Genomic DNA, 57,671 nt, shown 5'->3' on the forward strand with positions numbered 1-57,671 from the left:
CCGGTTCTGCACGATCTGAAGGGCGTCGGCGAGAATCTGCAGGATCATTTGCAGGTGCGCACCGTCTACCGCATCGCCAACGCCGTGACCCTGAACCAGCGCGCCGGCAGCCTGTTCGGCAAGGCGATGCTGGGGCTGGAATATCTCGTGAACCGGTCGGGCCCGCTGTCCATGGCGCCCAGCCAGCTCGGCATCTTCGCCCGCAGCGACGCGCGACTGGAGACGCCCGACCTGGAGTACCACGTCCAGCCGCTCAGCACCGACAAGCTGGGCCAGCCGCTGCACCCCTTCCCGGCCGTGACCGCCTCGGTCTGCAATCTGCGTCCGGACAGCCGCGGCACGATCCATGTGCGCAGCGCCGACCCGCGCCAGCCGCCGGCGATCCGCCCCAATTATCTGTCGACGGAAAGCGACCGGATGGTCGCCCTCAGGTCGATCCGCCTGACGCGGCAATTGATGGCCACGCGCGCCATCGCGAAATTTCAGCCGGAGGAATATCTGCCCGGTCCGGGTGTCACGTCCGACGAGGACCTGCTGGCCCGCATCGGCGATATCTCCACCACCATCTTCCACCCCGTCGGCACCGCCCGGATGGGCCGGGACGAGGGCGCCGTGGTCGATGAGAGGCTGCGGGTCCATGGCCTGACCGGCCTGCGCGTGGTCGATGCCTCGGTGATGCCCACCATCGTCTCGGGCAACACCAATTCGCCGGTCATCATGATCGCCGAAAAGGCCGCCGACATGATGATCGAGGACGCTCGGCGCTAGGCTCAAGCCCCGGTGTCGAGCGCCTCGCGAATCTTCAGTGCGAGGGGCTCGCGCGGGAACGGTTTCGTGAGCAGGATGACCCCCGGGTCCAGCCGGCCGTGGTGAATGACCGTGTTGTCGGTGTAGCCCGACATGAAGAGTGTTCGGCATCGGGGGACCCGGGCCTTGACCGCCCGCGATACGTCCGGCCCGCTCAATCCCATGGGCAACACCACATCGGCGAGCAGCAGATCAGGCTCCAGTCCCGTCTCGATCAGGCGCAACGCCTCGGGTCCATCGGACGCCACATGGACCTTGTAGCCGAAACGCAGCAGGCTCCGATGGACGCTGGCGCGCACATCGGGATCGTCCTCAAGCAGGAGAATGGTTTCGCCGCGCGCGCGGGGCACCGTGACCGCGGGCTCGCGCGCGACCGTTGCCATCGGCAGGGCGGTGCGGGGAAAGAAAAGGGTCACCGTGGTGCCCGCGCCCTCGCTGCTCTCAATGGTGACGTGCCCACCCGACTGCTTGACGAAACCATAGACCATGCTGAGGCCAAGCCCGCTGCCCTTGCCAACGGGTTTGGTGGTAAAGAAGGGATCGAAGGCTCGCTCCCTGACCGAAGCGGTCATCCCTTCACCCGTATCCGTGACCGCGATGGTCGCGTAGTCCCCGGCCTGAACCTCCTTCTGGCGTTCCGCATAGGCCTGATCGAGGCTCACATTGCCGGTCTTGATGCTCAGCAGACCGCCTCCTGGCATGGCGTCACGCGCGTTGACCGCCAGGTTGACCATGGCATTGGCAAGCTGACCGGGATCGATCTCCACCGGCCACAGGTCCTCCGCAAGATCGGTCGTCACCTCGACGCTCCGCTCGAGCGTCCGGCCGAGAAGGCGCATGGTATCGCGAACCACGTCGTTGACGTTGGTGACCTTGGGCTGGAGTGGCTGCTTGCGTGAGAACGCCAGCAACCGGTCGGTCAGCTCGGCACCGCGCGCGATGGCGCGCTGGGCCGCCTTCATCGCCGCCGTGGCCTCCGGATCACCGGCCACCCGTTCCGCCACGACCTCCAGATTCATCTGCATGGCCATCAGCATGTTGTTGAAATCATGGGCCACGCCGCCGGTCAGTTGCCCCAGCGTCTCCATCTTCTGGACCTGCCGCATGCTCTCCTCCGCCGCCTTGCGGGCGGTGATATCCTGAATGCTGGCGATGAAGCTGCTGCGCCCCTCCATGGACATGCGGCTGACACCCAGTTCGAGGGGGAATATGTCGCCGTTCTTGCGCACGCCGCTCATCTCGCGGCCCGGCTGGCCAAGCACGTGGCTCTCGCCGGTCCGAAGATAACGGGCGATATGGGCGTCATGAGCCGCGCGCTCCGGCCCGGGCATGAGCAGGCCGACATTGCGGCCGACCACCTCGTCCCGCGCATACCCGAAAATCCGCTCGGCCTCGGGATTGAAGGATTCGATGATGCCCCGGTCGTTGATCGTGACCAGCCCCACCGCCGCCGCTTCCATGATCTGGCGCGTCCGGTCCTGCAGGCGCTCCAGTGCATTCACATGCCGGTTCTGGCGGCGGCGGCCCACGGCGAAGATCAGCGCGATGGCAATGAACAGCAGGGAGATGCCGCTTCCGGTCCAGCGATAGGCCGCGACATGCCCCATCCAGACACGCGCATCCACATCGATGCCGAGCACCGCGACGATCTTGCCGGTCGACGGGTCCCGGATCGGCGCCTCGCCGCTCACCCAGACGCCCCATTGATCGGCCGACGGCGGCTCGATGTAGGGCAGGCCGCTTTTCAAGACCGCGTCGAAACCCTGGACATTGCCGTCATAGACCTGGCCAGGCGGAGAGTAATCCCTCGACCCCGGCGCCTCGCCATCGGCCAGAAAGCGCCATTGTCCATGATGGGGCGCGACGATGTAGACGAAACGGGCATCGCTTATGGCGCGGCGTACCTTGCCGAGCGCGCTCCGGACGGCGTCGAACCGTTCGGTCCCGACATAATCGGCCGGACGGGTGGTCCGCGCCAGCGCCGCCACATCCGCCGCGTCGATCGCCGCGGCCACGGTCAGGGCGAGGTCGCCAAGCCGCCGCTGCTCGATCCGCTGGCCATAATGGCCCATGGCCAGAACGAGGGTGGCGCTGATGGCCAGGATCATGCCGCCGAACGCCAGTTCCCATTTTGATACGCGACTCATCAAGGCTTCTGTCGATCCGTCATTCAGGGCGATCCAGCATATGCCGAAGAGAACGCCTCCGGACCCTGCGGGCGTTTCACGATCACGTGAGCCCCGGTCGCCAAGCCCCGCATGGTGTCAGAGCACCGAAAAAGCGGAACCGCGGCGACTCCCGTCACGTTAGCGGACCGATACGCCATGAAAGGAAATGATCGTGAACAACATCATCTATATCGTCGGGCTGGTCGTCGTTGTGATCGCGGTGCTGTCGTTCTTCGGGTTGCGCTGACAGGCACGGGCGCGGCGGTCATGCCTCTCTCGCGACCGGTGTGACGCTAGGCCTACATTATAGCGCAAATATGACCGGGACCGTCAGCAGGGTCGGGTCGGCGCCAGCATGGTCGACATCATGGCCAGGACCTCTGCAAGCCGATAGGGCTTGAGGAGAACTTCAAGCCCATCGATGGCGCGCATGTCGAGCGGTCGGCCCGTCGTGAGGACGATGGGCAGGCCGGGGCGATGGGCGGTGATCCAGTGCGCCAAGCCGACGCCGTCGACCCCGCCGGGCATCTCGATGTCGGACAGAACGAAGTCGATCTCGGTGCCCGCCTCCAGCACTTCCACGGCCTTGGCGCCGGTTTCCGCTTCGAAAACGCTATGGCCTTTCAATCTGAGATAGGTCGAGATCGTCGTCAGCAGTGAATTGTCGTCGTCCACGAGCAGGATGGACATGGGCATTGCACTGGTGCCGCGATCAGTATCCATCAAAGTCCGCCCCATTCGCCCTCCTCACCCCGCCCATAAAATCTTAATCAGAGACTACAACCTAAAGTTGCTCATGCGTACCCAAAATGGGCAGACGGCGATAAAGCACCGTCGCTGATTTTTTGAAGATTATCACAGCGTCCCCGCGCTATGGTAAGCCGACGTCACCGGCATGCCGGTCACGATCTGTCACAGAGCCGGCAAGGCCGAAACCAACGGGGAGGATGAAATGCTGCAGGGTGACTATCTTTGGGTGGCGCTGGTCAGCGCCGTGAGCGTGCTGGTCTATTACCTGACCTTGCTCAATGCCGGTCTCGCGCGGGTCAAATTCAAGGTTCCCGCCCCCTCCCACGACGGCCCCGAGGATTACGTCCGGCGTGTCCGCGCTCATCAGAACACGGTAGAGCATCTGGTGATGTTCCTGCCGTCCATGTGGACGTTCGCCCTGCTGGTCTCACCGATCTGGGCGGCGGCGCTGGGCGCGATCTGGCCGATCGGACGCTTTTTCTACATGCTCGGCTACAGCAAGGCGTCGAACCTGCGCAGGCCCGGGCTCTACATCACCATGCCGAGCATTTACATCTTCATCCTCGGCTCGATCATCGGCGCCATCTATCGCATCGTCCAAGGCTGACGGCCGCCCGGGATCAGACTTTCTTGACCCGCAGGGTCAGCGTGCCGGTGCCGCCGATCACACGATAATCGACGCTTTCCGACATGTGCCGGATGAGGATGCCGCCCAGACCGTCATCCTCGCCATCCGGTTCAAGCGGATTGCCCGCCTCGGCGGCGCATTCGCAGGTGAGATCGAGCGCGCCGTTCTTCTCGGAATAGGCGATGGTCAGGTCCAGCGGATGCCGGTCGAGGCTGGGCGCGTAGAGCTGCAGCAGTTCCTCAACGAGCAGGAGCAGGTTGTGCCGCGCCTTGGCCGGCAGGATCTGCTTCTCGCCGAAGGCCTCGATCTCGGCGTTCATGGCATAGAGATCGTAGTAGGGCGAGGCGACGTGGCAGGTGTAGCTGCGGATGCGGTTGATGAAGGCGCGCGTCTTTTCCCGCTGCGGATCGTCGAAGATCTGCGCCGGCGTGCCCTGTTCGTAGATCAGGCCTTCGTCCATGTAGAAGACGCGCTTCGACACGTCGCGCGCGAAGTCCATCTCGTGCGTGACGATGATCAGCGTCATGCCTTCCTTGGCGAGGCGGCGGATGACCGACAGCACCTCGCTGACCATGGTCGGATCGAGCGCCGAGGTCGGCTCGTCGAACAGGATGATCTCCGGCTCCATGGCGAGGCAGCGGGCGATGGCGACCCGCTGCTTCTGGCCACCTGACAATTCGTCTGGAAAACTGTCGACCTTCTCGGCCAGGCCGACGAGGCGCAGCAGCTCGAACGCCTTGCGCTCGGCGGTTGCCCGGTCCTGGCCCTTCAGCCGGATGGGCGCGATGGTCAGATTGTCGAGGACAGAGAGGTGGCTGAACAGGTTGAACGACTGGAACACCATGTTCATTTTCTGACGCACCCGCGCCACGTCGGCCTTCGGGTCGAGAATGTCCATCCCGCCGATCCGGATGGCGCCGCTGCTGGGCCGGTCGAGCAGATTGAGGCAGCGCAGGAACGTGCTCTTGCCGGTTCCGGATGGCCCGATGATCGAGACCACCTCGCCCTTTTCGATCCGGACGCTGATGTCGCTCAGCACGACGAGATCGCCGAAGCGCTTGGACAGCTTTTCGACCTCGATCATGCCCGGGCTCCCTTGCGGCGCTTGTATTTAGGATCGGTGGCCCGCTCCAGATAGCCGAGGAATTGCATCAGGCCCCAGGAAATCAGGAAGTAGAGGATGGCGACCATGACCAGCGGGAAGAACGCATCGAAGGTGCGGCTGCGGATGATGTCGCTGGCCTTGGTGAGGTCCTGCACGGCGATGTAGCCGACGATGGAGGTCATCTTGACCAGCGAGATGAACTCGCCCTTGTAGACCGGCAGAATGCGCCGGATCGTCTGCGGCAGCACGATGTGATTGAAGGTCTGCACTTTCGTGAAGCCCATGGCGATGCCGGCTTCCGACTGGCCCTTGTCGACGCCTTCGATGCCGGTCCGGAAGATTTCGGACGAGTACGCGCCGAAGTTCATCCCGAACGCCACCACCGCGACCAGCAGCGGGCTGATGTTCACCGAGGCGAAGGCCACGTAATAGATCAGCATCAGCAGGACCAGCACCGGCATGCCGCGCAGCACCGAGATGTAGATCTTGGCCGGCACGGACAGCAGCGCGCTGCGCGACATGCGCATGAAGCAGACCAGCGCGCCCAGCGCCGTGCCGAAGACCGTCGCCAGGATGGACAGCATCACGGTGACCTTCAGCCCGTCCCAGATCAGCAGATAGCGCTTCTCGTGAATGATGTTGCCGTGGAAACTGTCGGCGACGCGCTGGATGAACGAGCCGCCATGGGCCGGACCAGTTCCGCTGCTGGTCAGCACGACCTGACCGTTCAGGTAGTAGGAGTCGCTGAAGTCGACATATTTGCGCCGCTCGTCGGTGGCGCTCATGCCGGTGACGATCAGGTCGATCTTGCCGGACTGGAGCGCGGGGATCAGCGCCATGAACTTCATGTTGGAGAATACGATGGGCCGGCCCAGACGGACCGCGATCCGCCGCGCCAGTTCGCCGTCATAGCCGGTGATCCGCCCCGTCTCGTCGACGAAATTCACCGGTTCGCGTGTCGCGGCGACGCCGATACGCAAGGGATCGCCCTGCGCCGGCACGGCGATCTCGGGCTCCTCATAAGGACTGAGGTCTTCCTTGAACCAGCGCTTCTCCATCGACGCCAGCGTCCCGTCGGCCCGCAGATCGGCGATCAGGGCGTTGAGAACCGGCAGCAGCGGATCGTTCTTGCGCAGGGCGACGGACGAGTATTCCGGCTGCAGACGGCCGCCGATGATCTTGAACTCGGCGTTCTTCTTGGTCACCTGCAGCGCCGTGGAATAGGCGGTGACGATGGCGTCGAGCTGGCCGGATTTCACCGCGGCCACCGCATCCATGATGTCGTCGAACGATTTGAGCTCCGCGTCGGGGAAACGCTGCCGGGCGATGGTCTCGCCGGTGGAGCCGGTCATCACGCCGATGCTGGCGTCGCCCACGTCTTCCGGCGTGTTGATGACGCGTCGGTCATCGCCGCAACCGGCGAGCACCAGCGTGCAGACGAGAAGCACGCAGACCGCCGCAATCCGTCGCGCGATATGACCCATGGTATCCGTGCCCCCAGCACTCGGCTCCGTCCGCAGCGGACTGTATCGGAAGCGCAACGGCGCTTTCAATGCGAGTCTTCATGTCACCGGGACACAAACCGGTTCCGGTCCGTTTGCCGCGCCACCAGGAATGGGGAAAAGACGTTCAAGCAGGCCTATTTCATTCCATATTGGCGTCAGGGAGTCACGGCAGGGTATGGGCATCGCACGAGCAATCACGAGACACGCCGCGTCGTTCGCGGTGATCGTCGCGCTGCTTGCCGTCGGCATTCCCGCCTACAAGCATGTGCGCGCCGCGTTGGACGAGCGGCCCGCCATTGCCCGTCAGTTCGGCGAACTTGACCAACTGCGCACCCAGCTCGCCGCCTTCACGGCGGACGAAATCCGCAGGACCGAGGAACGCGTCGCCCGTCTGCAGGACGCATCGGGCGCGGCGCTGGACGCCCGCCTCGCGCAACTCAACCGCGACATGCTCGACCGGACGGGACGGCAGCGAAGCCGTCTGGCCCGCTCGGCCTCCATCCTCGTCGCCGATACGGCGATGGTCCGGCGCGACGTGGAGAATGACGTCGCGCTGGCCCTGCTGGAGCAGGAGCGCCGCTATCTGCTGACCGCCATCGCCGCTACCGCCCGGCGCGAGAAGGCCGTCGCCGAAACCAGCATCGCCGTGGAGACGGCCGCGACGGCCTACCGCGCGCTGAGCACGCAACTCCAGGATATCCAGCGCCGCAAGAACGACATACGAGCCCGGCATGACGTGCTGGTCCGCATCCCGTGGTCGGCGGCGAACCGGGCCGTCGCCGACCTGAGCGAACAGGAACGCGCCGTCCGGACACGTCTCGCGGCGGCCCAGGCGGATTACACGAAGGCGCGGCGCCTGCGTGATCTGGCACGGACCAGAACGGCCGTGGAGGCGTTTCTCGTCACGCCCGTCGCCGCGGGGTCCGAGCTCGACGAGCGCATAGAGGCGCTACGTGCCCATCAGGACAAAAGCTGGCTGCGCACCATTCCCCAGGCCATTTACCAGGTTCTGCCGCAGGCGGTGCTGATCTTCATCGGCGTTCTGCTCAGCCCCGTCCTGATCAAGCTGTTCTTTTATTATGTCATCGCGCCCATCGCCGCCCGCCGCGCCCCGATCCACATCCTGCCCGCAATGTCGGGCGTTATCGCCACGGGCGGCGATGATGGTCTCCGCCGCCGCATCTCCGCCGTGTCCATCGAGATCGCCCTGGAGGGCGGCGACGAGTTGCTGGTCCGGCCGGACTATCTGCAGAGCTCGGCCCGCAGCGGCCAGATGGATACGGCGCTGCTGCTCGACTGGTCGTCGCCGCTGACCAGCCTGGCCTCGGGGATGTGGGGCCTGACCCGGATCCGCGCCGATGCGCGGGAGCGGTTCGTGATCTCGGCCACCAAGGACCCGTTCGCAGAAATCGGCCTGGTCGACATCCCAGCGGGGTCGGCGATGATCGTCCAGCCGCACAATCTGGTCGGCCTGATCCAGCCGCGCGGCGCGCCGGTCACGATCACCAAGCATTGGCGGCTTGGCACCCTGAACGCCTGGCTGACGCTGCAATTGCGCTATCTGGCCTTTCACGGACCGGTGACGCTGGTGGTCATGGGATGCCGCGGCGTCCGCGTCGAGCGCGGCGGCGATGGTCGCAGCGTCAACCAGGCCGCCACCATCGGCTTCAGCGCCAACCTGGGCTATTCCACCAGACGCTGCGAAACCTTCGGCGCCTATCTGCTCGGCAAGCAGGAGCTGCTGAACGACCACTTCGCCGGCGAGGATGGCCACTACGTCTACGAAGAAATGCCCCATTTCGGCAAAAAAGGCAGCATCATGGGACGCGGCCTCGAGGGCATCACGGATTCGCTCCTGAAAGTCTTCGGCGTCTGAACCGCAAGAGATGAAACAGGGAACGGGGAATCCATGATGACGAGGAAATTCACGATGTCCGCCATCAGCGCCGCCGCGCTGGGCGGGTTGCTGGCGATGGTGCCCCTGCCCGGCGCACGCGTCCTGGCCGAGCCGGCCGCCCAGATGGCGCAGCCCGATCCGCGCGCCGTGCAGGAAATGCTGGACAAGCAGGCCGTCGCGGAAGTGATGATGACCTATTGCCGGGCGCTCGATCACCGGGACGAGGAACTGCTGCGCAGCGTGTTCCATCCGGATTCCCAGCATAATCACGGCTTCGTAGGCCCCAGTTCCGATCCGAGCCTGCCCTCGGCCCCGGGCAAGCCCGGCGACTTCGTCGCCTATGCGCTGGAGGCGCTGTCGCGGATGCACCGGACGCACCACCAGCTCGGCAACATCTTCGTCGAGGTGGAGGGCGACGTCGCCTACACCGAGGCCTATTTCACCGCCTATCACCGCATGCGCGCCAAAGGCGATCCGCTGGCCGCGCCCAATGCGTACGATACGGAAATGGACCTGTTCGTGGCGGGCCGGTACATGGACCGGATGGAAAAGCGCGACGGCGTCTGGAAGATCGTGCGCCGCACGGCGACCACCGACTGGCAGCGCATCGAGCCGCCCTCGTCCACGAACCACTCGAGCGTGCCGCGCGAGATGCAGTCGCTGCAAAGCCGCGACGACTTCGTCTATCGTCGGCGCGAGGTCTATGGCCAGTAAGGAGAGGCGGCGATGAGCGGCAACGACGCGCAGGCGACCTTCTATTTCGACACCATCTCGCCCTTCGCCTATCTGATGTGGCGGGCGCTGCGCCGCGCGCCGCTGGCCAAGCCGTTCAAAGCGGTGCCGGTGGTGTTCGGCGCGCTGCTGAACCATTGGGGCCAGCTGGGTCCGGCCGAGATCGGGCCGAAGCGCCTGCACACCTATCGGTACTGCCAGTGGCTGGCGGACCGGGAAGGCATCCGGTTCCGCTTTCCACCGGCGCACCCGTTCCGGTCGCTGGACAGCCTGCGCCTGATCGTCGCGCTGGGCAGCACGGAGACCGCCGTCGACGGCGTGTTTGGCGCGATCTTCGGCGAGGGCATGGATGCCGCCTCGCCCGAAGGCCTCGCCCGGATCGGCGAAAGGCTGGGCGTGGCCGACGTCCCGGCGCTCATCGCGTCGACCGGGGCGGCAGCGCGACTGCGCGACAATACCGAAGGCGCCATTTCCCAGGGCGTCTTCGGTGTCCCGACACTGGCCGTGGACGGCGAGCTGTTCTGGGGCTTCGACACCCTGCCCATGGCCATCGACTATCTGGCCGACCCCGCCCTGTTCGAGAGCGACGAGATGCGCCGCATCGCCGATCTTCCGGTCGGCATCGTGCGCCGGAAGGGCTAGTTGAGGCGGTAAATCTCGAAGTTGAGCAGGGCCGCGAAGCTGACCCAGGCGATGTAGGGCACGAAGCACAGGCCCGCGATCCGGTCCAGATGCAGGAACGAAAACAGGGTCGCGGCGATGGCGATCCACAGCGCCGAGATGACCACCAGCCCGGCCAGCGGGCTATGGGCGGCGAAGAACGCCCACGACCACGCGGCATTCAGCACCATCTGGAACAGGAACAGTCCGATGGCCGCCTTGCGGCCCGGCGTCTTCGGATCAAGCCGCAGGACACGGAAGAACGCATAGGCCATCAGGATGTAGAGCATGCCCCAGGCCGGCCCGAACACCCAGTTCGGCGGGTTGAAGTCCGGCTTGTCCAGCCCGGCGTACCAGGTCGGGATGTTCGGCGTGGTCGCCAGATTGCCCAGCACCGCCGCGGTAAGCACGGGAAGAACCGCCAGGAGAAGGGCCCGCAACGGCGGCATCCGCGATTGATCTGGCATCATGGTGTTTATTCTCCTTCGTGATCCTCTAAGGACCCTGAAACGTTACGATCACTATACGATGCCGGGAGCGGGCCGGTTCCCAAAGACATGGTGAGCAGGCCGGGAACCATATATGGTCACGAAGCAGACACCGCGCCGGGGAGGGGCGAGGATGGAAGACATCCCGGGGAGCAATGGTCACTTCATGACACCGGGCGAAAGTCTCGGGGAACGCCGCGCCGCGGGAGAGGTAGCGACGGCATGAGCGGCCGCAAGGACAATACCACAGGCATGCTGGGTCAACTGGACACGATCCTGAACGAACTACCATACAGGTTGTTCGTGAAGGACACGGCGTCGGTTTATCTGGGCTGCAACACCGCCTATGCCGCCGATCTGGGACGCGCGCCGGAAGATCTCGTCGGACTTTCCGATTTCGATCTGTTTCCAGCGGCGCTTGCCGAGCGCTACCGCGCCGACGATCAGCGCGTCATGGCCGGAAAACAGGCGATCACCATCGAGGAGCCCTATGTCAGTAATGGCGTGCAGCTGTGGCTCCGGACCACCAAGAAGCCTCTCTTCGATGCCGACGGCGAGGTCACCGGCGTTCTCGGAATCTTCGAGAACATCACCCAGGAACGGCGAGCGCGCGAAGCGCTCCGCCGGCGCGGCTGGGCGCTGGAAGCTTTGAACCGGGCTCAGCACGCCATGGTGCACGCGGCTAACGAGCGCGAGCTTTTACAAGGTGTGTGCGAGGCCCTGACGCTGGGGGATGAATATCCGTTGTGCTGGATCGGCTGGGCCGAGGCGGACAGCTCTCATGCCGTGACCATCGCGGCGGTAGCGGGAACGGCCGGCACCTATGCGGACGGCCTGGAGATTTCCTGGGGCAAGGGTCCCCTCGCCCAAGGACCAACCGGCACGTGCATCCGCGAGGGCAGGTCGATCATCAGCACTCACGACGAGACCGACGAGAGATTGTCGCCGTGGCGCGAACGCGCGCGCGCCTATGATATCCGCGCTTCCGTATCCGTTCCGCTCAGGACCCCGGAAACCGTTCTTGGAGCCATGGTCGTCTATGGCCGGACCGAGGACAGCTTCGGTCCGGCCGAAATCGCCCTGTTCGAGGATTTTGCCGCGACCCTGCTGTTCGGCATCCAGTCGAGGCGCACCCGCGCCGCCTATGACACGGCGGTCCAGGAGAAACTTGAACAAGAAGCCCAGATGAAGGGGGCGCTGGAGGCGATCATGGCAGGCGCCTCGGTCGGCCTGATCACCGCCAGCGCGCACGGCACGATCCAGTTCGTCAATCCGGCGGCGGAAGAAATGTTCGGCTACGGAGAAGGCGAACTGGTAGGCCGCGACCTCACCGTTCTGATGCCGGTCGGCGAGCGCCCCTTCCACACGGATCATCTGGCTCGGTTCCGGGAAACCGCTGCGATCAGCCAGTTCACACGCCGGCCCCGGGAATTCACCGCGCTGCGCCAATCGGGAGAACGGTTCCCCATCGAACTGGCGGTGAGTTCCGTCTCGCTGAACGGAACGACCGTGCTGATCGGCAGCGTCAACGACGTCTCCGAGCGCAAAATCGCCGAACGCGCCGCGCGCGAAGCCGACAGGCTCCTGCAGCAGATTTCCGAGACCATCGACGAAGTCTTCTGGGTGGCGAACCCTCGCGAAGGCCGACTGACCTACGCCAGTTCCGCGTTCGAGCGCGTCATCGGGCTGTCGCCGGACTTCATGAAACGCGACATGTATGCGCTTGAAGCCCTCATTCTCGAGGAAGACCGCGAACAGGTAAGCCGCACCGTGCGAGAGGCGTTCGCCACCGGTGAACCCTATTTCAACGAATACCGCATCCGGCGCCCGGATGGCGGCCTGCGCTGGATCTGGGGCCGAGGCTTTCCCGTCTTCGACGACGACGGCGCCGTGACCAGCTTCATCGGCGTTGCCCAGGACGTGACCGAACGCAAGGAAGCCGAGGCCAAGTTCGTCCAGGCTCAGAAGCTGGAAAGCCTCGGGCATCTGGCAGGCGGGATCGCGCACGACTTCAACAATCTGCTGATGGCCGTGCAGATCGGCGCGCAGTTCGCCAAGGATGCCGGGGCCGCGGACAGCCGTCATCTGGATATCATTCTGGAGGCGGCGGACCGGGGCGCGGATCTGGTCAGGCGCCTGTCGACCTTTTCCCGCCATCAGGAACCCCGGTCCCGGATCAGCGATCCGCGCGAGTTGATCCGCCAGTCGCTCAAGCTGATACGCACGGCGCTGCCCGAGAGCATCGCCGTCGAGGCCCGGCTCGGCGAGGCGGTGTCTCCCGCCAGTCTGGACCCGGCGCTGCTCGAGAGCGCGCTGCTCAACCTGGCGATCAACGCACGGGACGCGATCACCGGCGCCGGCACGCTCGTGGTGGCGGCGCGGAATGTCCGGCGGCACCGGCCCGACCGGCCGAGAAAGCTGCATGATCTGGTGGAGATTTCCGTCACCGATACCGGCATCGGCATGGACGGCGTCACCGTCCAACGGGCCCTGGAACCGTTTTTCACCACCAAGGAGGCCGGCAAGGGTACGGGCCTCGGCCTCAGCATGGTTCACGGATTCGTCACTCAGTCCGGCGGCTTTCTCGAAATCGACAGCGCGCCGGGACAGGGAACGACCATCCGGCTGTGTTTTCCGGCCATGACCGGCGCGCCCCCTGCATCCCGAAGGCGAGAAGGCCTGGCGCCGCGCAGCCTTGCGCTCGGCACCGTGCTCCTGGTCGATGATGATGACAGCGTCCGAAAGGCCCTCGCCTCGATCCTGCGGCCGGTCTGCAGCGAACTGCTGGTCGCCGGCAACGGGCCCGAGGCGCTGGAGCTGGTCGGCCCGCTGCGCCATCTCGATCTCCTGATCTCGGATATCGTGATGCCGAGCGGCATGACCGGCTATCAGCTCGCGGATCTGCTGGTGTTGCGTCACCCGACATGCCGGGTGCTGCTGATGTCGGGCTATAGCGCGGACGCGCGCCTGCAATATTCCTCGCTGCGTGACTTCCGGCTGTTGCAGAAGCCGTTTTCGCCGCAAACCTTGTTCACGGAACTGGAAAAAATGACCGGGTCCGACTGAATTTCCGCCTATGTCGACGTCCGTGACGGCAAGGCCAGGGTCAGCAGCCAACACGCCACCAGCATGACGGCCGAGGCGATCAGGCAGGCGTCGATGCCGCCCCAGCCATAGAGCAGGCCGGAAAGCAGCGTGCCCGCGAAACGCCCGGCGGCGTTGGCCGCGTAGTAGAAGCCTACATCCTCGGCGGCCTTTTCCGATCCCGCATAGGCGAGGACCAGATAGGAGTGCACCGAGGAATTGACCGCGAACAACACGCCGAACAGGGCGAGCCCGGCGACCAGTAGCATGTCGGGCGCGAGCGCAACCCAGGACAGCGCCGCGACGATCGCCGCCGGCACGAGCGCCAGCGCCAGCGACCACCACCGCGCCGCCGGCACCTCGCGGCTCAGGCCGTCGGCGCTGCGCCGCACGACCACGGGCGCCGCCGCCTGGACGAGGCCATAGACGATGGTCCAGACCGCGAGAAAGCCGCCCACCATGGTGAAGGTCCAGCCCGACGCGTAGAGGAACACCGGCACGCCGACCACGAACCACACGTCCCGCGCGCCGAACAGGAAGACCCTTCCCGCCGCCAGCAGATTGACGCCGCTGTTCTTGGCGAACAACTCGCGCGCCGACCGCGACGCCTTCGCCTTGCCCATCATGGGCGGCAGCGCGACGACCACGCCGACGAGCACCAGCGCCAGCGCGCCGGCCATCAGCCACAGGGCCATGCGGAAACCGGCCACTTCCAGCAAAAAGCCGCCGAGGAAGAAGCCGATCCCCTTCATGGCGTTCTTGCTGCCCGTGAACCAGGCGACCCAGTGGAACAGCCGGCCCGACGCCTCGCCGGCCGTGACCTTGATCGCCGATTTGCTGGCGGTCTTGGTCAAATCCTTGGCGACGCCGCACAGACCCTGCGCCATCACGACCCAGACCACGGACAGCGCCGCCGTCCAATCCGGCGACAGGACCGAGAGCATGAGGAAGCCGATGATCTGGGTCATCAGCCCGACCGCGAGCATGCGGGCGATGCCGAAGCGCGTCGCCAGCCAGCCGCCGATCAGATTGGCGGCGATGCCGGCCGCCTCGTAAAGCAGGAACAGGAACGCCAGCGCGAAGGGCGAATAACCGAGGCGGAAAAAATGCAGCAGCACCAGCATCCGCAGCGCGCCGTCGGTCAGGGTAAACCCCCAATAGGACGCGGTCACGATCGCATAGTTGCGGGTCGCGGCGGCGGAAGGCGGGGCACCGGAGGCGCTCACGGGATGCTAGATCCCTGCCTCGGCCATGTGGCAGGCCAGGTCCACCATGCGGCAGGCATAGCCCATCTCGTTGTCGTACCAGGCATAGACCTTCAGCAGCGTGCCGTCGGTGACCATGGTGGAGGGCGCGTCGACGATGCTGCTGCGCGTGTCGCGGGCATAGTCCGCCGAGACCAGCGGGCGTTCCTCGTAGCCGAGGATGCCGGCGAGCGGGCCGGCGGCGGCGGCGCGGAACAGGGCGTTGACCTCCTCGGCCGTGGTCTCGCGCCGCATTTCGAAAACGCAGTCGGTCAGGCTGGCATTGAGCACGGGCGCGCGTACCGCATGGCCGTTCAGCTTGCCCTTGAGTTCAGGATAGATCAGGGCGATGGCCGTCGCGCTGCCGGTGGTCGTCGGTTGCAGCGACAGCATGGCGCTGCGTGCCCGGCGCAAATCCTTGTGCGGCGCGTCGGTCACCACATTGGTGTTGGTCGGATCGTGAATGGTGGTGATTTGGCCGTGGCGGATGCCGATGGCCTCGTGCACCACCTTGACCACCGGCGCGAGGCAATTGGTGGTGCAGGACGCCGCCGTGACGATGGGATGACGCGCAGGGTCGTAGAGGTGCTCGTTCACGCCCACGACAACGTTGAGCACCGTATCGACCTTGACCGGCGCCGCGACGATGACCCGTTTCGCGCCCCGGTCCAGATGCCCCTGCAGCACCTCGGGCGTCAGGAACTTGCCGGTGCAGTCCAGGACGACGTCGACACCGAGGTCGCCCCAGGGAATGTCGCCCGGTTTCGCGTGCGCGGAGAAACTCAGCCGCCGGTCGCCAATGCGCACCGCGTCCTCGCCGTCGGCGGCGATGCGCGGTCCCTTCCAGCGGCCCTGCACGCTGTCGAATTCCAGCAGATGCGCGCAGGCGGCCGCACCGCCCTTGATCTCGTTGAGGTGGACGACATCGAGCCGGTTGTCCCGGAGCGGATCGTCATCGCCGCGCTCGGCCGCGCCCAGCGCCGCCCGCAATGCCAGCCGGCCGATACGGCCCATGCCGCTGATGCCCACTCTCATCACGTCTCTCCCGTCAGGCCCCAGATGGCGGCGTACCCTAGTGAATCCGGGGCCTCAGGCCAGTGACATATTTATGACGGCGCTACTTCAGGGCGAGCGGGTTGACCGGCGAGCCGAAGCCGTTGGTGAACGGGATCGGCGGCGCCGACAAGAGGAAGCTGTACCGGCCATCCGCCGCGCAATCGGCGGCCAGCGCATCCAGATTGAACATCTCGCCCAGCGGACACCCCATGTCGCGCAGGCACAGCATGTGGAACGCCAGCGGCATTTCCGAGGTGAGGCCCTCGGGCGACAGGATCTCGACGCCCAGATTATCGGCGCAGACCGCCGCCAGCGAATGCTCATGCACCCATTCGGCGCAGACCGGGCTGAGGCCGGGCTGCACCCCCGCGAACGCGGCGCGGTCGCCCTCCACGGTAAAGCGCTGGATATGGCCGGTGCGGATGAGGACCACGTCGCCCTTCATCATGGTCACGCCCTGCGCCTCGCAGGCGGCATCGAGATCGTCGATGGTGATGGCATAGTCGACAGGAAGCCGGTCGGTGCGCTTGAGCCGGAGAATGTCCAGCAGCACGCCGCGCGACATGATGCCCGGCGTCGCCAGATGCTCGATGCCGAGCCGGGCCGCCCCTTTGGTGCTCAGCGTGTCGCAGGCCTTGCAGTTGTTGTAGAGCACGCCGTCATAGTGGACATGGCCCAGCGCGTCCCACTGGGTCGCGGCTTGCAGCGGCATGTGGATCACGTCGTCGGAATAACGGGCGCTCGGATGGGCCGGGTTCAGCGGCGTGAACAGGTCCGTCGCGTAGAGCTTGGGGTTGAACCGGCCGCCGGTGCCGGGCTGCGGGCCGTTACTGTCGAAATTCAGCCCCAGATTGAACAGCTTGCCGGACTGCACGGTCGCGGCGGCCGTCTTGAGCGTCTCCGGCCCGATGTGATTGAGCGTGCCGCGCTGATCGGCGTCGCCCCAGCGGCCCCAGTTGCGAAGTTTCTCGGCCAATCGATCGAAATCCGCGCGGCTCATGCCATTCCCTCCCCATGGCGGAATGACAGGCCGGCGCAACGGCACCGGCCCCATCCCCGTGAAGGAAGGCTATACCGCCGGGAACAGGCCGGCAATCACCGCCGGGCCGTGCGACCGATCAGTCGGACTGGATGCGGGTGCCGCGCCGGACAAGGTGATGGCGGGCGATTTTCCATTCGCCGCCGATCCGCTTCATCTGCGTTTCGTACGTGGCCCAGAGAGTCAGCGTGGTATCGGGCTGGTCCTTCAGGTAATGGGTCGCCTGGACGTCGGTGCGGCATTCCGCCGTGTCACCGTCGATGGTGGCGAGCTGCGGGCCCAGCATGTGCTGGGTCGGGCCGAACCGGCCAAGCGCCTCGACCACATAGGCGGTCCAGGCATCGCCGCCATGATAGGGCTCGTCGGTGAAGCCGCTGACCACCGCGTCGTCGGCGAAGACCGACCGGTACAGCGCCAGATCGCGGTTGTCGCAGCCCTTGGCGTATTTCAACATCACGTCCATCAGCGCCATGCGATCGGAGACATAGCTGGCGGTATCGGTCATGGTCTTCCCCTGTTTCGTCCATGCGGTTTCTTGCCGAGGCCGTGAGCATATGGCCTCGCCCGCGCCGCATCCAGCACGTTTCAGGGGAAACGCCGACGAATTCAGCACCGGTGAATGTGGCATCTGTCGCGGATCGCCGACACAGGATAGACTGGCCGGGAATCAAACGGGGTTCACGCCCGACGGGTATGAACGCACCGCACTAGGACAACGGGGATTCGATCATGAGCGACAACAAATATTACCGGCGCGTGGCCGAGTGGCCGAAATATCCCGACGACATGATCTTCGAGATGGGATCGGGCGTCACCGTCGACGATGACGGCATCATCTACCTGTTCACCCGCGACCTGGAGCATTGGGCCGCGCACCCGCTGGCCATGAGCGCCAAGATGGGCAAGAGCAGCGTCTCCATGTTCGACCGGGACGGCAACTATCTGGGCAAATGGGGCCCGTCCGACGAGCCGGGCTTCGCGCTGGGCGCGCACACCATCTATTTCATCGACGGCCACATCTGGACCGTCGACCGCGACGGCCACATGGTGAAGAAATACACCAAGGACGGCCAGCTGGTGCTGAGCCTGGGCACCTTGGGCAAGCCGGGCAACGAGCCCTATCTGTTCAACGGTCCGACCGGCGTCGAGGTGCAGAAGAACGGCAACATCGTCGTCACCGACGGGTACTGGAACGCCCGCATGATCTGGTACACGCCCGACGGCGAGTACATCAAGGAGATCGGCGGCTGGGGCGACGCGCCGGGCCAGTTCAATTCGCCGCACGCCGTGGCGCAAACGCCGGACGGGCGCCTGCTGGTGGTGGATTTCCGCGGCGGCGACATGCACGCCTACATGACCGTGCCCGGCCAGATCGCCGAGGAGCGCAAGGTGAAGGACCCGGACCGCAAGAGCCGGATCCAGGTCTTCGACCCGGAGGGCAACTTCCTCGAGGAATGGACCCACATCACGCCACTCTCGCTGCTGGTCAAGGGCAACCGCATCTATGCCAGCGATGAGTATCACGACCTGGTGGTGATGGATGCGACCACCTTCGAGATCCTGGAGCGGCACGAGAATCTGGCCATCTATATCCACCAGCTCGCGGTGGACGATCATGGCGACTTCTACACCGCCACCGTCTATCCGGAACACAAGGGCGCCGCGCGCGGCCGCGAAGGGCCGTCGCACAATCGCTGGACCCGCGAGCCGGCCGACGATGCCGCGTCATCCCGTGCGCCGGTGTCCGAACACGCCTGAACTCAGACCCATCCGATCACGGCGGATCTCCGCGCAAAATGCTTGCGCGCGGGTCCGCCGCTCGCTTAATCCACCACACGAAACGAACCGCTCGGGGAGCCCATTACATGCCGCAGGTCATCATTCACGCCCATATCGATTTCGCCGACGAGGCCACGCGCGACGAGGCCGTGCGCCAGACCGCGCCGATCCAGTGGAAGACGCGCACCGAGGAAGCGGGCTGCCTGGAATATTGCTTCGCCGCCGACCCGTGCGTGCCGACCCGCGTCACCATCCACGAGTTGTGGGAAGACCATGACTCGCTGCACGCCCACTTCGCCCACCACTATTACGATCAGATGCGCAAGGTGCTGGGCGCGCTGAAGCCGACCGGCTCGTGGAACCGCATGTATGAAGTGGGACGCAACACGTCGGTGTATGAACCGGGCGGCGTGGTCCGCAAGAAGTTCTTCGAGGACGCCTGATCGCCCAACGGGCGCTCGGCGCTCGGCCTGGCGCGTCACGGACCCGTCCATGACGCGCCGCCGGCATCCGATCCCTAAAGCGTCGAGTTGACCTGACCACCGTCGATCAGCACGTTCTGGCCGACGAAGTATCCCGCCTGCGCCGAGCACAGGAAGGCGCAGGCCTCGCCGAACTCGTAGGGCGAGCCGAGGCGTCGCGCCGGGATGGTGCTGACCATGCCCGCCATCACCTCGTCCTCGTCCTTGCCCTGCTGCGCCGCCATGGCGCGGACCGGCACGCGGATGCGGTCGGTGTCGAAGGCGCCGGGCAGCAAATTGTTGATGGTGACGTTGTGTTCGGCCAGCTGCCGCGAAATACCGGCGACGAAACCGGTCAGGCCGGCGCGGGCGCCGTTGGACAGGCCGAGCGGCGCGATCGGCGATTTCACCGCCGACGAGGTGATGTTGACGATGCGCCCGAACTTGCGGGCGATCATGGGATCGACCGTCGCCTTGATCAGCTCGATGGCGCTGAGCATGTTGGAATCGATGGCCGCGATCCAGTCGTCACGGGTCCAGTCGCGGAAATTGCCGGCTTTCGGGCCGCCGCAATTGTTCACCAGGATGTCCGGCTCGGGACAGGCGGCAAGAACCGCGGCGCGGCCCGCCTCGGTCGCCACGTCGGCGACCACGGCGGTGACGCTGGCGCCGGTTTCGGCGCGGATGGCCGCGGCGGTTTCCTGCAGCGCCTCTTCGCCGCGCGCCGAAATGGTCAGCACGACGCCTTCGCGCGCCAGCGAGAACGCGCACGCCCGGCCCAAGCCCTTCGAAGCCGCATTGACGATCGCGGCACGGCCGCGGATGCCCAGATCCATTGAAAACCTCCCCTTGTGGATGTGACCGATCATCGGCCGATAGCCTGTCATATCGGGCAGTCCGCCAAGGCGCCAGCCGATACTTGTCCGGATTTGGCGGGAACAAAGCAGCGCTCCCTCCGGTTGTCTCACTAGACAGGAGGGTTCAATGGCAAGACACGCGGCGCGCCGAAACGACCAGGCCAGGAAAATCGACACCGGTCGCGGCCAGCTTCGGTGATGGACAATCCCGCAAAGGACAAGCCGCTCGTCGTCATCACCGGCGCGGCGGGCAATATCGGCCGCTCGCTGGCCGCCGCTCTCGCGCAGGACTACCGGATCGTCGGGTTTGACCTGAAGGACAGCGGGACCGATTTCCCCCTGATCGAGGTCGACATCACCAAGGATGACTCCGTGCGCGCCGGGATGGACCGGCTGCGATCGGAACACGGCGACGCCATCGCGAGCGTGATTCATCTCGCGGCCTTCTTCGACTTCTCTGGCGAGGAGAAGCAGGCCTACAAGGCGGTCAACGTGGAGGGAACCCGCCGACTGCTGCGCGCGCTGCAGTCCTTCGAGGTCGAGCAGTTTCTTTATTCCGGCACCATGCTGGTGCACGCGCCCGGCGAACCGGGCGAGGTCATCGATGAAAGCCAGCCCATCGAGCCGGGTTGGGCCTATCCCAAATCCAAGGCCGAGACCGAGGACGTGATCCGCGCCGAACATGGCGCCATTCCCTATGTGCTGCTGCATCTCGCCGGCGTCTATGACGAAACCACGTCGGTGCCCACCTTCGCGCACCAGATCGCGCGCATCTACGAACGGGATTTCCAGAGTCACCTCTATTCCGGCGCGACGGATGCCGGCCAAGCCATGCTCCACCGCGAGGACATGATCGACGCCTTCGTGCGGACCGTGAACCGCCGGGAGAGCCTGCCGCCCGACGCGGTCATCCTGGTCGGCGAAAGCGAAACGCTGGGCTATGACGCGCTGCAGGACCGGCTGGGCGCGCTGATCCATGGCGAGGATGAATGGACCACCATCCGCGTTCCCGCGACGCTCGCCGCCGTCGGCGCCTGGGCGCAGGACAAGGCCGAGCCGCTGGTGCCCGATGCCATCGATCAGGGAGAGCGGCCCTTCATCCAGCCTTTCATGACCCGGATGGCCAGCGACCATTACGCGCTGGACACGCGCCGGGCGCAGGAATGGCTCGGCTGGCGGCCCAGACACAGCCTGGCGGAGACCCTGCCCGCCATGGTCGACACGCTCAAGCGCGACCCGGCCGCCTGGTACGCCGCGAACAAGGTGCCGGCGCCCGAATGGCTCAAGGACGCCGAGGACGAGGGGCAGGACCCGGAAGCCTTGCGCGTGCGGTACGAGACCGTCCTTCGGGCCGAGCACCGGTCCACCCGCTGGGTCCATTTCGTCAACATGGCGCTGGGCCTGTGGCTGCTCACCCAGCCGGTCATGGTGCAGGTGACCGAGCCGCTGCTGTTCTGGTCCGAGATCGCCTTGGGCGGCCTCGTCATCGTCTTCGCGACCCTGTCGCTGTCCTGGCGGATGGGCTGGGCGCGCTGGGTCTGCGCCGGCCTGGGCGCCCTGATCATGGCCATCCCCTTCGTGTTCTGGACGACCAATCCCGCGGCTTTCCTGTCGGATACACTGGTCGGCGCGTTGATCTTCGGTTTTGCCATCGGCACGCGGCCGGAAGTCGGCCCGACGCCGACGTCGGCGCTGCACGGGCCGGAAAAGCCTCCCGGCTGGGACTTCAACCCTTCAAGCTGGACGCAGCGCCTGCCCATCATCCTGTTCGCGCTGGTCGGCCTGCTGGTGTCGCGCTACCTGGCCGCCTATCAGCTCGGCCAGATCGACGGCGTCTGGGAACCGTTCTTCGCGGGCTCACCGGATGACCCGCAGAACGGCACCGAGGAGATCATCACCTCGAGCGTGTCCGAGGCCTGGCCCGTGCCCGACGCGGCCATCGGCGGCTATACCTACGCCCTCGAGATCCTGACCGGCATCGTCGGCACGCAGAAGCGGTGGCGGACCATGCCCTGGCTGGTGCTGCTGTTCGGCCTGATGATCGTGCCGCTGGGCGTGGTGTCGATCTTCTTCATCATCATCCAGCCCATCGTCATCGGCACCTGGGCGACCCTGACACTGCTGGCGGCGGCGGCCATGCTCATCCAGATTCCCTATGCTCTGGACGAGATTCTCGCCACCGTCCAGTTCATGCGCCGCCGCGTCCGGGCCGGCAAGTCGTGGCTGCGGGTCTTCCTGTTCGGCGATACCGACGAGGGCGCCTCCCAGCCCCGCGACGAATTCGACCAGGCGCCCGGCGCCGTGGTCCGCGACATGTTCGGCGGCGGGGTAGGATTGCCCTGGAACCTGGCCGTTGCCGGACTGATCGCGCTGTCGCTGCTGTTCACCCGCCTCACTTTTGGCGCCGGCGGCGCCATGGCCGACATGGACCATCTGATCGGCGCCCTGTCGCTGACGGTGATTTCCATCGCCGCCTCCGAGGTGGCCCGGCCGGTCCGTTACCTGCTGATCCCGCTGGGATTGGCGCTGATCGTGGCGGCGTTCGCCACCGGCACGAGCGGCCTGCATCTGGTCGCCAGCCTCGTGGCCGGCGTGGCTCTGGGCGTCCTGAGCCTGCGGGGCGGGACCATCCACAACCATTATGGGGACTGGCGCACCGGATCGCGTCCGGTGCGGACCGCCTCGTAAACCCGATAAAGAAGATGAATCATGAGCCCCACGTCCCCGAACGAACATGCTGCCACCACGGGCAGCCTGCGCCAGGACATCGTGCTGGCGGTCGTCCTGCTGGTGCTACGTTAGGCGCGGTCGAAGCGCACGTGGATCTGTTTGAGCGCCCGGAGCCAGAAGCCCGGGATGTGGGTGTAATCATCCTTTTCCGGCACCGGCCTGAGGTTGTCCAGGCGATCGAGCAGCGCCGTCCATGCCAGGTTCTGCTCGAACCGGCTGAGCGCCGCGCCGGGGCAGATGTGCTCGCCGATGCCGAACGCCAGATGCGCCGCCGAGGCGCGGCGGTCCAGATCGGGCCGGTCCGGATCGGGATAACGCTCGGGATCGCGGTTGCCGGCGCCGTATCGGACATGAACCACGGCGCCTTTCGGAATGTCCACGCCGCGCAGGCACGTATCCTGGGCGGCGATGCGCATCAGGCCCTGGGTGGGCGATTCGATGCGTAGCGCCTCCTCGACGAAGATGCGGATCTTGGAGCGGTCGGCCTTCAGTTCCTCGTACACGTCCGGATAGCGGAACAGCAGCCACATGCCGCTGGCCAGGGCGAAGGTGGTGGTCTCGTTGCCGCCGGTCAGCAGATGGTCGCTGATGCCGATCACCTCGGCATCGGTCAGCTTGCGGGTCTCGCCCGTCAGCGGATCGTCGTAATCGGTGGTCGCCAGATGGCTGATGACGTCGTCGGTCGGGTTGACCCGCTTCTTCTGCGCCGTCTCGTGGATGTAGTGCTGGAATTCGATATGGGTGCGCACGCACTCCTTCTCTTCCTCCAGCGTCAGGCCGCGCGACCACGGCTTGACCCAAGCCGCCGACCAGCGCTTGAGCTGCGGCAGGTCGAGCCTGGGAAAGCCCAGCGCCTCGGCGATGATCGCCATGGGCAGCGGCTCGGCGAACTCGCGGATGAACTCGACCTCGCCCTTGTCGATCCAGCTGTCGATCAGCTCGTGGATGCGCGCATTGACCAGCGCCTCGCGCTTGCGCACCGCGGTCGCGGTGAAGAACGGGTCGATCAGCCCGCGGAACGAGCGGTGCTCGGGCAGATTGGTCGACAGCGGCATCAGCCGCGGCCAGCCTTCGCTATGGTATAGCGCCTGCGCCTCGGGATGCTGGATCAGCGTCTCCTGCGCCTCGGCCGAATAGTCGTTGGGAAAGCCGACGGGATCCTTCAGCACCCGGTCCAGATCGTCATATTTGGTGACGATGTACATGCCCAGATCAGCCATGTGATGGACCGGCGCGTCCCGGTGCAGCACCTCGTAGGCATCGAACCAGTTCTCCTGGACCTTCGGGTCCATGAAGTTGATTTCCTGCGGCGACGCGAACGGACATTTCGACATGGCGCTTCCTCCCTTGGTAGCTGCCGCCATCCTATCGTTCCCCCGGCGATGCGCGCCACGTGTTTCGGACGCGTGTCATACAAAAAATGCACGTGAGCAGAAAAAATACCGCGCAGCCTCGACGCGGCCCGCCAGACATGCGAGGCTTCGCTCCGGAGCCTTCACCTGACGCGGCGACACCGCGATCAGGGCTTGATGTGGCTTGGGTTCGGAGCGGGGAGGCTCGGGGACACTGTCGACGATTCAACAGCCTGACAACGTCGAGGCCGGCGAAAAGCCCGCCTGGTCCATCGGCGGACGGAACTATGTGCTGGTGCTGCTGACTTCGGTCGCCGCCATCAATTTCCTGGACCGCCAGATCCTGGGCGTGCTGCTGGAGCCCATCCGCGAGGAATTCGGGCTGGCCGACTGGGTGCTCGGCCTGCTGACCGGCTTCGCCTTCGCCGTGTTCTATGCCTCGCTGGGCATTCCCATCGCCGCGCTGGCCGACCGCTTCAGCCGCCGCAACATCATCGTCGTCTGCACCGGCATCTTCAGCGTGATGACCGCCGTGTGCGGCATGGCGCAGAACTTCTGGCACCTGTTCCTCGCCCGCGTCGGCGTCGGCATCGGCGAGGCCGGCACCATGCCCGCGTCCCAGTCCATGGTGTCCAACCTGTTCCCCATCGAGAGCCGGGCGACGGCCATGGGCCTGCTGGCGACCGGCGGCAATATCGGCCTGATGCTGGGGCTACTGATCGGCGGCTGGGTCAACGAATGGTGGGGCTGGCGGTGGGCGTTCGTCGCCGCCGCCGCGCCCGGCCTTTTGCTGGCCCTGACCATCTGGCTCACGGTCAAGGAACCGAAGCGCCCCCACAACCCGGCCGTCGATCCGGCCGCCCGGCCCCATCTGGTCAAGGAGACCCTTGCCAGCATCGCCTACATGGCGCGGGTGCCGTCACTGCGCTGGTTCACGGCGGGCGGCGCGCTCTATGGCCTGACGGGCTACGGCCTCTATACCTTCATGCCGTCCTATTTCATCCGCTATCACGACCTGAGCACGGGCGAGGCCGGCACCGTCATCTCCATCATGACCGGCGTCATCGGCGCCATCGGCACCTTCGCGGGCGGCTGGTTCTGCGCCAGGCTGGCGCGGCGGCACGGCATGCACTGGAACGGCTGGCTGCCGGCCATGGCCATCCTGCTCAGCGCGCCTTTCATGGTCACCATGCTGCTGTCGGACAATACCTGGCTGGTGATCGGCCTGTTCGTGATGCCGGGATTCCTGTCCAGCGTCTACGCTGGCCCGACCTGGGCGATCATCCAGGAACTGGTCGCGCCCGGCCGCCGGGCCATGGCCGCCTCGGTCTACATGCTGATCTTCAACCTGATCGCCCTGGGCCTGGGCCCGGTGTTCACCGGCACGGTCAGCAGTGCCATCCAGCCCATGGTCGGCGACCAGTCGCTGCGCTACGCCATGGTCGCGGTGGTCGCGATCAGCCTCGCCGGCGCCTTCGCCTATTTCATGGCCGGCCGCACGGTGACCCGCGACCTGGAGAAATTGCGCGCGCAGTTGTGATGGTGACGGGTGTTATCGGGATGATCGCCTATGACGGCTACCTGGAATGGCGTCTCGACAGTTACGATACAAACGGCGATGGCGTGTTCTCACCGGATGAACAGAGCCTCGGCCAAAGTGAGGCGATGGATGGTGTCGTCAACGGCTTGGGTAGAACAGTTTTCGTAACAGTCTCCTGGCCCCTGATCTCGCTGATTCATTTCGGCGTGCTCTATGTGTCGACGAAGGTCTCGCGCCGCCATGCCTCGTTAACCAACGCATGGAGCCGCAGATTTGGCCGAGGCTGAATTCTCATTGACAGTGTTGGATCGAGAGGTACGCTGCCTATAGATGGTGTTCAACTGATCAAGATCTTTGGTGGTTGACCCACAGGGGAGACGGACCATGACCGAGATCATCACGCACCCATTGGCTGTCAACGGCAAGGACCCTCGCAACCTGCGCGGCGATCCCATCACCCAGGAGCGATACTACTCTCGCGACTGGATGGAGCGAGAGTGGGACCACCTCTGGACCCGGATCTGGCACATCGCCGGCCGCGAGAATGAACTGCCGGAACCCGGCGACTACATCGTCCACGACTTCATGCATGAGTCGGTGATCATCGCGAGACAGCCCGACGGGTCTCTGAAGGGCTTCTACAACGCCTGCGGCCATCGCGCTCAGAAGCTGGTCCGCGGCAACGGGTCTCAGGACAGCTGGACCTGCGCCTACCATGGCTGGGTCTGGGGCCTGGATGGCAGCCTGCTTGATGCCTGCGACCGGGACGATTTTCCCCAGGGCGACCCCGTCGGGAAGGTTCGGCTGATCGAGGTAAGGGTGGATACCTGGGGCGGCTTCGTCTGGTACACCATGGACAACGAGGCGCCGCCGCTGCTCAAATACCTTGAGCCAATCCCCGATATCCACAGGAATTTCCCGCTGGAGAAGCTGGTGCGCATCCTCCGGGTGCGAGTCGAGTTGAACTGCAACTGGAAATTCTCGACCGACAATTTCAACGAATCCTACCACACCCGCACCGCCCATCCGCAGGTGCCGCCAATCATCGACCAAGATCATTTCACCTCGCGCTACGAGATGTTCCCCAACGGCCACGCGCGAATCATCCAGATGGGCCGGCCTTCCCTGCGTGACCGGCTGCCCGAAGGCGTACCGCACCCGTTCGACGACCAGCTCCGCGCCTGGGATATCGACCCGGCGCGCTATGCCACCTTCGAGGAGAAGGTGATGCGGGGCTGGCACGACCTGAAGGAGGCCAAGCGCAAGCTGGGCCCGGAGCGCGGCTACGGCCATTTCGCTCAACTCACCGACGAAGAAATGACAGAAAGCCCGTTCGGCGTCGTATTTCCCAACATCGCCTTCGGCGCCAACGCCGAAGGCATGGGCTTCTTCCGCTGGGAGCCGCACCCGGACGACCCGGAGAAGTGCTTCTTCGACCTGTGGGAGTTCGCCTATCCAGCCAAGAACAGCTATCGAGGCCGTCTTACCCAGACCACGCTGGAGATGAAGGAGGCCGAGTTGGATTTCCGTGTCTACACCGGCCCCGAGGCGGTCGCGGATCTAAGTGATCGAGTGGTGTTCCAGGATTGGGGCCTCAGTCCGGGCCAACAGGCCGGCTGGCGGTCGCGCGGTTACCAGGAACCATACCTGGCCGCCCAGGAAACCCGCGTGCGCCGCTTCCACGAGGTATTGCACGACTACCTTGCAGGTAAACCGCCGGGACGGTGACGTCGCTCAAGAGAGCGGTTCATCGACGGACAGGAGCAAAAGACGTGGCGACGACATGATGTCGTGCGTCTTCGCTTCGATCATGAGCTGCAGGAAAAGCCGCTAACGGCACCGGCATGGCGAGGCTGTTTCGCGCCGCCGTAAAATCAAAACATGAAATGAAAACAATCAGACAGTCTGGCTGTGGACGCAGTCTGCTGCGAACCGGTCTCCCCGTCGTATCCCGTGAGCATTCCCTGTTATTAGCGATTAACAGGGTAGATTTCATTTTTCCCGGCCACTCAAACCTCAAATCGCCCTCATTTCCCCAGCGTTTCCGCGGGCTTTCGGCCGGAGAGCGCGAAACTCGTCCCAGATCCACTGCGCCAGATCGGCAAGCCGCCAGCGCACCACGCCATGCGCCGCAGGGATCGGGCCGGCCTCGACGATCTCGGCGTGCCGGGCACGTTGCTCGGCGTTAAGGATCGGGGCCCGCCCCGGAGCCTTGCGCGTTGCCAGACCATTGGGAGCGCTCGCATTGAACCGGAGTACCCAGTCGCGCACGATCTGCAGGGTTGCGCCGGCAATCCTCGCCGCTTCGCCCGGTCTCCCGCCGTCGAGGATCAGGGCTACCGCCAGCAGACGCCGCACCTGATCCGCATCCCCACTGCGTCGCGCAAATCGACACAAATCCGCCGATGTGTAGTCAGACCGAACCCCAATCGCCGCTGCCATCGCAAGCCTCCACGTGATTGCAACGTCGAATCAGCTTTTCAGCAACTTGGGACCCCCTGCGTGAGTCAGGTTCAGTGCGCAGTGGTATTAGAGAGCGTAGAAACCGGCACTTCAAGGAGGACCATTTTCCAGGCGCAGACCAGAGCGGGTCAGCGGGCTGGGCTCACGAAGGTCAATAACCCATGCCGTTGGTATGAAACGACACTTGCCAGTCGATTCAGCACGGCAGGCATCTTCCTTTGACCCGAGCAGTTAAAAGACCTGTAATCGAACCATGAAGGTATTGATACTGTTGCGGGCGAGTTGGTCGACCACGTTGGACTCTCCCGTGACAGGATTGCGCAGATCGAGAGCGTCACGAACCTCCGACCGCTGATAGTTGAACTTCACCACCACGTGATCGTTGATATACCAGTTCAACCCAGCGATATAGCCGAGCTGTTCGCCGCCATATTGGTGGGTCGCGTCGCCCACGAGTTCCACATAGTCAATGCGGATGTTGACCATCCAGGCGCCCCATCCGCCCTGAAAGACCGGCCGCAAAACATTGGTGCGAACCAGCGCGCCCTGCCTGTAGCCGCGCTCCTCACCGGTGATAAACCAGCCGAGACCAAGGTAACCGCCCTCGTAGGTGGACCGAGGCTGACGGAAGTCCCCTTTGATCTGCAGGTCGTTGAGCCTAAGCCAACCATATTCGGATTCCCAAAAGAACGGCCCATGGAAGGCCGCCACCTCCACGCCGAAGAACAGATCGCCGCCAACGCTCAACTCAAGCGTGTCATTGTAGTAGAGCTTCGAGATGCGCGAGAGCGGCCGAAGACGGTAGCGGACGAAATTGCTGGCCGAGGGATTTCCGTAGTTGCGGTAGAGGATCGACGCACCGAGGTGCAGGCGCGTATCCCAGAATTCGGGGAACGTCGCGAACCGTCCGGCGATGGCATAGCCGTGACTGTCCGATTTGATCCCTGCCTTGTCGAGAGACGGGCCTCCCTCGTAGAAGCCCACATCTGCCCGAACAAACTCGTCCAGCCAGGTGAGTGAAACACCAAGTTTGTGCTCAAAGCCGTAGCCCTCCGAAAAGGAGTTCGGCTCAACGAGCGTCAGATTGCGTAGATCGGAGAAGTTCTCGAGGCCATTCGGCGTCTTCATGTTGCCGACCGTAATCTGCAGCGGCCGGAACCCAGCATACTGCACATATGCCTCCTCCAACTGCAGGTCGTCATCGTCGACCACCACGCCTTCGGCCTTAAAGCGAAAATCATCCCAAAGCGTGCCGTCGAGAACGAGACCGAACTTCCTCAATTGTACATCGCTCGTGCTCTGCTTATCGTACTTGTCTGAAATATGGCCGAAATCGACCATCAACAGGCCAGAAAGCCGGGCCGAAAACGGTCCATCGGCAAACCACACGGAAGGATCTAGATTCCACTGATCGTCGGCCTGGGCACAGGCTGGGTACCCAAGCACCATGGTGCCCGCCACGATACTCAGCCATACTCCCAACTGTCCCAGCCGCATCCAATCCTCCCGTTTCTATTCAGCCTTGTCTGTCGTTCGGCCCGGAGGCGTCAGACACTGTGGCTACTTTTGCAAACTCTCCGCCTCAAGCATTCCAGTCGCATCCGGCGCCAGTTTGACGAACCGCGTTCCCCGATGTCAACGAGGGGCCGCCAGGCTGCATCGTCGTATCAGCGCCACCTAGTCCGCTGCTGGCTTCGCCACCGCTGCCGGTGCCCCAGGCGCGACGGAGGCGAAGGTGTTTCTGTAGAGCTGCCGCAAGCTGTCCGCGGCCAGCAGAATTAGGATGATCTGCAGCAGCGCTGGTCGCAGCAACGAACCCAGCCCCACCCCGAACTGAAGATAAACCGGCCGCTGCGCATAATAGCTGTAAGCCGGAAATGACGGCACCGTCCCGAATGTGAATTCGGCGGGAATGGCCAGTATATACGCGATCACCAAGGCAACCTTCTGGAAGGGACTGTGCCATTTCTCCATAAATACGAAGTAAAGCAGAATTATCTGCGTGTATCCGCCCGCCTCAACCGAAATCAAGGTAAATCCGATGCACAAAAGCGCCAGCCTCGTGGTGCTCAAGGTGCCGGAACGAAAGAATGACCACATGCACGTCGCGATGATGAGAAGCTGGGTCGAGCGTAACAGCAGAGGAACAACAACCTCCATGATCTCGACCCCGGTAGATCCCACGAAGTGCGTCAGCGGGAATGGCCCCTGCGCAAGCGAGACCATCGGGATGTAGGTCCCTGAATACCAGAGATCCAGAACATTGACGGCCTGATAGAAGCCCTCGAAATCGACGATATTGCGATAAAGGGCAATTGGTGAGCCATCGCCAAGGATTATCCATGTGACGGCATAGACGGCCACGACGGCTATCACGCAACCTTCGAAGCGCGACCATCGTCGCTTAAGCAGGTGCGGCGCGAGCGACGCGATGAGATATGGCTTGAAATTGATGGCGATCGCCGTCGCGATCCATCGAAAGCGCGCGGAGGAAACGATGTTGCCGAACGCCAGCACCACGAAGGTGAAGCAAACGATCAGCAACTGGCCCCGGTTCAATGTATAGAGCATGGGCAACCCCATGCTGGCGGCTATGGTGCGCCACAAGGCGGTGCGGGGGTCCAGCTTGAAATAGGAGCGGCCCACCAGGAAAATATTGAGGATGAAGAAACCGTGCAAAGTTGCGAGACCAACCCAATCGCACAGCCGTGCGAGACCAGGCGTGGAGGTCTCGTAGCATTCACCGAGGGAAAATATTTTCAGAAAGACGAAGGAGATCGGCGGGTAGATCGTGTTGAACGTGTCGTATGCGCCTCCCACATTGGCCCAATAGGAGACGTTGAACCAGTCCATGTAGGTATCGTCAACGGCGTAGAAGAAGGGCTGCGGAAGGAACAATTCCTCGGTCAGAAACCACAAGGAGTGGGCGATTCCCACAAGGACGAGAATCGCCAGGACAGGCTCAAGGATCAGGTTCAGCGGGCGCTTGCCATTAGACATGGTGATGATCGCCGCGGCGCTGAAAGACTCCGTATCTGAGGACAAAAAATATGATGAGCGACCCACATAAGGCGGCTGCGATGCCCGCAATGTACGGCGAGCTCACAATAAAGCTGGTCAGATATAGCAAGAAGACATTCAGAATTCCGCTCAATACATACACTAACGCAAAGCGGAATTTATTTCCGGGCCCCCGGAAGGCGTGCATACTATAGGTAAAGTAGTTGAAAATGACACCGATTACATGTGCGACTATCTGCGCATAATACATATTGAAGCCAAAATATATCAGTGCCGCATATAGGGAGATCCCGAAGATCGTGTTAACGATCGCGGCCTGATAGAACCGGATAACCGTATACAGGGACTCCTTCGAAAAACGTACCGGGACCTTCATTGTGTCTGACCGAGATTGATTCGCTCCTTTTCGACGACCAACGGCGTGCGGCGGGTGCGTTCGGAGATCAGACGAATCTGGTCGCCCAGAAGCCCGAGGAAGATCAGCACCACGCCGACATTGATTTCTATGATGGCCCACAGGAATAGCGGCCAAGCTGAATGGTCGCTAATAAGCACCACAGCGCCAATCAGGAGCAGGACAAGCCCAAGCAGTCCGCTGAGAATACCGAGATAAACGGGAAGCCGCAGCAGCCTCTTCCCCATGCCAGCCAGCGCGGACATGGAAAAATCCAGCAGGGTGAAGAAGTTGTTGTTGGATTTGCCGCCGGCCCGGCCGGGTCGATCATAGGGGATGAGCGTTAGCGGGTATCCGAACTCGACCAGAAGTCCGCGAAAAAAGGGTTCGGGCTCGTCAATGGCGGACAACGTGTCCACGACCTTGCGGTCGTAGAGGCCGAAGCCCGTCGCGTGGGGAATGACAGGATGGTCGAAGAAGCGGTTGGAGAACGAATAGGCGAGATGCCGGAACACCCCCAGCATGAAACCGTTGCGTTCCGTTTTCCGGACACCGAGAACGATCATCGCGCCGTCGCGCCATGAACGAATGAATTCAGGTATCAGCGCCGGTGGATCCTGAAAATCCGCGCACAGATTGATCACCGCCGCGCCGCGGGCCTGGTAGATGCCGTAGGTGGGTGATCGCATCTGCCCGAAATCATTCTGGTTGGCGATCAGGTTGATCCGGGGATCGTCTTGGCACATCGCCTTGATCACCGCCACCGTACCGTCGGTCGACGCGTTGTCGATGAATATAAGCTCAAAACTAACTTGCAGTTTCTCAAGCTCCGCGATCACCGCGGTCGCAATCGCCCTGGCGTTCTCTACTTCGTTTCGTGTCGGGATAACGACGGAAATCTCTGGAGCAGGACGGTCAGTTCGTCGCATGATCGCGGGACTCCCGTAAACCGGCCTTGGGATTAAAGAGATTAAATTCCATCGCTGCGGCGATCGCCAGGGTGAGTGCGAGCAGGGAGAGCGGGATGAGATTCAACTGGTAGCCAGGGTCGAGATACGGTCGCTCGATGATGCGCAGGTTACCGTTAGAGACCAGATCCTCAAAAGTCGTACCGTCGATGAGGCGCTTATAGGTCTTATACAGATCCAGCGAATATTCGAGTTCCCGCAGAAGGTCCTCGAATTCCTTACGCCTCTCGATCGTCCAGTCGACCGACTGGTACCGATCGGCGGTCGATGCGGTATAAAAGGTGATCAGTCGCTCGAGCTCGGCGATTTCGGCTTGGATCGTCTGGACCTGATAGCTGTTATTGGTCTGGAATTGCCGCATGACCTCCAACTGGCTCTGCTTGTCTCGCAGCAGATTCCGCAAACCCGGCACCCGGTCGGCGGCGGTGCTCAACGCACCGTCGGGAGCAGGTAGCCCATACTTCTTTCCGAACTCGGCTAGATCCGCTTCCGCCTTATCCTTACGCTCGCTCGCTTCAATGAAACGATTGCGCAGCACTTCTCGCTTGAAAGCTGTCTGGTCGCGTATCAATTGTCCGGCTTGGGCGCGAATCACGTCCGAATAGACTTGCACGAGTTGTAATGCGAACTGGGGATCATGAGTCTTCGCCTCGATTTGGACCATGCTGCCGCGCAACGCGCGCAACGTGACGATCCGATCCAGCCGGCGCATCATGTATGAGGTGTTTTCCGTATCCCAGCGGTCAGAGAGATTCAGCTGCTTAATCACTTCCTCGCGGACCTGGACTCCCCGGGACAACTTCAGCAACACATCGACAACCTGTTGTGACCCGATGAGGCCAGCGAACGCGCCAACGGTGCCGGCCGCCGCAGCCAAGCCGCCCGTGGTCTGGTCGGCGGGTGTCAGCGTGACATAGGCCTTGTAAGGACGGGGGAAGACTGTCAGGACGGCGAGGACCACCGCCGCGGCGCCGAACAGGAAGCGCCGCTTTCTGGCCTCGGCGAACCACGGCCATCGGAAAACGTGGCCCATTATCCCGTGGTACGGCGTCATTGTGCCAGCACCGCGAAAGCGGCCGCTCCCAGTCCAAGTTGACCGACGATTACGCTGATGTCCCGGATTTTCGACCAAGCCGACGAATACTGCGCCTTCACGGGCACGAACACCAGATCCCCAGGCAGCAGCATCTCCTTCAGTGCCCCCCTATTCTTGGGAATGACGTCCCCATTGGCCCGCAGCAGGAAAATCGAGCCTTTGTCCGCAGTGCGGGTAGCCCCGCCCGCCCGGTCTACCAGTTCCCTGACCTCCAGACTCATGTCAAGCTCGAATGATCCCGCGCGATAGACCGCGCCGAAGACGCCCACGGTGGTCGGCCGGGGGGGGATATAGATGTGGTCGTTGTTTTCCAAGGTCATGGTCGAGGGCAACGTCGCAGCCCCGGGAACCATGGACAGTACAATTCGACCGTCTGGCTGAGTTTCCCTGAGCTTGGCGAGTACGGCCTGCGCCGCCGCCTGCTGCCTCGCCGCAGCCCCGGCATCCATGAGGTCATTACCTCTCAGCGGCGCGCTCAAAAGTGCGATTTCGAGCTGATTGATCGCTTCCTGATAACTCTCTCGCTGCTGTTCGCGCACGGAAACACGCCGGAACTTGGTGCCGTAGACGAATGCCTTGTCGGTAAGGCCGCCCGCCATCACCACGACATCACGCATCGGCGTGTTGGGAGCTACATAGTAGTCGCCCGGCCTCTGGACCTCGCCGTCGATCCGGACGAGTACGGCCTGCTGTTCGAGGGGGCGAGCGATGCTGCCTACGGAGAGTATCTGTACGATGTCGCCGGTCTGCACCGGCATCGCAGCAGCTTCGGCCATGGTGATTTCACGGCTGCCTACGGTCTGCAGATATTCGACTCGATAAAGCAGCACCCGCTCGGCATTGGCGAGCGAATTCAGGCCACCCGCATATCGGTCGATCACATCCGCGATCGATTCACCTGGTTTGGCCTCGTATATCGCCTCCTCATTGATGCTGCCCGATACTGCGATCTGGAACCCGACCGGCGGGATTACGATAACGTCCTCGTTTTCCAGCACGACGTCCTGCGACTGATCGCCAGAGCGCAACAGCGTATACAGGTCGAATTCCTTGATCAGGTTTCCTGCGCGGATGAGCTGGATTGACCGGAAACTTCCACCTCCAGAAGGACCGCCCGCAGCGAGGACGGCGTTGACCAGAGTCGAGAGGCTGCTGACCGTGTAGGCGCCGGGCTGATTTGCATAGCCGGTGACGTAGACCCGCATGCCTCTTAGCTTGGGAATGGTCACCGTCACATCGAATTTGCGATAGCGAGTTCCCATCGACTTGCTGACGACGCCCTGCAGGTCGGCGTAACGGGTTCCCGCCACTTTCACGCGGCCAACAGTGGGAATGAAAACGGTTCCATCGCGGTCCACCTTGACATCGAAGTTGGCCTCCACGCTGCCCGTCGATCTCACAGACAGCCAGTCGCCCGGATTGACCATGTAGGAAGGCGGGATGGTGGTGGACGGGGATACGGCGAAATCCCGCGACTGTGGCACGAGCAGGTTGGACCCGAAGCGAATGACTTTGCGACCCAACTGACGTTCTACGTAACGCTCGAACTCACCTGGTTCCGCCGGCTTCGCAGGTGTTGCACGGTCTAAAGGCGAAAGGTCGGCATCGAGCAAACGGTCACCGGAGATTTCGACGGGCCCGCTCACCAGAGGCGTCGTGAGCGTCTCCGTATCAGAAGCATTATCGCGATCGCGGTCGCGATATGTGTTCCGGCTGCGCTCGCCGTTCGCCCCGCGCTGCTGATCCTGGTAGTCGTTCTGTTGTGTTCGCTGAGTGTCATACTGTGCATGCGCGGGCGGCGCGATGGATGAGACGCAAGCGATGGCCAGGCCCATGAGGCACCAGAACCTGAAATCGTGTACGTCAGCCCACAATTTGCGTAAGAGCCACGACGGACTAGTCGTTGCCATCATGGAATAGTCACTCCTATCAGTCTGCTCATAATCCTGCGCAGCGACTGCTCGACCGTGAATGAAATTTCGAGCCCCAGTTGCCGGCGCGCCTTCGCTACGGACGGAACATAACGATCCGCCGCGTCGGAAGCGAGCGCAGGAATCTCCGCAGTGGTTCGGAACACATCCGCTGCGGTGAGAGCAATTTCCTGGACTGTCAAGCTCTCGTCTGACCCGACATTGAATACTGGGCAGGTTACATCTGCGGCGGTCACCATCGTCATCAGCCACCGCACAAGATCATCCGCATGCATATAACTACGATACACGGGATGCCTCGCGTGTACCGTGATCGGGCGGCCAGCGACGCCGGCAGCGATGAAATTGCCGATCGCGAAATGCTGGTCGCGGGGCAGGTAAACGCCGACAAAAGCAAAGCAGCGGGCGATGGCCACCTTGAAACCATCGTTTCCGAGACGGGCGATCTGCCGTTCGACCTCCCGCTTGGCTTCCGCATAGTCCCGCTTGTAGGCGACCATGTCATCCACGTCGCCAAAAGCGGAGGTTTCATCGATGTGTGTCACTGTATCCGGCTGCTGACCATAGACGGCACCACTGCTTGTGTAGAGTATCCGTGCCGCCGCCAAATCGGTCCGTGCAATGCGCTTGAAGTTCTCAACCGAGGCCAGGATGTTGGCTCGCTCGCTCTCGGCGTTCGTGACGTAACGCCGGGCATCGCTGGAGGTCGCGGCGTGAATTACCAGATCGGCCTTGGGCAGGATGCTACAGCGAGAGACGTCCGCGTCCAAGAGCCGCAACCCGGGACTCATCAGCTCCGGATGGGCAGTGGCGAGCGCGCTTGCGTGCCGCGCAACGACAATGATTTCCCTAATTCTCCAAGGGGCGAGCGCGCCACGACTAAACGCGTCCAAGAAGGATTTGCCAAAAAATCCCGACCCTCCGATGAGCATAAGGGTCTGCTCAGACGGACCTGGCTGCAGCGACGTCACCGATTTTCCAGGTAGTCGATTTCCGGCGTCATCCGATCAATCGGATTCGACTCCATTGATCCGCTTGCAGTGATCCGGCTGGAAATTTTGGGGAAATAGGTCTGCTCAGGATCGATGGGAACAATGAACGCCGCAGGCCCTTCACTGTCCATCATCTCCCTGAATGTCGCGGATCGTTCGAAATCGAGCGGCAGCGACATGACCGGAATCGACCACGCTCCGAACACCTTTTCCCAATGTGGCAGACCAAGCCCCGAAGGACGGTCGCAGCCGAGATATTTACCGTTAAAGTAATTCCGTTGCGTCATCCGGATGGATGCGTGGCCCTGGTCGTGGAAAATATATATTTTCAGGTTGCACCGGTTGATGTCGACCGTCCCCAGCTCCTGCAGGTTTTGGGCAAAGCCGCCATCGCCTTCGATCAGAATGGTGCGGCGCCTTCCCGCACCGGCGAGCGAGGCGCCGATGGCGCCTGACAGTCCATAGCCCATCGACGCCAACGATTTGTTGGTCAGAATCCGCTGCCCATACTTCTGCCGGTAGAGCTGCATCGACAGCGTGAACGCGCTGCCGCTGCTGCACGGGATGATGAAGTCATCCGGGCGTGTCAGGGGCTCCAGCCGCAGAATGAAATCGTAGGGCGAGATGTATCCCTGGCCGGTCTGGTTGACGTCCTCAACGCGCGGAATCGCATTGCGGATGGTTTGGGCGTGTTCGAGCCATCCGTCCTTGGGCGCCAGATCGGCGGCGGCGAATCGCCTGAGCAAGTCGTCCGCGTCGACCTGCAATTGCCAGTCCGTGGACGGATGTCCCTTGTGGAGTTCGCTTTCATCGATGTCGACGTGGGCGATACGCGCGCCGCGTCCGAATTCCTGCCAGTTGAAGCCCGTCTGCTGGAGGCCTAGGCGAGTCCCCAACGCCAGTATGAAGTCCGACCGCTGGATTATAATGTTGGCGCTACGCTGCCCCCAGGTGTTTGGGCGGCCTAGATAATTGGGATCGTCACCACCAAGCCGGTCTGCCCCATTATACGTCGTCATACTGGGGATTCGCTTGGTGAGGAACTGATCGCGCACCTGCGTCATCGCCGCGTAGGAGACGCCTCCTCCAATCAGCACGATGGGTCGCGCGGCCGCGTCGTACGCCGCCACCAGCTCATCGAGGACAGCGTCGGTTGCGGTTGGCAGCGCCGAATTCCGCTTCGCCGGCAACGGCTGTTCTTCTACTTGGATCGCCTGAACGTCCAGCGGAATCTCCAGGAATACCGGTCCTTTGCGCGGCTCCCAGCTTGGACTGATAATGTCGAGAAACTCCTCTGCGGTCGCAGGCGCAAGCAGCCTGTGCGCCACCTTGCATGTGGAAGCCACCAGCGCGACCCCGTCGACCTCCTGGATACCGCGGGACCGCATTCGCTGATTGGCCAAGTCCGTAGTCTTGACCTGGCCTCCGATCACCAGCAGCTCACGGCTTTCCAGAAAAGCGCCCGAGAGCGCCGTTACGATGTTCGTGAGGCCAGGTCCCGCCGTCACCAGCGCCAGGGCTTTAGCCGGTGCCGCCAGCTCATTGAAATATTCCGCGGCAATCCCTGCCGCAACCTCATGTACAACGGGCACACCGGTCAGATAACGATCGAGGCTTTCGGTGAGATGCATAATATTGCCTCCCCCGACGAAGAAATAGTGACTATATCCGGCATCGCGAAGCCACTGCCCAATCTGGTCACTGTATTTCATGCGTCAACCGCCCCGCTCAATTGATCTATCATCACCTTGGTCAGGGAACTGATGATACTGAATATTTGATCTGCATTCATACTGTCGGGGCCGCCTTCGTCATATCCCCAGTTTGCATGTAGCGCCAGATGCGTCAGACCATTGAATGGCTCCAGGTGAGCCCTCATGTCGTCGACGTAGACACAAAAGCAGCTCTCCGCTTGTAACCATCCCGCTTGCTTTGCCACGGCGACCTTGGACCCGTAGCGACGAACGTCTTCCTGTCCGAAGATTTCGACGTCCCCAGCGTCGAAATAGCGCAACGTGCCCCTAATCGAGTCCACGTTGCGCGTGGATAGGATGGCAAAATGCTGAGGATACCGCTGTAGCAGCGGTCGCATGAGAAAGAAAAACTCATACGGCGACATAATCTTCGGCCAGTCCGGCTCCGCCATAATCTCCTCCCTGGCGGCGAAGAAGGCCCGGGAGAACTCCCAATCCTCGCCGTCCGGGACGATCGTTCGAAGATCAGCGATGGCGTTGGGCCGCTTGGCGGGGTTGTAAAGCTGGTTATATTGCCAAGCATCCGTCACCATCGACCGGAATACCAGAAACTCTTCGAAGCTCACATCCCCACGCAAGGCAGTATTGGCTTTGGCGTGCTGGCTACAGACAGAATAGGCTTCGAACGCCGTATCAAACAGCACACCGTCAAAGTCGAGGATGCATTTGAATTCCATCCATCAAATCCGACTTCGGATCACATTCATCCGCTGGTGCACAGCATCCCGCCGGTCACCGACGATCACGGTGCGCAGGTTCAGCAACTCATGTTCAGCATCGATCGCGGCTTCGAGGGCGCCGTTCTCGGTGCACTGGGCGACCGTCAATACGGCCTTGCGCGTCTCGACGTGATGAAGCAGCGACCTCAGTTCGCCATCGGCACGCAGCAGCTCGCGTGTCCTGCTATTGATGCTGCCACCCATCGTCACCAATAACCCGCGCTTTCTCGCCGCGCGAGCGACAATCTTGACCTTGTCGACAACGACGGGGCTGTCCACGCTCGGACCACGGAACGAGGCGTTCAGATCGGTACGTCCGATCGTTACATTCGTGAGTCGCGTCCCCGCATCGAGAATTTCTTCAATATTGTTGACGGCAGTGAACGTCTCTATGGTCACGCCGATATTGTCGAAAAACCCTAAGGGTAGCATTCCCATGTATTTTTCCATGGCGAACGCGGTCTCGATCATCGGCGCCACAATACTGCGCACGCCAAGTTGCTGCAAGAACAGGCAATCCGATTTTGCCTCACACCCCCCGATCTTTACAACGTAATCAAGGCCGCGTCGAGCAGCGAACAGGACCTCGGCAGCTATCTCATCCCGTGTCAACCCCTCCGCTTCGAATTCGCCTTTCAAAGATACGAAGTGCGAATAAAGGGGATCCACATACTTATCACCCTCAGGTCTGCTTAACATGCTGCTTCTCATTATCTTGGAGCCTTTAGCTTTATGCCGCCTTCGATCAAAGGCGGATTCTTCGTTAGTCGTAGATTTTCGCAGCGAGGCTCACCCCTCGGTTCCCCCACGGACCCATCAGACTTTCACCGCAAGTCGCCGCGACGGCGCGGCGCCAGAAGCGACTTCAATGAACTGGGCAATAGCCTCCGCCACATACAAGAGGTGGTCTTCCCCAAGGCCGGGATACAGACCAATCCAGAAAGACTTTTCAGTGATCGTATCCGAATTATCCAAGTCCCCGACGACACGATATTCGCGTGACCGCATGTAAGGTTGTCGCAACAGGTTCCCCCCGAACAACAAGCGTGTGGCGATCCGCTTGCTGTCCAAGAACTTGATCAGGTCGTCCCGCGAAAAACCAGCGTCCGGTCGAACCGTGATCGGATAGCCGAACCACGATGGATCGCTACGCGGCGTGGCCTGCGGCAGGATCAGCCGGTCCTCGAACGGCTTCAGCGCCTCGGTCAGCAGGTCGAAGTTGCGCCGCCGCTGCTGGATGAAATCATCGAGCCGGTCGAGCTGGGCAAGCCCCACTGCAGCCTGCATGTCTGTGATCTTCAGGTTATAGCCGCAGTGGCTGTAGGTATATTTGTGATCGTAGCCGAAGGGCAGGTCGCCCAGCTTGCGGTCGAAGCGTTTACCGCAGGTGTTGTCTTTTCCCGGCGGGCACCAGCAGTCGCGCCCCCAATCGCGCATGGATTCGAGCACACGCTTCAGGCGCGGCTTGTCCGTGAACACGGCACCGCCTTCGCCCATGGTGATATGATGTGCAGGATAAAAGCTTAGCGTGCCGATATCGCCGAACGTACCGACAGGGCGTCCGTCATAGGTCGAGCCAAGCGCATCACAGCAATCCTCGACGACGAACAGGCCGTACTTCTCGGCCACCCGCATAACCTCATCGAGAGCGAAGGGATTTCCCAGGGTATGCGCCACCATGATGACCCGCGTGCGGTCCGACACGGCGGCTTCGATCATCTCCGGCTTGATATTGTATGTCGGGATGTCCACATCGACGAAAACCGGAACGATGCCGTACTGCAAGGCCGGATTTACGGTTGTGGGGAAGCCCGTCGCGGCGGTGATCATTTCATCGCCAGGCTTCAGGGCCTCTCCACGAAGATAATGCGAGGTCAGCGACGACAACGCCAATAGATTGGCGGAGGAACCGGAGTTCGCCGTAAGCGCGTGCTTTACCCCGAGGCGGCTAGCCAGCCGCGCCTCGAACGCGTCATTGAACCGGCCCGTCGTCAGCCAGAAATCGAGAGCTGAATCCACGAGGGACCGCATCTCTGGTTCCCCATACACCTTGCCCGACACCGGTACAGCGCTGACGTCCGGGACGAAGGGCTTCGGCGCGTGAGCGGTGCGGGCATAGGCCCCCGTCACCTCAAGAATGACGCGGCGCAGCCCTTCCGGACCTTCCCGGTCCATAACCCCGTCTATCAGCGCCTGCAGTAAATCAGTCATTACGCCGAGGCCTTTCTTACATTTGTCTCCGCGGGTGGCAGGAAGCCGTAGCGGCGGAGCTGGGCCAGCGATACCTCGCGTACGTCACAACCGTTGTCGTATGCGTCATGCCATTCGACGATGCTCTGCAGTGTCGCCTCCAACGTGATCCGGGGCCGCCATGCAAGTCGCGTTCGCGCCTTCGAGCAGTCCAGCCGCAGCACCTTGGCCTCGTGCGGTTGCTGCGTGGCCGGAGCCGTCCAGTTGTCGCGCCAGCCCCACAAGGCACCCAGCCTGCGAACGATGCTGCGTACCGGCCGAGTGTCTTCATCCGCAGGACCGAAGTTCCAGGCGTCGGCGGCGCTCGCATCGCCCGCCAGCAAGCGTTCGGCCACCAGGAGATATCCCGCGAGCGCATCGAGCACATGCTGCCACGGGCGTACGGCGTCGGGTGACCGTATCTCAGGCGCGGTCCCCGTCGACCGGGAACGGATGAGATCCGGCACAAGGCGGTCATGCGCCCAGTCGCCGCCACCAATTACGTTGCCGGCCCGCACCGAGGCTACTCCGATGCCGTGCTCGCGCAGTCGCGCGGGCTCGAAGTACGAACGGCGATAAGCTGCGACCACCAATTCTGCGCAGCCCTTGCTGCTGCTGTAGGGATCATGACCACCTACGGGATCGTTTTCCCGGTAAGGCCAAACCCACTCGCGGTTCTCGTAACACTTGTCACTGGTGACGCAGACCACGGCGCAAGGGCCGCCGATTTGCCTGACGGCATCAAGCAGGTGAACCGTGCCCATCACGTTTGTCGCGTAGGTTTCTACGGGCTCCATGTACGACAGTCGTACGATTGGTTGAGCGGCGAGGTGGAAAACCACGTCAGGGCGTGCGATGCGCATTGCAGCAATCAACGCCTCGCGCTCCCGAATATCGCCTTCGATATGTTGCACGAGGCCAGCGATGTCCGCAGCCTCGAACAGGCTGGGGTCGGTGGGGGCAGCAAGCGAGAAACCGGTAACCTGGGCCCCCATCTCGGCCAGCCACAGCGCCAGCCAGCCGCCCTTGAACCCCGTGTGGCCGGTCAGGAAGACGGACTTCCCCTGCCAGACCGCGGGATTTACCAGATTTTCCATGGGGCGTTCCCTGAACTCCATAGTTCCTCGAGATGCTGCTTGTCGCGCAGGGTATCCATCGCCTGCCAGAAGCCGTTGTGGTGGAAGGCGCCCAACTGGCGGTCGGCGGCCAGCTTCTCGAGCGGCCCCGCTTCCCAGATCGTATCCGGCCCTTCGATCAAATTCAGGACATCCTGGTTGAGGACGAAGAAGCCTCCATTAATGCGTCCTCCATCACCTGCCGGCTTCTCCCGGAAATTGCTCACCAGCGGCCCGTCGAACTCAAGCGCGCCGAACCGCCCCGGCGGAGCGACCGCCGTTATGGTGGCTTTCTTGCCATGCGACGCGTGGAACTCGATCAACGACTGGATATTGATGTCCGCCACCCCGTCACCGTAGGTAAGGCAAAAGGTGTCGGTATCGCCGAGATGGGGGCGGATTGCCTTCAGACGCCCTCCGGTCATCGTGTTCGCCCCCGTCTCGACCAAGGTAATGCGCCAAGGCTCACACCAGTTATGATGAACCTCCATCGAATTATTGCGCAGATCAAGCGTCACATCAGCGGTATGCAGGAAGTAATTGGCGAAATACTCCTTAATCATATACCCTTTGTATCCTAGGCATATGATGAATTCGTTCACGCCATTGGACGAGTAGATTTTCATAATGTGCCAAAGGACAGGCTTACCGCCAATCTCGACCATCGGCTTCGGCCTTATGGCGGTTTCCTCGCCCAGCCGGCTCCCCAAGCCACCCGCTAAAATTACTGCTTGCAATAGCTTCCCACTCCAAATTCATCTGACCTGAGCCAGTGCAAATTTATGCGTCAACTTGCGCCCGCACAATACTTGGCGATCTGTCAAACCTTGGGCGGCGCGGGGCCGGTTGGCTCCCAAGGATACGGCGGGCGGCCCATCATATCGCGGAGGAGGTAGCGCAAGGCAAGGTCAAAATGTGCCGGGTTGCGTGCAACCCGATGACTACAATTTCGGCCCCCTAGTGATCGGCGCACTCTGGCCACGTCGGCATGGAGTTGCCGGCGCCACAGGTGCCCGCTCCTGGTATGCCTAGGTCTCGGTTTCCGGCGGACCACGCACAACGGGCTTGAAACTCGTCGGACGACGATTCGCGCGATCACCTTCGCCCATGCCTGGTCCCGCGACCATGATCCGAACAGGCGCCCCAGTGGGAACCAAGGGCGCCCTTCACCCCCCCCTTTATCAGACCAAGCCCATCATCCGGAGCCCTGGATCCGCCGTGCCCGTCGCGTCGCAGTTTCGCTGTTGCACCCGTCGCAGGTGACGGGCGAGTGCGCCGGGCCCGCCCAACCGACGGTATTGACCGGGTCTGCCCGCCCGTTGTTACACTGGCGCACCGAAACCGTGAGGATGCCATGCGCCGAGTGCTGATTGCCGCGCTGCTGTAGTTGCTGCCTGGCGGTAAGCTGATCGCCGACCGGGGCAACGCGCGCGAGATCATCAGGGCCGACGACATCGTTATGACCGACGACCATGTGTTCTGGAAGCAGGGCCCGGAGTTCCAGTTCCTTCCGAAGAAGAACCGCATGACCCACACCTCCGGTACCGGTACGGACGAGCTGACCTGCGCCCGGCAATAGCCACGACACTCGGCCGGACCGACGATGAGCGGGAGATTGCTCCCACCGCCATGCCCGGGCGGTCGGCCGGCACAGCGCGCTACAGTGACATCACCGCCAGCAGGTCCTCGACCGACCGCGTGCCGAAACCGTCCGCCCTCAGGATCACCGGGCCATGGAGCTGCGCCCACCACAGCAGCGCGGGCGCATCCTCTCGCACTCGGTCGAGCAGCGGCTAGAAGCTGGCCGAGGCGCGCGCCTGAGCGGACTGCCCTCGGCTGCCCCCGGCATCAAACGGGAGGCGAACATCAGCCGGTACAGCTCCACGTTCTCCTCGCCGAACTTCAGGTAAGCGGCGCATTCGCATAGGAGGTCTCCATGAACATGATGTCCAACACCGCGGCCCACGCAACGCAACCCCCGGCACCGGGACCACCGGCGCCCCTACCTGTTCGGCAATTTCGATCCGGTCGGGTGGAGACGACCACCTTCGACCTGCCGGTCACCGGCCGCATCCCGCCGAGTTAAGAGCCGACTGCTGCACCTCGGCCCCAACCCGGCGCCCGGACACGGCGACGTCTCATGGTTAAGGCACAATTTTCGGTCTTCGAGTGTGAGGTTGATCCGGCCCAATGGGCAGCATTGCTCGCTTCGCTGATGGCCCTGATCGATCCGGAGGTCGACAGCCTGCGCTTCTATCATTTGGGCAACGGCGTCCGGACGATAGAACACCATGGATCGAAGCGGCCGTTGGATCCAGACGGCGCGCTGGTCTTCTAGCTCACACCAGTTCGGCGCCCCGGGAATTGGAACACCCGCTGAGGTGATCTTATCTGGACCAACGTGCTGTCGCTCCCTCACGGGGGCATGGTGTGCCAGCATCGGCAAGGGCATCAGACATCGTTAGGCGGACTGCGAGGAAGCGTCCATGTCAATCTGGCGTGTCGTCCACTAAACGAAGGATGAAGTAGCCGCGGACGTAGCCGCGTTTGGGGTCCCATCAGCTCGATCCGACCGTCTTCCCGTGTCCGTGGGCTCAGGCGTGCATACTGTAGGTGTAGCGGCGCCGGCGCTCGGCAAACGTCAGCGGCGGGCCACGTCGAGCTGGGGGAGGCGACCGTCATACGCTCACGGCCTGGCCTGGCCCCTGAGGTTTGGCCGTTCACATCAACGCCTCCAGACGATCACGCGAGTGGGCCGAATGAGGGTGTCCGACGATCGGTCGCGCGGACATCAAACTATCCTCGCACGCCCTGATGAACATGTAAGCGAACCGACGCTTCCTGATGCGGAGAAGTTCAGAGAGACGGTGTCCCGGGCATGGCGCCAGGCGTCTCCGTTTCACCCTCAGGTTGTGGGACAGGCCGCTAACGTACCGAAATTGCGGGGCTATTTCGACCCGCTATCAATCCAAAAAATGTAATGAAATCAAGGAGACAGCCTGGCGGAGAGGGTGGGATTCGAACCCACGGTACGCTTGCACGCACAACGGTTTTCGAGACCGCCCCGATCGACCACTCCGGCACCTCTCCGCTGGGGTAGGCTTGTCTCGATGCGGCGGGAAACTAGCGATACAATCGGATAAAGTAAATGCCCGCGTGCACGGGAATCGTCAGGTCGGGCGTATTGACTTGAAAAGACGAATCGCTATAGTGCGCGCTCCGTTCGAGGGGGCCATCCCCTTCGAATAACGAATCTATGTACCGGGCATGCCGCCCCGCGAGAAGAGACGAAAAATGTTCGCAGTAATCAAGACGGGCGGAAAACAGTACCGGGTCGCCGCCGGCGACGTGATCAAGGTCGAGAAGCTTGAAGCCGAAGCCGGCGCCGTTCTCACCCTGGGTGACGTTCTGGCCCTGGGCGATGGCGACAATGTCACCCTGGGCGCGCCGCTGGTCGATGGCGCTTCGGTGACCGCCGAGGTGCTGGAGCAGACCCGCGCCAAGAAGATCATCGTTTTCAAGAAGAAGCGCCGTCAGAACTATCGCCGCAAGAACGGCCACCGCCAGCACCAGACGGTGCTGCGGATCACCGGCGTCTCGGCGAACTAAGGAGCACGACTCATGGCACATAAGAAAGCAGGCGGCAGCTCGCGTAACGGTCGCGATTCGGACGGCCGCCGACTTGGCGTGAAGAAGTTCGGCGACGAAGCCGTCGTCGCGGGCAACATCATCATCCGTCAGCGTGGCACCAAGTGGCACCCCGGCGAGAACGTCGGCATGGGCAAGGATCACACCCTGTTCGCGCTGGTCGAAGGCCAGGTGAAGTTCTACGTGGGCCGCGGCGAGCGCGCCTATGTAAAGGTCGTCCCGGCGGCCTAGATATCCTTTCGAATGGTTGTCCGACCAAAGGGGAATGGATAGCCATTCCCCTTTTTTCGTATTCGCACCAGCAGCCCCGAAGGCGTCATGAAGTTCCTCGACGAATGCAAGATCTACCTGCGCAGCGGCAACGGCGGTAACGGCGTCGTCGCCTTCCGGCGCGAGAAGTTCATCGAGTTCGGCGGACCCAATGGCGGCGATGGCGGCCGGGGCGGCAGCGTCTGGGTGGAAGCCGTCGACGGGCTCAACACCCTGATCGACTATCGCTACAAGCAGCACTTCAAGGCCCAGAGCGGCGAGCCCGGCGCCGGCCAGAACCGCACCGGCCACAATGGCGAGGACGCGGTGCTGCGCGTGCCCGTGGGCACCCAGGTGTTCGAGGACGACAAGGAAACCCTGCTGGCCGACCTGACCGAGGTGGGCCAGCGGATCAAGCTGCTGACCGGCGGCAATGGCGGCTTCGGCAACGCCTATTTCAAGAGCTCGACCAACCAGGCGCCGCGCCGCGCCAATCCCGGCCAGGAAGGCCAGGAGATGTGGGTGTGGCTGCGCCTGAAGCTGATCGCCGATGCCGGCCTCGTCGGCCTGCCCAACGCGGGCAAGTCCTCGTTCCTCGCCGCCGTCTCCAGCGCGCGCCCCAAGATCGCCGATTATCCCTTCACCACGCTGACCCCCAATCTGGGCGTGGTCGGCGTGGACGGGAAGGAATTCGTCATGGCCGACATCCCCGGCCTGATCGCGGGCGCGTCGGAAGGCCTCGGCCTGGGCACCCGCTTCCTCGGCCATGTGGAACGCTGCGGCGTGCTGCTGCATCTGGTCGATGGCACCCAGGACGACGTCGCCGCCGCCTATCGCACCATCCGGCGCGAGCTGAAGCGCTATGACGAAGTGCTAGGCAGCAAGAAGGAGATCGTCGGCCTGAACAAGATCGACGCCCTGACCCCCGAGGAAATCGAGGAGAAGCTCGCCGCCCTGAAGAAGGCGGCGCGCAAGAACGTGCTGCCCCTGTCGACGGTCAGCGGCGAAGGGGTGCAGCCCGTGTTGCGCGCTCTGTGGAAGACCATCGAATCGCGCCGTCAGGCCGAGGCCGCCGAGGCCAACGCCTATGACGATCCCTGGCAGCCCATCTAGGCCACCGCCATGCGATTCGATTTCCTCGGCGCGCGGCGCATCGTCATCAAGATCGGCTCGGCCACCCTGGTGGACAAGCGCACCGGCCTGCGGCGCGGCTGGCTCGCCTCGCTGGCCGAGGACATCGTGGCGCTGCGGGCGCGCGGCACCCAGGTGGTGATCGTCTCGTCCGGCGCCGTCGCGCTGGGCTCGCCGCTGCTGGGGCCCGAGTTCAACCGCTCGCGGCTCGCCGACAGCCAGGCCGCCGCCGCGGTCGGCCAGATCAAGCTGGCGCATGCCTATCAGGAAACCATGGCGCGGCACGACATCACCGTCGCCCAGATTCTGCTGACCCTGGACGACACCGAGGTGCGCCGCCGCTACCTCAACGCGCGCGAGACCATCGAGGCGCTGGTGCGGCTGGGCGCCCTGCCCGTCATCAACGAGAACGACACCGTCGCGACCACCGAACTGCGCTATGGCGACAACGACCGGCTGGCCGCGCGCGTCGCCCAGATGATCTCGGCCGATTGCCTCGTCATCCTGTCCGACGTGGACGGCCTCTATTCCGCCGACCCGAGCGAGGATGCCTCGGCCACCCTGTTCACCCACATTCCCCGGATCACCCAGGAGATCGAGGACATGGCGGGCGAGCCCAAGGCCGATGGCGTCGGCAGCGGCGGCATGATCACCAAGCTCGCCGCCGCCAAGATCGCCGTGCCGTCGGGCTGTCACGTATTGATCGTCAACGGCAAGCCGGACCATCCCATCGGGCGCTACCGCGACACGGGCGTGGGCACCTGGTTCGAGGCGCACGAGGCGCCGCTGACCGTGCGCAAGCAATGGATCGCCGGGACACTGAAGCCGACGGCGGTACTGACCGTGGACAAGGGCGCCGAAGGCGCGCTGCGCCAGGGCAAGAGCCTGCTGGCGGCCGGCGTGACCGCGATTCGCGGTGTGTTCGAGCGGGGCGACACGGTCACCGTGCAGAACGCGGACGGACGCGAGCTCGCGCGCGGGCTCGTCGCCTATTCAAGCGACGAGGCGCGCCGTATCATGGGGCGCCGGAGCGACGCCATCGAGGAACTGCTGGGATACAAGGGACGCGGCGCGGTGATCCACCGGGATCATCTGGTGCTGCTGTAGGAGACACGCCATGACCGTCGCGGAAATGCGCACGCCCGCCACCGACATCGCCGCCATCATGAAGGCGCTGGGAGACGCGGCCAAGGCGGCGGCGCGGCTGCTGTCGACCGCCCCGACCGAGGCCAAGAACGCGGCGCTGCGCCACGCCGCCCAGGCCGTGCGCGACCGGGCGGACGAGATTCTGGCCGCCAATGCCCGCGACCTGGCCTCGGCCCGCGAACGCGGGCTCGGCCACGCGCTGCTCGACCGCCTGACCCTGACGCCCGATCGCGTCGCCGGCATGGCCAAGGGGCTCGACGAGGTCGCCGCCCTGGCCGATCCCGTCGGCGCCGTGATGGACGAATGGGACCGCCCCAACGGGCTGCGCATCGCCCGCGTGCGCGTGCCGCTGGGCGTGATCGGCATCATCTATGAATCGCGCCCCAACGTGACGGCCGACGCCGGCGCGCTGGCGCTGAAGGCGGGCAACGCGGCGATCCTGCGCGGCGGCTCCGAGGCGGTGAACTCCAACCGCGCCATCATGGAATGCCTGGCCGAAGGCCTGGACAAGGCCGGCCTGCCCGCCGCCTCCATCCAGCTGGTGCCGACCCAGGACCGTGACGCGGTCGGCATCATGCTGCGCATGGCCGATACCATCGACGTCATCGTGCCGCGCGGCGGCCGCTCGCTGGTCGAGCGGGTGCAGAACGAGGCCCGAATCCCCGTGTTCGCCCATCTGGACGGCATCTGCCATACCTATGTCCACGAGGCCGCCGATCTGGCCAAGGCCCGCGCCATCGTCGTGAACGGCAAGATGCGACGGACCGGGGTGTGCGGCGCCACCGAATGCCTGCTGATCGACCGCAAGGTGGCCGGCACCCATCTGAAGCCCATCGTCGAGGACCTCATCGCCAAGGGGTGCGAAGTGCGCGGCGACGCGGACGCCCGGGCGGTGGACAGCCGGATCGTGCCGGCGACGGACGCGGACTGGGGCACCGAGTTCCTCGACGCCATCATCGCCGTGCGCGTGGTGGACGGGATCGACGAGGCCATGGACCACATTGCCCGCTATGGCTCCAGCCACACCGAGTCCATCGTCACCGAGGACAGGCGGGCCGCCGAGCGGTTCCTCGCCGAGGTCGGCTCGGCCATCGTGCTGCACAACGCCTCGACCCAGTTCGCCGATGGCGGCGAGTTCGGCATGGGCGCCGAGATCGGCATCTCCACCGGCAAGATGCACGCGCGCGGCCCGGTCGGCGTCGAACAATTGACCATCTTCAAATATGTGGTTCGGGGTGACGGCCAGATCCGCCCCTGATCCGCGCGCGCCCAATCCCCTGTCGGGGATGTGGCGCGGCCGCAGGGTCGGGCTGCTCGGCGGCTCGTTCAATCCGGCGCACCAGGCGCATCTGCTGGTCACCCGGCAGGCGCTGGTCCGGCTCGGGCTGGACGAGGTTTGGTGGCTGGTATCGCCGCAGAACCCGCTGAAATCCAGCAGGGACATGGCGCCGCAGGCCGAGAGGCTGGCGGAGGCGACTCGGGTCTCGTCCGACAGGCGCATCCGTCCCACCATCATCGAGACCGCGCTCGGCACCCGATTCACCGTCGATACGCTGGCCGAACTGCGCCGCCGCTTCCCGCTCACCCGCTTCGTGTGGCTGATGGGTGCGGACAATTTGCAACAGGTGACGCGCTGGAAGCACTGGACGCGCCTGTTCGCCCTCGCCCCGGTTGCGATTTTCGGCCGGCCGACCTATTCTTTACGCGCAATGTCCAGCACGGCGGCAAAAAGATTCGGCACGCGGCGCATTCCGGTGGAGCAGGCGCGCGATCTGGCGGGGATGGTTCCCCCGGCATGGACGTTTATTCATTTGAGGCACGAGCCCACCTCGGCGACCGCGATACGCGCGGCCCGGCGCGCCTCCAGCAGGAGCAGTGTAGATTAGTACACAGCAGATTCAGACTTCCAGCGACCCGCTTTTATCGCTGATACAGAAGTCACTCGATGACGACCAGGCATCCGAAATCGTCACCATCGACCTCCGGGGCAAGACCAGCCTCGCCGATTACATGCTGATCGCCACCGGGCGTTCGGCCCGCCACGTCACGGCGGTCGCCGAGCATCTGGGCGAGACCCTGCGCGCCTCCGGCCATCGTCAGTTCCAGATCGAGGGCCTGCCGGCCGCCGACTGGGTGCTGATCGACGCCGGGGATGTCATCGTCCACCTGTTCCGCCCGGAAGTGCGGTCGTTCTACAATCTGGAAAAGATGTGGTCGCCCGCCCTGATCGACGCACTGGAGACGGCATCCTAAACGCCGCCGCGCAGGCGACGGCCCGTCGCAGTCTCCCGGCCCGCCCCGGGACGGATGCGTTTGTTTCATGAACCTGACCATCATCGCCGTCGGACGCGCCAAGGCCGGCCCGGAACGGGACCTGTTCGACGACTACCGCAAGCGCCTGCCCTGGACGCTCGACGTGGTCGAGGTCGAGGAAAAGCGTCCGCTGGACGCGGCCACATTGCGCGAAAAGGAAGCCGGCCTGCTGCTGGCCAAGGTCCCTTCGGGATCGGTGGTCGTCGCCCTGGACGGGCGCGGCGAGAAACCCACCAGCGAAGCCTTCGCGGCGCGCATGGGCGCCTGGCGAGATGGCGGCAACTCGCGGGTTTCCTTCCTCATCGGCGGCGCCACGGGCCACGGCAAGGGCGTCCGGGCGCGGGCCGATTACACATTTTCGCTCGGTGATTTGACATGGCCGCACATGCTGGTTCGCGCTATGTTGGCCGAACAATTGTACCGGGCCTGGAGCATCCTGGCGAACCATCCCTACCACAGGGCCGGTTGACGCCTATCTCCCTTCTAACCGCGTGAACTTGACGGAACCATGACTGAAACGACCCTCTCTGCGAACCGGCGGCCGCGTCCGGCGGTGCTGTGCATCTTGGACGGCTGGGGACACCGGACCGAGCGCGAGAACAACGCCTACCTCCAGGCGAACACGCCGAACCTGGACCGCTTGTTCGCCACCTCGCCCCATGCCCTGCTGAACACTTCGGGCGAGGCGGTCGGCCTGCCCGATGGCCAGATGGGCAATTCGGAGGTCGGCCACATGAATCTGGGCGGCGGCCGTGTCCTCGTGCAGGACCTGCCCAAGATCGACGTCGCCATTCTCAACGGCTCGCTGGCCGCCAATCCGCGTCTCACCGACGCCATCGCCCGTGTCAAGACGGCCGGCGGCGCCTTCCACGTCATGGGCCTGCTGTCGCCTGGCGGCGTCCATTCCCATCAGGATCATCTCGTGGCGCTGGCGCGCATCATCAGTGGCGCCGGCGTTTCCGTGGTTCTGCACGGGTTTCTGGACGGCCGCGACACGCCGCCTTCGAGCGCCCGTGAGTTCACGCGTGAGGTCGAGGCCGCCATTGCCCCGCTGCCCGGCGTGCGCTTCGGCACGGTCATCGGCCGCTTCTATGCCATGGACCGGGACAAGCGGTGGGATCGGGTCGAGAAGGCCTATGCCGCCATGGTGCGCGGCGAAGGCAACCAAGCGCCAAGCGCCGACGCCGCCATCGCCGCCAGCTATGACTCCGGCGTGACCGACGAGTTCGTGCTGCCGGCGGTACTGGACGGCTACACCGGCATGAAGGATGGCGATGGCCTGCTGATGTCCAATTTCCGCGCCGACCGGGCCCGCGAGATCCTGACCGCGCTGGTCGACCCCACGTTCGACGGTTTCGGCCGCCATCCGCTGGTGGCGTTCTCGGCGGTGCTGGGCATGGTGGAGTATTCGTCCGCCCTCACGCCGTTCGTGCCCGCCTTGTTCCCGGCCGAGAAGGTCGCCAACACGCTGGGCGAGGCGGTCTCGCGCGCCGGGCTGAAGCAGCTGCGCATCGCCGAAACCGAGAAATATGCCCACGTGACCTTCTTCTTCAACGGCGGCGAGGAAGCCGTGTTCGAGAACGAGGACCGTATTCTCGTCCCCTCGCCCCAGGTCGCCACCTATGATCTGAAGCCGGAAATGTCAGCCGAGGAAGTGGCCGACCGCCTGGTCGAGGCCATCGCCGCCGACAAGTACGACCTGATCGTCGTCAACTTCGCCAATCCGGACATGGTCGGGCACACCGGCATCCTGTCGGCCGCCATCAAGGCCATGGAAGCGGTGGACGCCGCGGTCGGCCGGCTCGATGCCGCCGTGAGGGCGCGTGGCGGCGTCATGCTGGTCACGGCCGATCACGGCAATCTGGAACTGATGACCGATCCGGACACGGGCGATGCCTTCACCCAGCACACCACGTTCCAGGTACCGGTCGTGCTGTCCAACGCCGGCGATGTGACGCTGCGCGACGGCGCCCTGTCGGACGTGGCGCCCACCATGCTGTCGCTGATGGGCATCGCCAAGCCCGCCGAGATGACCGGCCAGTCCCTGATTCTGCCGGCCCGGCCCGCGGCGCTGCCCCGGGAGGCCCGTGCCCAGGCGTGACCTTGCCCCGGCGTGATCTCGCCGGGTCCTTGTGCCTGGCGGCGCTGATCCTGCTGATGGCGGGCGGGACTGCTTTTGCCGCGCCCCCGAACAAGGGAGAAGCGCAGGATCGTCTGCAATCCATCAAGCAGGAAATGGACGAGGCCGCGGCCAAGCGCAAGAAATTGGCCCAGGAAGCCGCGGCGCTGAAGGAAGAGGAACGCAAGCTGTCGGTGGCGCTGGTCGAGGCCGCCGCCCGCACCCGCGAGCATGAAGTCCGCATCCAGGCGCTGGAAGAACAGCTGACCGATCTTCAGGCGCGCGAGGTCGACGCCGCCCGGACGCTGGAGACCAAATCCAACGATCTGGCATCGTCGATGGCCGCCATGCAACGTCTGTCGCGCCAGCCGACCGCCGCGCTGGTCCTGCGCCCCGCCAGCGTGGACGACACCGCGCGTACCGCGATCGTCCTGGACCGCGTGCGCGACGCCCTGGTCCGGCAGGCCGCGGACCTGCGGTCCCAGATGGAGGATCTGCGCACCTTGCGGCAGAACATCGAGCTGCAGCAGGCGGCCTTGCGGACCCAGCATGAGGAACTGGCGGCGCGCCAGAAGGACGTCGACCGGCTGCTGGCGGATAAGAAGGCCAGCCGCACCAGCACCGAGTCCGCGGCGAAGAAGGAAGCCGAGCGCGCGCGCAAGCTGGCCAAGGACGCCAAGTCCATCGAGGCCCTGCTGCGCAAGCTCGAGGAACAGGCCCGCAGGGACCGCGAGCGCGAACGCGAACGCGAGAAGGCACGCAAGACGCCCAAGAAACCCGACGGTCCCGCATTCTCGGGCGCCGAGGGCAAGTTGCCCCTGCCCGTGCAGGGCAAGATCATCCGCCGCTTCCAGGACAAGGACGATTCCGGGCGTGCCTCGAGCGGGATTTACGTGGAGGCGCGCGGCTCGGCGCAGGTCATCTCGCCTCATGACGGCAAAGTGGTGTTCGCCGGCCCGTTCCGCGATTACGGGCAGCTATTGATCATCGATCATGGTGAGGGATATCATACGCTTCTAGCGGGTATGGGCCAGATCGACGCCGCCGTGTCGCAATCGGTCCTTGCCGGCGAGCCCGTTGGACAAATGGGGCCTGAACGCGCGGGACCGGCGCGCGACTCCAAACCAAGACTATATATTGAACTGCGACGCAATGGTCGCTCGATAAACCCGCTGCCATGGCTCGCGGGTCGGTGACAGAAAGGTGTGTGGATGACTTCCAAGGTTGTTAGCCGGCTCGGAATGACCGCGCTGGTAAGCGTCGCACTGATGACGGGCACGCTGGGGGCGAGCTGGGCCGCCGACCGGTCGGAAACCTACCGGCAGCTGAACCTGTTCAGCGATGTGTTCACCCGCATCCGCGCCAATTACGTCGACCAGGTGGACGACAAGGAGATGATCGAGTCGGCGATCAACGGCATGCTGACCTCACTCGATCCGCATTCGAGCTATCTGAACGCCGAGAACTTCGAGGACATGCAGGTCCAGACCAAGGGCGAGTTCGGTGGCTTGGGCATCGAGGTCACCATGGAAAATGGCCTGGTGAAGGTGATCTCGCCGATCGACGGCACGCCGGCGGAGAAGGCCGGCGTCAAGGCCGGTGACTACATCACCGCCCTCGATGGCGAGCAGGTCATGGGCCTGAGCCTTTCCGACGCGGTCGAGAAGATGCGCGGCGCGCCCGGCTCCAAGATCGTCGTCTCCATCGCCCGGCGCGGCGAGCAGTCGCAGTTCGACATCGAGATCATCCGCGACATCATCAAGATCCAGTCGGTCAAGCACCGCGTGGAGGGCGATACGGGCTATATCCGCATCACAACCTTCAACGAGCAGACCGAGCCGGGCCTGAAGAAGGCGCTGGAAGACATCAAGAAGCAGCTCGGCCCGAAGATGAACGGTCTGGTGCTCGACATGCGCAACAATCCGGGCGGCCTGCTCGATCAGGCCGTCGCGGTAGGCGACGCGTTCCTCGACCATGGCGAAGTGGTACAGACCCGCGGTCGCGACCCGCAGGACGTGCAGCGCTATCACGCCCACAGCGGCGACCTGCTGAACGGAATGCCCATGATCGTGCTGATCAATGGCGGCTCGGCCTCGGCGTCGGAAATCGTCGCCGGCGCGCTGCAGGACTATCACCGTGCGATCATCGTCGGCACCAAGTCCTTCGGCAAGGGCTCGGTCCAGACGATCATTCCGCTCGGTCAGGGCAATGGCGCCATGCGGCTGACCACGGCGCGCTACTTCACCCCGTCGGGGCGCTCGATCCAGGCCGAGGGTATCGAGCCGGATATCATCGTCGAACAGGCCAAGATCGAGAAGATCGCCACCGAGATCAAGGGACCGAGCCGGACCGAGGCCTCGCTGCGCGGTCACCTGGAAAACCCGAATGACAAGGACAAGGCGAAAGGCAAGGGCGAGAAAGCCGCGCCCATGCCGCTGCCCCCTGCCGAAGACGACGAGCCTGCCGACGCTCTTCCGCTGAGCGACAAGGACAAGCCGCAGGAAGGCCCCAAGAGCAGCACGGACATCGCCGAGGATGATTACCAGCTGGCCTACGCTCTCGACCTGATCCGGGGTCTGGCGCTGACCCAGAAGCGCACTCCGGCGCCGGCCGCCAAGTGAGCGAGCCGACCGCCTATCGCCCTTGCGTGGGCATCGTTCTGGTCAACCGGGAAGGCCGGGTGTTCGTTGCCGCGCGCATCGACAACCCGGCCGATGCCTGGCAGATGCCGCAGGGCGGCATCGACAAGGACGAGGACCCGCGGCAAGCGGCCCTGCGCGAGCTGGGCGAGGAAATCGGCACGGCGAATGCCGAGATCGTCGCCGAGAGCGAGGGCTGGATGCAGTACGACCTACCTCCCGAGCTGATCGGAAAGCTGTGGCGCGGCAAGTACCGGGGCCAGACCCAGAAATGGTATGTGATGCGCTTTCTGGGCGAGGATGGCGAGATCGACATCGTCACCGAGCATCCCGAATTTCGCGACTGGAAATGGGTGCCGTTCGAGCAGGTGCCCGAGCTGATCGTGCCATTCAAACGGGATCTGTACTCGCGTCTCGTGGAAAGCTTCGGCGACGTGGTCAAGACCATCGCCCACACACCCCAGACAACCGTCTAGGCCGCGACCAGCTTCCCCAGCTTCTTCTGGCGCCGATGCATCAGGTGCCACGCCAGTGGCAGGCTGAATTTCACGACGGGACTGCCCGTGCCGAAGCCGACGGCCCGGAGCATCATCTTGACACCCTTTTCCACGTGAGCCCGCCGATAGAGCGCGTAGGCGCCGTTCTCGTAGGCCAGCGAGCAGCGTTCGCGGTCATAGGCCTCGTCGCTGACCGGCGCGATGTTGGCGGCGTAATAGGCGTAGCCGAACTCGTCGTCATTCACCTCGGCGATCCGCTCGCCCAGGATCTTCATCCGCGCCAGCTTCCCCAGACCCTCGCCGCGCGCCTCATGGGCTTCCAGATGGCTACGGAACAGCTTGTAGTGCCGAACCTCGTCCGCCGCGATGTTTCGGGCGATCTGGCGCAGCACCGGTTCCTCGGTGGCGTCCTGCATGGCGGAATAGAACGAGGTGGTGCCGCTTTCCACGATGCATCGGGCGAACAGCTCGCCCGGGCGTGAACCGCGGGTGGATTCTGCGGTATCGAGCGGCACCTGCTGATAGCCGGCACGGAACCGCTGCAGCGCGCTCTCTAGGTCATAGTCAGGATCGGCCAGGCTGGCCCAGCGTGCGAGCGCGCGGCCGTGCTGAACCTCTTCCTCGCCCCAGACACGCACGGCGTCGCACAGGGCGGCGTCGCCACGGAAGACGTTGCACAGATAGGTCACGTAGTCGGGTGCGTTCGCCTCGACGAGCGCGGCGGCCTTGATGGTCTCAAGCAGCCGCCGGTCTACCTTGTCTGCCCGGTAGGCGCTCCAGTCGATATCGTCGAGTGTCCAATATCGGCTCATGCCATCCCTGCTCCGTTCGAACTGGCCGAAGGGACGGCTATTCTACGGCGCTGAGCAATTGGTTCAAGCCGTCATACACCTGCTGCGCGCGGGTACGCTCGGCATCGGTCTTGGCCAGGGTGGTGTCTTCCAGGGCATTGGCCACGCGCGTGACCAGCTCCGCGCGGTCGAGAGTGGCGAGGTCGATCGCCTCCTCGGCCAGCACGGTGACACGGCCGAGCGCGGCATCCACGAACCCGCCGCGCACGAAAATCCGTGCGCTCGGCTTGCCGCCCCAGACGGCATAAACGTCGAGGGTGGACGGCCGCAGGGTCGAGATGATCGGCTGGTGACCGGGCATGATCGTGAAGTCGCCCTGGCTGCCGGGCACCATCACCGCTTCGACTTCCGCCGACATCAGCAGGCGGTCCGGCGAAACCAGTTCGAAGAAAAGTGTATCTGCCATGATGGTGCTCTCCGGCCCCGGTTATCAGGCCGCTTCGGCCGCCATGCGCTCGGCCTTCGCGACCGCTTCCTCGATGCCGCCGACCATGTAGAAGGCCGCCTCGGGGAG

At 63.7% G+C, this 57,671-nt stretch carries 52 protein-coding genes, 1 tRNA gene and 1 pseudogene (2 of these 54 only partly in view); 26 read left to right on the top strand and 28 right to left on the bottom strand.

Annotation, left to right across the window (positions count from 1 at the left end):
* Positions 1-768, top strand: the end of a protein-coding gene (locus tag WJU17_RS09865; protein ID WP_346327154.1) for a GMC family oxidoreductase N-terminal domain-containing protein. The gene continues 852 nt to the left of window position 1, outside the view; 768 of the gene's 1,620 nt are visible here — the last part of the coding sequence; its start codon lies beyond the left edge, outside the window; the stop codon is at positions 766-768.
* A 2-nt stretch (positions 769-770) separates the two neighbouring features.
* On the opposite strand, the gene WJU17_RS09870 is transcribed toward WJU17_RS09865, so the two are convergent.
* Complete coding sequence (locus WJU17_RS09870; RefSeq protein WP_346327155.1) at positions 771-2,954, bottom strand: PAS domain S-box protein; 2,184 nt, start codon at positions 2,952-2,954, stop codon at positions 771-773.
* 351 nt (positions 2,955-3,305) lie between these two features.
* The gene (locus WJU17_RS09875) at positions 3,306-3,698 is read right to left on the bottom strand and encodes a response regulator (RefSeq protein ID WP_346327156.1); all 393 of its coding nucleotides are present in this window, start codon (positions 3,696-3,698) and stop codon (positions 3,306-3,308) included.
* A 229-nt stretch (positions 3,699-3,927) separates the two neighbouring features.
* On the opposite strand from WJU17_RS09875, the gene WJU17_RS09880 reads away from it, so the two are divergent.
* Positions 3,928-4,332 carry an MAPEG family protein gene (locus tag WJU17_RS09880; RefSeq protein WP_346327157.1) on the top strand — a complete coding sequence of 135 codons (405 nt, stop codon included), beginning with the start codon at positions 3,928-3,930 and terminating at the stop codon, positions 4,330-4,332.
* Positions 4,333-4,345: 13 nt separating this feature from the next.
* Here WJU17_RS09880 and WJU17_RS09885 read toward each other — a convergent pair whose 3' ends face one another.
* Positions 4,346-5,437 (bottom strand): amino acid ABC transporter ATP-binding protein, encoded by a 1,092-nt coding sequence (locus tag WJU17_RS09885; RefSeq protein WP_346327158.1) that lies wholly within the window; start codon positions 5,435-5,437, stop codon positions 4,346-4,348.
* The gene (locus WJU17_RS09890) at positions 5,434-6,942 is read right to left on the bottom strand and encodes an ABC transporter substrate-binding protein/permease (RefSeq protein ID WP_346327159.1); all 1,509 of its coding nucleotides are present in this window, start codon (positions 6,940-6,942) and stop codon (positions 5,434-5,436) included. The genes WJU17_RS09885 and WJU17_RS09890 overlap by 4 nt, the downstream gene beginning before the upstream one ends.
* 196 nt (positions 6,943-7,138) lie before the next feature.
* Between WJU17_RS09890 and WJU17_RS09895 the strand changes: the two genes are divergently transcribed.
* From WJU17_RS09895 to WJU17_RS09905, 3 genes are read left to right on the top strand one after another with little or no spacing between them, the layout of a single operon-like run.
* Positions 7,139-8,839: a hypothetical protein gene (locus WJU17_RS09895; RefSeq protein WP_346327160.1), complete on the top strand. Its 1,701-nt coding sequence runs from the start codon at positions 7,139-7,141 to the stop codon at positions 8,837-8,839.
* Positions 8,840-8,893: 54 nt separating this feature from the next.
* On the top strand, positions 8,894-9,574 hold the full coding sequence (locus tag WJU17_RS09900) for a nuclear transport factor 2 family protein (protein WP_346327161.1): 681 nt from the start codon (positions 8,894-8,896) through the stop codon (positions 9,572-9,574).
* Positions 9,575-9,586: 12 nt separating this feature from the next.
* Complete coding sequence (locus WJU17_RS09905) at positions 9,587-10,234, top strand: 2-hydroxychromene-2-carboxylate isomerase (RefSeq protein WP_346327162.1); 648 nt, start codon at positions 9,587-9,589, stop codon at positions 10,232-10,234.
* On the opposite strand, the gene WJU17_RS09910 is transcribed toward WJU17_RS09905, so the two are convergent.
* The gene (locus WJU17_RS09910) at positions 10,231-10,722 is read right to left on the bottom strand and encodes a TspO/MBR family protein (protein WP_346327163.1); all 492 of its coding nucleotides are present in this window, start codon (positions 10,720-10,722) and stop codon (positions 10,231-10,233) included. The genes WJU17_RS09905 and WJU17_RS09910 overlap by 4 nt on opposite strands.
* Positions 10,723-10,962: 240 nt before the next feature.
* Here WJU17_RS09910 and WJU17_RS09915 point away from each other — a divergent pair, with 240 nt between their 5' ends.
* Positions 10,963-13,806, top strand: a complete 2,844-nt coding sequence (locus WJU17_RS09915; protein WP_346327164.1) for a PAS domain S-box protein — start codon at positions 10,963-10,965, stop codon at positions 13,804-13,806.
* 8 nt (positions 13,807-13,814) lie between these two features.
* Here WJU17_RS09915 and arsJ read toward each other — a convergent pair whose 3' ends face one another.
* From arsJ to WJU17_RS09935, 4 genes are all read right to left on the bottom strand, one after another.
* Positions 13,815-15,050 carry an organoarsenical effux MFS transporter ArsJ gene (gene arsJ / locus WJU17_RS09920; RefSeq protein ID WP_346327165.1) on the bottom strand — a complete coding sequence of 412 codons (1,236 nt, stop codon included), beginning with the start codon at positions 15,048-15,050 and terminating at the stop codon, positions 13,815-13,817.
* 6 nt (positions 15,051-15,056) lie between these two features.
* Entirely contained in the window at positions 15,057-16,103 is a 1,047-nt protein-coding gene (locus tag WJU17_RS09925) for an ArsJ-associated glyceraldehyde-3-phosphate dehydrogenase (RefSeq protein WP_346327166.1), read from the bottom strand.
* 82 nt (positions 16,104-16,185) lie between these two features.
* Entirely contained in the window at positions 16,186-17,124 is a 939-nt protein-coding gene (locus WJU17_RS09930; protein WP_346327167.1) for a cyclase family protein, read from the bottom strand.
* 118 nt (positions 17,125-17,242) lie between these two features.
* Positions 17,243-17,668 (bottom strand): nuclear transport factor 2 family protein, encoded by a 426-nt coding sequence (locus tag WJU17_RS09935; RefSeq protein WP_346327168.1) that lies wholly within the window; start codon positions 17,666-17,668, stop codon positions 17,243-17,245.
* A gap of 224 nt (positions 17,669-17,892) precedes the next feature.
* On the opposite strand from WJU17_RS09935, the gene WJU17_RS09940 reads away from it, so the two are divergent.
* Together WJU17_RS09940 and WJU17_RS09945 are read left to right on the top strand one after the other, a co-directional pair.
* A complete protein-coding gene (locus WJU17_RS09940; RefSeq protein WP_346327169.1) occupies positions 17,893-18,921 on the top strand; it encodes a hypothetical protein in 1,029 nt (342 codons plus the stop codon).
* A gap of 107 nt (positions 18,922-19,028) precedes the next feature.
* A complete protein-coding gene (locus WJU17_RS09945; RefSeq protein ID WP_346327170.1) occupies positions 19,029-19,385 on the top strand; it encodes an antibiotic biosynthesis monooxygenase in 357 nt (118 codons plus the stop codon).
* Positions 19,386-19,459: 74 nt separating this feature from the next.
* Here WJU17_RS09945 and WJU17_RS09950 read toward each other — a convergent pair whose 3' ends face one another.
* Positions 19,460-20,239 (bottom strand): SDR family oxidoreductase, encoded by a 780-nt coding sequence (locus WJU17_RS09950; protein WP_346327171.1) that lies wholly within the window; start codon positions 20,237-20,239, stop codon positions 19,460-19,462.
* Positions 20,240-20,458: 219 nt separating this feature from the next.
* On the opposite strand from WJU17_RS09950, the gene WJU17_RS09955 reads away from it, so the two are divergent.
* Positions 20,459-22,948, top strand: coding sequence for a vitamin K epoxide reductase family protein (locus tag WJU17_RS09955; RefSeq protein WP_346327172.1), 2,490 nt, complete (start codon positions 20,459-20,461; stop codon positions 22,946-22,948).
* A gap of 110 nt (positions 22,949-23,058) precedes the next feature.
* Here WJU17_RS09955 and WJU17_RS09960 read toward each other — a convergent pair whose 3' ends face one another.
* Positions 23,059-24,324, bottom strand: coding sequence for a cytochrome P450 (locus WJU17_RS09960; RefSeq protein ID WP_346327173.1), 1,266 nt, complete (start codon positions 24,322-24,324; stop codon positions 23,059-23,061).
* 202 nt (positions 24,325-24,526) lie between these two features.
* Here WJU17_RS09960 and WJU17_RS09965 point away from each other — a divergent pair, with 202 nt between their 5' ends.
* The 3 genes from WJU17_RS09965 (at position 24,527) to WJU17_RS09975 (ending at position 27,610) form a co-directional block, all read left to right on the top strand.
* Positions 24,527-25,882 (top strand): MFS transporter, encoded by a 1,356-nt coding sequence (locus WJU17_RS09965; protein WP_346327174.1) that lies wholly within the window; start codon positions 24,527-24,529, stop codon positions 25,880-25,882.
* Positions 25,883-25,902: 20 nt separating this feature from the next.
* On the top strand, positions 25,903-26,169 hold the full coding sequence (locus WJU17_RS09970; RefSeq protein ID WP_346327175.1) for a hypothetical protein: 267 nt from the start codon (positions 25,903-25,905) through the stop codon (positions 26,167-26,169).
* A 97-nt stretch (positions 26,170-26,266) separates the two neighbouring features.
* On the top strand, positions 26,267-27,610 hold the full coding sequence (locus tag WJU17_RS09975) for an aromatic ring-hydroxylating dioxygenase subunit alpha (RefSeq protein ID WP_346327176.1): 1,344 nt from the start codon (positions 26,267-26,269) through the stop codon (positions 27,608-27,610).
* A 288-nt stretch (positions 27,611-27,898) separates the two neighbouring features.
* On the opposite strand, the gene WJU17_RS09980 is transcribed toward WJU17_RS09975, so the two are convergent.
* The 13 genes from WJU17_RS09980 to rfbF all read right to left on the bottom strand — a co-directional run bounded on the left by WJU17_RS09980 (position 27,899) and on the right by rfbF (position 43,301).
* Positions 27,899-28,240, bottom strand: coding sequence for a helix-turn-helix domain-containing protein (locus WJU17_RS09980; RefSeq protein WP_346327177.1), 342 nt, complete (start codon positions 28,238-28,240; stop codon positions 27,899-27,901).
* Positions 28,241-28,576: 336 nt separating this feature from the next.
* Entirely contained in the window at positions 28,577-29,842 is a 1,266-nt protein-coding gene (locus WJU17_RS09985; RefSeq protein WP_346327178.1) for a porin, read from the bottom strand.
* A 180-nt stretch (positions 29,843-30,022) separates the two neighbouring features.
* On the bottom strand, positions 30,023-31,345 hold the full coding sequence (locus WJU17_RS09990; RefSeq protein WP_346327179.1) for a hypothetical protein: 1,323 nt from the start codon (positions 31,343-31,345) through the stop codon (positions 30,023-30,025).
* Positions 31,346-31,738: 393 nt separating this feature from the next.
* Positions 31,739-32,689 carry a glycosyltransferase family 2 protein gene (locus WJU17_RS09995; protein WP_346327180.1) on the bottom strand — a complete coding sequence of 317 codons (951 nt, stop codon included), beginning with the start codon at positions 32,687-32,689 and terminating at the stop codon, positions 31,739-31,741.
* On the bottom strand, positions 32,676-33,782 hold the full coding sequence (locus tag WJU17_RS10000; RefSeq protein ID WP_346327181.1) for a hypothetical protein: 1,107 nt from the start codon (positions 33,780-33,782) through the stop codon (positions 32,676-32,678). Before WJU17_RS10000 ends, WJU17_RS09995 begins: the two co-directional genes overlap by 14 nt.
* Complete coding sequence (locus tag WJU17_RS10005; protein ID WP_346327182.1) at positions 33,779-35,659, bottom strand: SLBB domain-containing protein; 1,881 nt, start codon at positions 35,657-35,659, stop codon at positions 33,779-33,781. Before WJU17_RS10005 ends, WJU17_RS10000 begins: the two co-directional genes overlap by 4 nt.
* Positions 35,660-35,733: 74 nt before the next feature.
* Positions 35,734-36,726, bottom strand: coding sequence for an NAD(P)-dependent oxidoreductase (locus WJU17_RS10010; protein ID WP_346327183.1), 993 nt, complete (start codon positions 36,724-36,726; stop codon positions 35,734-35,736).
* Entirely contained in the window at positions 36,723-38,459 is a 1,737-nt protein-coding gene (locus tag WJU17_RS10015; protein WP_346327184.1) for a thiamine pyrophosphate-binding protein, read from the bottom strand. Before WJU17_RS10015 ends, WJU17_RS10010 begins: the two co-directional genes overlap by 4 nt.
* On the bottom strand, positions 38,456-39,178 hold the full coding sequence (locus WJU17_RS10020; protein WP_346327185.1) for a hypothetical protein: 723 nt from the start codon (positions 39,176-39,178) through the stop codon (positions 38,456-38,458). Before WJU17_RS10020 ends, WJU17_RS10015 begins: the two co-directional genes overlap by 4 nt.
* A gap of 3 nt (positions 39,179-39,181) precedes the next feature.
* Entirely contained in the window at positions 39,182-39,919 is a 738-nt protein-coding gene (locus WJU17_RS10025) for an aldolase/citrate lyase family protein (protein ID WP_346327186.1), read from the bottom strand.
* Positions 39,920-40,036: 117 nt separating this feature from the next.
* Positions 40,037-41,395: a lipopolysaccharide biosynthesis protein RfbH gene (gene rfbH, locus WJU17_RS10030; RefSeq protein WP_346327430.1), complete on the bottom strand. Its 1,359-nt coding sequence runs from the start codon at positions 41,393-41,395 to the stop codon at positions 40,037-40,039.
* A gap of 35 nt (positions 41,396-41,430) precedes the next feature.
* Complete coding sequence (gene rfbG, locus WJU17_RS10035) at positions 41,431-42,546, bottom strand: CDP-glucose 4,6-dehydratase (protein WP_346327187.1); 1,116 nt, start codon at positions 42,544-42,546, stop codon at positions 41,431-41,433.
* Positions 42,531-43,301 carry a glucose-1-phosphate cytidylyltransferase gene (rfbF, locus tag WJU17_RS10040; protein WP_346327188.1) on the bottom strand — a complete coding sequence of 257 codons (771 nt, stop codon included), beginning with the start codon at positions 43,299-43,301 and terminating at the stop codon, positions 42,531-42,533. The genes rfbG and rfbF overlap by 16 nt, the downstream gene beginning before the upstream one ends.
* Positions 43,302-43,951: 650 nt before the next feature.
* Here rfbF and WJU17_RS10045 point away from each other — a divergent pair.
* Both WJU17_RS10045 and WJU17_RS10050 read left to right on the top strand, forming a co-directional pair.
* Entirely contained in the window at positions 43,952-44,143 is a 192-nt protein-coding gene (locus WJU17_RS10045; RefSeq protein WP_346327189.1) for a hypothetical protein, read from the top strand.
* Between the two features lie 567 nt (positions 44,144-44,710).
* A pseudogene (locus WJU17_RS10050) lies at positions 44,711-44,902 on the top strand (CRISPR-associated endonuclease Cas2); the annotation flags it as partial.
* Between the two features lie 662 nt (positions 44,903-45,564).
* On the opposite strand, the gene WJU17_RS10055 reads toward WJU17_RS10050, so the two are convergent.
* Positions 45,565-45,654: transfer RNA gene (locus WJU17_RS10055), tRNA-Ser, on the bottom strand.
* A 204-nt stretch (positions 45,655-45,858) separates the two neighbouring features.
* Here WJU17_RS10055 and rplU point away from each other — a divergent pair.
* From rplU to WJU17_RS10115, 12 genes are all read left to right on the top strand, one after another.
* Positions 45,859-46,173, top strand: a complete 315-nt coding sequence (rplU, locus tag WJU17_RS10060) for a 50S ribosomal protein L21 (RefSeq protein ID WP_346327190.1) — start codon at positions 45,859-45,861, stop codon at positions 46,171-46,173.
* A 12-nt stretch (positions 46,174-46,185) separates the two neighbouring features.
* Positions 46,186-46,443 (top strand): 50S ribosomal protein L27, encoded by a 258-nt coding sequence (rpmA, locus tag WJU17_RS10065; protein WP_346327191.1) that lies wholly within the window; start codon positions 46,186-46,188, stop codon positions 46,441-46,443.
* A gap of 87 nt (positions 46,444-46,530) precedes the next feature.
* The gene (gene obgE / locus WJU17_RS10070) at positions 46,531-47,574 is read left to right on the top strand and encodes a GTPase ObgE (protein ID WP_346327192.1); all 1,044 of its coding nucleotides are present in this window, start codon (positions 46,531-46,533) and stop codon (positions 47,572-47,574) included.
* Between the two features lie 9 nt (positions 47,575-47,583).
* The gene (proB, locus tag WJU17_RS10075; protein WP_346327193.1) at positions 47,584-48,699 is read left to right on the top strand and encodes a glutamate 5-kinase; all 1,116 of its coding nucleotides are present in this window, start codon (positions 47,584-47,586) and stop codon (positions 48,697-48,699) included.
* A gap of 10 nt (positions 48,700-48,709) precedes the next feature.
* Positions 48,710-49,996, top strand: coding sequence for a glutamate-5-semialdehyde dehydrogenase (locus WJU17_RS10080; RefSeq protein ID WP_346327194.1), 1,287 nt, complete (start codon positions 48,710-48,712; stop codon positions 49,994-49,996).
* Positions 49,974-50,624, top strand: a complete 651-nt coding sequence (locus tag WJU17_RS10085; protein WP_346327195.1) for a nicotinate-nucleotide adenylyltransferase — start codon at positions 49,974-49,976, stop codon at positions 50,622-50,624. Before WJU17_RS10080 ends, WJU17_RS10085 begins: the two co-directional genes overlap by 23 nt.
* Before the next feature lie 10 nt (positions 50,625-50,634).
* Complete coding sequence (rsfS, locus tag WJU17_RS10090) at positions 50,635-50,991, top strand: ribosome silencing factor (RefSeq protein ID WP_346327431.1); 357 nt, start codon at positions 50,635-50,637, stop codon at positions 50,989-50,991.
* A 67-nt stretch (positions 50,992-51,058) separates the two neighbouring features.
* On the top strand, positions 51,059-51,520 hold the full coding sequence (gene rlmH / locus WJU17_RS10095; RefSeq protein WP_346327196.1) for a 23S rRNA (pseudouridine(1915)-N(3))-methyltransferase RlmH: 462 nt from the start codon (positions 51,059-51,061) through the stop codon (positions 51,518-51,520).
* A 39-nt stretch (positions 51,521-51,559) separates the two neighbouring features.
* Positions 51,560-53,152 (top strand): 2,3-bisphosphoglycerate-independent phosphoglycerate mutase, encoded by a 1,593-nt coding sequence (gene gpmI / locus WJU17_RS10100; RefSeq protein WP_346327197.1) that lies wholly within the window; start codon positions 51,560-51,562, stop codon positions 53,150-53,152.
* Positions 53,149-54,366 (top strand): peptidoglycan DD-metalloendopeptidase family protein, encoded by a 1,218-nt coding sequence (locus WJU17_RS10105; RefSeq protein ID WP_346327198.1) that lies wholly within the window; start codon positions 53,149-53,151, stop codon positions 54,364-54,366. Before gpmI ends, WJU17_RS10105 begins: the two co-directional genes overlap by 4 nt.
* Positions 54,367-54,411: 45 nt before the next feature.
* On the top strand, positions 54,412-55,791 hold the full coding sequence (locus WJU17_RS10110; protein WP_346327199.1) for a S41 family peptidase: 1,380 nt from the start codon (positions 54,412-54,414) through the stop codon (positions 55,789-55,791).
* Positions 55,788-56,285, top strand: a complete 498-nt coding sequence (locus WJU17_RS10115) for an RNA pyrophosphohydrolase (protein WP_346327200.1) — start codon at positions 55,788-55,790, stop codon at positions 56,283-56,285. Before WJU17_RS10110 ends, WJU17_RS10115 begins: the two co-directional genes overlap by 4 nt.
* On the opposite strand, the gene WJU17_RS10120 is transcribed toward WJU17_RS10115, so the two are convergent.
* The 3 genes in view from WJU17_RS10120 to atpD are tightly spaced (at most 37 nt apart) and all read right to left on the bottom strand, a layout consistent with a single transcriptional unit that may run on beyond the window.
* A complete protein-coding gene (locus WJU17_RS10120; RefSeq protein WP_346327201.1) occupies positions 56,282-57,118 on the bottom strand; it encodes a ferritin-like domain-containing protein in 837 nt (278 codons plus the stop codon). The two genes, WJU17_RS10115 and WJU17_RS10120, sit on opposite strands and share 4 nt — an antisense overlap.
* 37 nt (positions 57,119-57,155) lie before the next feature.
* Complete coding sequence (gene atpC, locus WJU17_RS10125) at positions 57,156-57,563, bottom strand: ATP synthase F1 subunit epsilon (RefSeq protein WP_346327202.1); 408 nt, start codon at positions 57,561-57,563, stop codon at positions 57,156-57,158.
* A gap of 24 nt (positions 57,564-57,587) precedes the next feature.
* Positions 57,588-57,671 carry the final stretch of a F0F1 ATP synthase subunit beta gene (gene atpD / locus WJU17_RS10130; RefSeq protein WP_346327203.1) on the bottom strand. The gene runs 1,359 nt beyond the window's last position, so the window shows 84 of its 1,443 coding nt (coding positions 1,360-1,443); the start codon falls outside the window, past its right edge; the stop codon is at positions 57,588-57,590.

Source organism: Iodidimonas sp. SYSU 1G8, from assembly GCF_039655775.1.
Taxonomy (GTDB): domain Bacteria; phylum Pseudomonadota; class Alphaproteobacteria; order SMXS01; family SMXS01; genus RI-34.

Bases quoted from the DNA above. Each gene is read 5' to 3' on its own strand.
- WJU17_RS09915 (WP_346327164.1), top strand. From the start codon at position 10,963: ATGAGCGGCCGCAAGGACAATACCACAGGCATGCTGGGTCAACTGGAC.
- WJU17_RS09960 (WP_346327173.1), bottom strand. From the start codon at position 24,324: ATGTCGAAATGTCCGTTCGCGTCGCCGCAGGAAATCAACTTCATGGAC.
- WJU17_RS09935 (WP_346327168.1), bottom strand. From the start codon at position 17,668: ATGACCGATACCGCCAGCTATGTCTCCGATCGCATGGCGCTGATGGAC.
- WJU17_RS10025 (WP_346327186.1), bottom strand. From the start codon at position 39,919: ATGTTAAGCAGACCTGAGGGTGATAAGTATGTGGATCCCCTTTATTCG.
- rfbH (WP_346327430.1), bottom strand. From the start codon at position 41,395: ATGGACCGGGAAGGTCCGGAAGGGCTGCGCCGCGTCATTCTTGAGGTG.
- WJU17_RS09925 (WP_346327166.1), bottom strand. From the start codon at position 16,103: ATGAGAGTGGGCATCAGCGGCATGGGCCGTATCGGCCGGCTGGCATTG.
- WJU17_RS09940 (WP_346327169.1), top strand. From the start codon at position 17,893: ATGAGCGACAACAAATATTACCGGCGCGTGGCCGAGTGGCCGAAATAT.
- rfbG (WP_346327187.1), bottom strand. From the start codon at position 42,546: ATGGAAAATCTGGTAAATCCCGCGGTCTGGCAGGGGAAGTCCGTCTTC.
- WJU17_RS09955 (WP_346327172.1), top strand. From the start codon at position 20,459: ATGGACAATCCCGCAAAGGACAAGCCGCTCGTCGTCATCACCGGCGCG.
- WJU17_RS10005 (WP_346327182.1), bottom strand. From the start codon at position 35,659: ATGGGCCTGGCCATCGCTTGCGTCTCATCCATCGCGCCGCCCGCGCAT.
- WJU17_RS10015 (WP_346327184.1), bottom strand. From the start codon at position 38,459: ATGAAATACAGTGACCAGATTGGGCAGTGGCTTCGCGATGCCGGATAT.
- WJU17_RS09995 (WP_346327180.1), bottom strand. From the start codon at position 32,689: ATGCGACGAACTGACCGTCCTGCTCCAGAGATTTCCGTCGTTATCCCG.
- rlmH (WP_346327196.1), top strand. From the start codon at position 51,059: ATGAACCTGACCATCATCGCCGTCGGACGCGCCAAGGCCGGCCCGGAA.
- gpmI (WP_346327197.1), top strand. From the start codon at position 51,560: ATGACTGAAACGACCCTCTCTGCGAACCGGCGGCCGCGTCCGGCGGTG.
- WJU17_RS09950 (WP_346327171.1), bottom strand. From the start codon at position 20,239: ATGGATCTGGGCATCCGCGGCCGTGCCGCGATCGTCAATGCGGCTTCG.
- WJU17_RS10120 (WP_346327201.1), bottom strand. From the start codon at position 57,118: ATGAGCCGATATTGGACACTCGACGATATCGACTGGAGCGCCTACCGG.
- WJU17_RS10020 (WP_346327185.1), bottom strand. From the start codon at position 39,178: ATGGAATTCAAATGCATCCTCGACTTTGACGGTGTGCTGTTTGATACG.
- rplU (WP_346327190.1), top strand. From the start codon at position 45,859: ATGTTCGCAGTAATCAAGACGGGCGGAAAACAGTACCGGGTCGCCGCC.
- atpC (WP_346327202.1), bottom strand. From the start codon at position 57,563: ATGGCAGATACACTTTTCTTCGAACTGGTTTCGCCGGACCGCCTGCTG.
- WJU17_RS10110 (WP_346327199.1), top strand. From the start codon at position 54,412: ATGACCGCGCTGGTAAGCGTCGCACTGATGACGGGCACGCTGGGGGCG.
- WJU17_RS09970 (WP_346327175.1), top strand. From the start codon at position 25,903: ATGATCGCCTATGACGGCTACCTGGAATGGCGTCTCGACAGTTACGAT.
- WJU17_RS09870 (WP_346327155.1), bottom strand. From the start codon at position 2,954: ATGAGTCGCGTATCAAAATGGGAACTGGCGTTCGGCGGCATGATCCTG.
- WJU17_RS09975 (WP_346327176.1), top strand. From the start codon at position 26,267: ATGACCGAGATCATCACGCACCCATTGGCTGTCAACGGCAAGGACCCT.
- WJU17_RS09900 (WP_346327161.1), top strand. From the start codon at position 8,894: ATGTCCGCCATCAGCGCCGCCGCGCTGGGCGGGTTGCTGGCGATGGTG.
- WJU17_RS09910 (WP_346327163.1), bottom strand. From the start codon at position 10,722: ATGATGCCAGATCAATCGCGGATGCCGCCGTTGCGGGCCCTTCTCCTG.
- WJU17_RS09945 (WP_346327170.1), top strand. From the start codon at position 19,029: ATGCCGCAGGTCATCATTCACGCCCATATCGATTTCGCCGACGAGGCC.
- WJU17_RS09875 (WP_346327156.1), bottom strand. From the start codon at position 3,698: ATGGATACTGATCGCGGCACCAGTGCAATGCCCATGTCCATCCTGCTC.
- WJU17_RS09905 (WP_346327162.1), top strand. From the start codon at position 9,587: ATGAGCGGCAACGACGCGCAGGCGACCTTCTATTTCGACACCATCTCG.
- WJU17_RS10080 (WP_346327194.1), top strand. From the start codon at position 48,710: ATGACCGTCGCGGAAATGCGCACGCCCGCCACCGACATCGCCGCCATC.
- obgE (WP_346327192.1), top strand. From the start codon at position 46,531: ATGAAGTTCCTCGACGAATGCAAGATCTACCTGCGCAGCGGCAACGGC.
- WJU17_RS10000 (WP_346327181.1), bottom strand. From the start codon at position 33,782: ATGACGCCGTACCACGGGATAATGGGCCACGTTTTCCGATGGCCGTGG.
- proB (WP_346327193.1), top strand. From the start codon at position 47,584: ATGCGATTCGATTTCCTCGGCGCGCGGCGCATCGTCATCAAGATCGGC.
- WJU17_RS09895 (WP_346327160.1), top strand. From the start codon at position 7,139: ATGGGCATCGCACGAGCAATCACGAGACACGCCGCGTCGTTCGCGGTG.
- rpmA (WP_346327191.1), top strand. From the start codon at position 46,186: ATGGCACATAAGAAAGCAGGCGGCAGCTCGCGTAACGGTCGCGATTCG.
- WJU17_RS09885 (WP_346327158.1), bottom strand. From the start codon at position 5,437: ATGATCGAGGTCGAAAAGCTGTCCAAGCGCTTCGGCGATCTCGTCGTG.
- WJU17_RS09990 (WP_346327179.1), bottom strand. From the start codon at position 31,345: ATGTCTAATGGCAAGCGCCCGCTGAACCTGATCCTTGAGCCTGTCCTG.
- WJU17_RS09930 (WP_346327167.1), bottom strand. From the start codon at position 17,124: ATGAGCCGCGCGGATTTCGATCGATTGGCCGAGAAACTTCGCAACTGG.
- WJU17_RS09890 (WP_346327159.1), bottom strand. From the start codon at position 6,942: ATGGGTCATATCGCGCGACGGATTGCGGCGGTCTGCGTGCTTCTCGTC.
- WJU17_RS09880 (WP_346327157.1), top strand. From the start codon at position 3,928: ATGCTGCAGGGTGACTATCTTTGGGTGGCGCTGGTCAGCGCCGTGAGC.
- WJU17_RS09985 (WP_346327178.1), bottom strand. From the start codon at position 29,842: ATGCGGCTGGGACAGTTGGGAGTATGGCTGAGTATCGTGGCGGGCACC.